The sequence below is a fragment of the Bradyrhizobium sp. NBAIM18 genome (assembly GCF_020193825.1).
In the GTDB taxonomy this organism is placed as follows: domain Bacteria; phylum Pseudomonadota; class Alphaproteobacteria; order Rhizobiales; family Xanthobacteraceae; genus Bradyrhizobium; species Bradyrhizobium yuanmingense.
On sequence record NZ_JADYVO010000002.1, the window covers coordinates 671,566 to 727,825 of the forward strand.

Below are 56,260 nucleotides of genomic sequence, written 5' to 3' on the forward strand. Positions count from 1 at the left end.
GCGCGCCGGCCGCCGCGCGCGCATCGAGAGCGAGCTCGAGATGTCGAACGGACAGGTGCTCCAGACCACCGAGTTCATGCATCCCCGCATGGAGGAAGTGATGGGCATGCTGCCGGCAGGTTTCGGCCGCTGGCTCGGCGCGCGGCCGCGCCTGCTCGGCTGGCTCGATCGCCGCGTCAACCGGGGACGCCGGGTGCGAACCTACTCGCTGCCCTGGTTCCTGGCCCTCTATGTCGTCGGCGGGATGCGCGGCCTGCGCCGCCGCTCGCTGCGTCACGCCGTCGAGACGGCGCACCGGGATTCATGGCTCAAGGCCGCGACCGAGGCGGTCGGGACCAATTACCAGCTCGGTGTCGAGATCCTGCAATGCCGACGCCTCGTCAAAGGCTATTCAGACACCCACAGCCGGGGGCTGTCGAAATTCGACAGGACGCTCGCGGCGATCAAGCTGGTGGAGCGCCGCGAGGATGCCGCCGACTGGGCGCGCCGCCTGCGCGAGGCCGCGCTGAAGGACAGCGCCGGAACGGCGCTCGACGGCGTGATCCAGACCATCAAGACTTTCGCATGATTCCACGGGCGCCGGACGCAGGATTGGATTGCCGTTCGCCCCTCAGGAGGTCAGGATCGGACGGCTTGACTACGATTCTCAGGTTGTTAATCGGAGCGAAAGACCCGCGGTAATTCCCTTCACTCGACGAGACATTCTGTACTCGATGGTCATGCGATGACGGCAGCACTCAAGGAGAACGTTGTTCCCGTCCCTGGGCAGATCGAAACCCGGCTCTGGCTTCAATTGCTGTCGCTGCATGGTGAGCTGTTCGCCTCGCTCAATTCGATGCTCAATTCGGAGTTCGGCCTGTCGCTGGCAAAGTTCGACGTGCTGGCCCAGCTCGATCGTTACCGGGAGGGCCTCGCGCTCGGACAATTGTCGCAAAATCTGAAGGTGACCGGCGGCAATGTCTCGGGGCTGGTGCAACGTCTTCTCGCCGACGACCTCATCAGCAGGGAGATGTCGAGCGAGGACCGGCGGTCCTTCATCGTGCGCCTGACGCCGAAAGGCGAAGCTCTGTTCCGGCAGGCCGCCGAAATCCACAAGAAGCATCTCGCCAGACGGCTCGAGAACGTCCCGGCCCGGGAGCTGGACACCGCGCTGTCCGTGCTGAAATCGCTTTCCTCGAAACTTCATACCGAGAGCAAGAAGCAAAGTCGCAAGAGATAATGGCCAGAGAATCCAAGAGCAGATGGAAGTCGGGTCCGCCGAGGACGAGGGACCAGCTGCAAACCTATATTCCGTATCTGTTCAACCGGCTCGCCAATCGCTGGAACCTGGATCAGAACCGCGATTTGAGCGAGCACGGCATCAACAATGTCGTGTTCCGGACGCTGTCGGTGCTGTTCATCTACAAGAACCTCACCGTCAACGAAGTCGCCGTTCTCGCGGTGACCGAGCAGTCGACGGCGAGCCGCATGGTGGAGTCCATGGTGTCGTCGGGCCTCGTCAAGCGCGAGATCGCCGAGGAGGACCAGCGGCGCCGCGTCGTCGGCCTGACGCCGGAGGGCGAAGCGCTGCTGCGCAAGATCTGGCCCATCATGGCGAACAATTACGACAAGCTGGTCGCGGGCATCGAGCCCGACGACATCGAGGTCTGTGCGCGCGTGCTGGCCAAGATGGTCGAGAATATCCGCCAGAACCAGATCTAGAACTTGATGATTTGGGCTCGATCGGTCTGCCGGCGGGCTCAATACACCTCTCCCGTAGGGAGAGGTGAACCGGCGGCGAAGCTCCGTACCAATCTCGTCGTGCTTGAATGCTAGGGAACTACGGCCCGAGGCCGACGAGGCTGGTACCGCCGCAGACATAGAGCACCTGGCCGGTGACGAAATCGGAGTGCTCGTCGAGGAAGAACGAGATTGCGTGCGCGACGTCCTCGCGCGAGCCGAGCCGCCCGACCGGAACGTTGCGCGCCATCCGCTCCTGCTGCTCGGAGCCCTTCGGGATGATGCCCCAGAAATTATCGGTCAGGATCGGCCCCGGGGCGACGACATTCACGGTGATGCCGCTCGCGGCAAGCTCCAGCGCCCAGGTCCTTGCCATGCCGTGCACGCCGGCCTTGGTGGCCGAATAGGCCGAGCGCGTCACTGCCCCCATCGCGGCGCGCGAAGAGACGAACACGATGCGCCCGAAGCGGCGCGCACGCATCCCTTCCAGCGCCGCCTGGGTCAGGAGCATCGGCGCGCCCAGATGCAACTGCGCCAGCATCAATATGTCTTCCGGCTTGGCGTGGGGCAGCAGGTTCGGCAGGATGATTCCGGCATTGTGGACCAGGCTGTCAACGGCGTGATCCCGGCAGATCTCCTGCGCGATCGCACGCGTCTGTTCGATATTGGTGAGGTCGGCGCGATAGGAAGCGAGCAGATCATGTGTCCAGCCGGGCTTCTCCAGCCCGACCGAGACCACGCGCTGCCCGCGCGCGACGAGCTTCTTCGCTAGGGCCTCGCCGATCCCCGAATTGCCGCCGGTGATGAGGGTGGTGCGGATCTCGCTCATGATCAGACCTTCTTTGATCAGACCTTCTTGATCAGACTTGCCGCTTCTTGAGGTCACGCAGATCGAAGAACGCGCCCTCGCCCATCAGCTTCCCGACGAAATCCTTCAACCCGCCGCGCTGGATCTTCTCGGTCGCGGTCAGCGGCAGGCTGTCGGCGAAGCAGATCCAGCCCGGCGCCTTGTAATAGGCCATCTGCTCGAGGCTCCAGCGCACGATCTCTTCGGCGAGCGCGCGGTCCGCGCCGGCCTTCTCAGTGATGATGACCGCCGCAACCTCGTCGCCGCGCACCTGGTCCGGCGTCGCCGCAACCGCGGCTTGCCGGATCGCGGGATGCCGGTTGAGGACGGATTCGACCTCGACCGCTGCAATGTTCTCGCCGGAGCGACGGATCACGTTTTTCTTGCGATCGACGAAGTGCAGGTCGCCGTCCGCATCGCACGACACGATATCGCCAGTGTGCAGCCAGCCGCCGGCCCACGCCTCGATGGTGGCAGCCTCGTTCTTGAGATACTCGCGGAAGAAGCCGTAGCGCGGATCAGCGCCGGCGCGCCGCACCAGCAGCTCGCCGGGCACATCCACCGGCGCATCATTGCCGCCGTCATCGACGATCCGAACCTCGATCTCGGGGGCCGGGCGGCCAAAACAGCTGGTGCCGACCTTGCGCGGCTCGACATTGGCGGCGATGACGCCGCCGCTGCCGGTCTCGGTCATCGCCCAGGCCTCCAGCAGCGGAAAGCCGAAGCGCTGCTCGAACGTCGCATGCAACAGCTTGTCGACGCCGGCGCCGAAGCCGAAGCGTACGCTGTGCGCGCGGTCCAGCTCCGATGGCGGCGCGCTCATCAGCATCGAGGGCATCACGCCGAGATAATGCAGGCAGGTGGCACGGCTGTCGCGCACCGAGGCCCACCAACTGCGCGGGTGGAAGCGATCGAGCATGGTCAGGCAGCCGCCGACCGACAGCATCGCCATCAGAGACACCGCCATCGCGTTCATGTGAAACAGCGGCAACGGCGTGATCATCCGCTCGCCGTTCGGCTTGAGGTTGATCAGCCCGCCGACGTCGCGATACCAGTTTCCGGAATGCAGGAAATAGGTGTTGGTGAGCACGCAGCCCTTGGGCTGGCCCGTCGTCCCCGACGTATAGAGCAGCGCGCATTCGCTCCCCTCGCTAGCTGAGGTCGAGGACCGCGCACCGCCGAAGGGTGCGGGAACGTCGTCCTGATCGTCCACGACAGGGATTGGCCGGCCGGCCTGACGCGCGGCCAGCTCCACCTCCTCGCGCCGTTCGGTGAGGACGAACGCAGCATTCATCTCGGAATGCCCGATGATGTATTCGAGCTCGCTGAGACGGAGGTCCGGATTGATCGGCACCACCGAGACGCCGAGCGCATTGAGCGCGAACCACAGCTCGATGAAGACAGGCCTGTTCTGGAGCAGCAGCCCGACCCGGTGGCCTTCGCCATAGCCGCGGCTCGCGAACGCCGCGCGACGGCGCTCGACCCGGTCGAGCATCGCGCGGTAGGAAATCTCGCCCGCCGCGATGCCGTAGATGCCTGCGGTCTCCGGCAGCACGTTGAGGAAACCCGCCTCGCCGCGGCGGCGCGCGGTCTCTTGAAAACGGGCATGGACAGTGGTCGCAGCGGTCAAGGCAGTCTCACATGAAAAGCTGGATGTTGCCGAACGGCGCATCGAAATTGACGAGATCGACGCGCTTCAGCTTGATTTTCAGGGCATCGCCGACCTGCACGAGCTCGTGCGAGGCCCATCCCGAATAGCGCTCCAGCGTATCGCCCCGCGTCTCGGTGTAGATGTAGGAAGTCCGTGCCTTGAACATTCCGGCAGCAGGATCGCACGCGACGATCCGCGGTGCCTGGAGCAGATGATGGCAACGGCTCTTCGGCTTCTGGCTGAAGGTGCGCTCGCCGGCGAGCCGCTCGACCCGCACCTTCAGGAGCAGCAGATCCTCGTACATCAGGGACGGCTGCAGCACCGGATCCTGCTGCTGCCATTCCAGCGGCATCCAATAACGCCCTTCGGGGTGAAACAGATCGAGCCAGGCCTGCCACTCCATGGTGTCGAGCAGCTCCGCCTCGCGATAGATGAAGTCCGTGATGGTCTTCTCGCCGATCATTCCGCAGCCTCGATGCGCTTGTCCATGTCCATGGTGATGAATTTCGCCCAGGCGTGAAACTGGTTGCGCATCTGCCGCTCGGACGTGCCGTTGATCACCGCCGTGACGTCCTGCTCTTCATGGCCGTCGTAGAGCCGCCGCAGATTGACCCATTGATTGCCGTTGGACTTCAGTCCTTCCTGCGCCCGCTCATACATTTCGAGGTCGTCGTGGCCGACAATCGAGGTCGGCGCGTTGATGAAGCGGTTGTACATCAATGCGCGCTCGTAGAGCTTGTCGGGCGCGCCGACCAGGCGATAGACCCAGCTCTCGACCAGCGTCTTGTCGACTGCGATCGGGATGAAATTGCGCAGGATCTGGACAGCGCCCTTCACCATGATGTTCGGGAAGTAGACGGTGTTGTGCCTGACCTCGCCAAGGATCTCATGCGCGCGCTGCTCGCCATAGGCTGCGACCATCTGGTCGAGATAGCCCGGGATATCCGAATAGTTCGAATGGATGGAGTTGGCGACGCCGGTGTGGCCGTGGCCGTTCGGCCAGATCCGGATGCCGCTCTGCTCGTAGAACTCGTACGGGCTCATGAAGGGACCGTAGAGCTGCACCGCCATCGGTGTTTCCGTGGAATCGCCCTGCTCGCGCTTCCAGACCTTGACCGCGGTGCCGGCCGAGCTCTCATGCGCCACCATCGGATGGCAGGTGTCGGTCTGGTTCTCGACCAGCATCTTCCAATTGCACGTGTGCATGTAGCGGATCGGCGTCGCCTCGACTGCGAGCTTCCCCTCCGGCGATCGGTCGACCATGTTGTCGATGGTCGAAAGACTTTCGCCAAAATAATCCTCGAAGGAGACGCCTGAAACGCTCAGGCGAGCGAAGATGAAATCACGATAAATGACGACGTTCCTGACCTTCGACAACCCCTCATTCGCTTGGGTGTCGCCGAAGCCGGTGCCCTCGTAGCCCTTCTTCAGCGGGATCGCGAGCAGCGAGCCGTCGGTCTTGAAAGACCATGCGTGATAGGGGCAGCGGAAGAACTTTCCGGTGGTGCCGCAGGGTTCGGACGCGATCTTCACGCCTTTGTGCGGGCAGCGATTGTAGAACACATGGATGGAGCCGTCGGTATGGCGGCTGGCCATGACCGGCTGCCGGCCGATATTGGCCGTGATGAAATCGCCGGGTTTTGCAAGTTGACTGGCATGGCCGACATAGACCCAGCTGTTGGGAAACAGGTGCTCCATCTCGAGCTCGAAGATCTCGGGGTCGACATAGACTTCGCGATGCACCTCGGCCTCGCGCACCAGCGCCGCAATCGCACGGGCATTCCCGCCGTATCTTTTCATGACGTCCCTCGCCTCCCCTAGAGATCCAGCACCAGACGTTCCGACTTCGCGCGTGACACGCAGATCTGCATGACCTTGTTGGACGCCCTCTCCTCGTCGCTGAGGATGACGTCGCGATGATCGGGGACTCCCGCGATCACGCCGCACTGGCAAATGCCGCAATCGCCGCGCCGGCAGTCGTAGAGCACGTCGAAACCGGCCGCCTCCAGCGCCTCGATGATGGTCTGCCCCGCAGCAACGCCGACAACCTGCCCGGTCGACTTGATCTCGACCTCGAACGGCCGGTCAGGCGATGACGGCTGCTCGGACTTGAAGAGCTCGTAATGAACGCGATCGGCTGACACCCCGGCGGCGGCCGCACCGGCCTTCACCGCGTCGATCATGCCCGAAGGGCCACAGACATAGACGTGGGCGTTTGCTGCGGCATCGCCGAGCGCCGCGGCAATGTCGAGGCGGGATTCATCGCTGTCGTAGTGGACGGACAGCCCTCCGGCGCAGATCTCCTGCAATTGCGGCAGAAACGCCAGCAATCCTTGCGTGCGCCCGGCATAGTGCAGGCGATATGAGCTTCCCCGCGCCGCCAGTTCCGCCGCCATCGACAGAACGGGCGTGATGCCGATGCCGCCGGCGAACAGCAGCGCCGGCGCTGCTCCCTCGTGCAGTCGGAAATTGTTGACCGGCGCGCTCGCCTTCACGACGTCGCCGACCTTGAGCGCGTGCATGAATTGCGAGCCGCCGCTCGAGGCCTCTTCGCGCAGGACACCTAGCGCCAGCGCATCTTCAGGAAGTCCCGGCAACGCCATCAGCGAGTACGGCCGGTCTCCGCCATTGGGGAGCGCGACGCGGAGATGCGCGCCTGCCTGCCATTGCGGCACGACGCCGTCCTCCACACCAAACACAAGGCTCCGTATGAACGGCGTCTCCGCGACATACGACCTGACCTTGAGCTTGAGCGGATGCACGTCCATTCAGGCATCTCACGGATTATATGAATTTGCATATTTTTAGACATGTAATAATTCGCTGTCAATCGTCAGCGCGGGAGCGGGTCCGGATGATGCAATCAATGGATCGCCAGCTGGCTTCTCGGGCGATCGCCCGCCGGCAATGTCAGTGGCCAGCCGGGGGGCTCGCTACGGGCTTGCCGCCGGTCGTCAGGCCCGGCGCATCATGCGCTCTCCTGCGCTCGGCATCGAGCAAGGATACAAGGGGCGAAAGCCGGCGGTAATGGCGATCCGGTGATACTTCGAGGCACCTGCCCATCTCGGCACGCAGCTCAGGAAGGCGGCAGGCGGCATACCGGACGCAACGAATGCAAGCTGGCCGACTTCATTCCAGAAATCGGAACTTACAACCTGACAGCGCCGCTCCTCCCCACGTGAGGGCACGTCGCGATCAAGCGGCAGCCGCCTGGTATAGGCACTCGCGAAGCCAGGCGTGGCCTTTGTCCTCCTGATTGCGCGGATGCCACAGCGCGACGATGCGAGCGGGCGGCAGATCGAGCGGCGGGGGCGTGAGATCGAGCTCGTGGGCGAAGCGGATCAGGAAGCGCCGCGGAAGGGTGCAGATGCAGTCGCTGTGCGCAAGGATGACCGGCGCCAGCGCATAGGTCTGGATCGAGACGGCAACGCGCCGAGAGCGGCCGAGCACCGCCAGCGCGTCGTCGACCAGGCCCGAGAAACCGCCGCCATCGGCGGAAATCAACAGATGGTCGAGCGCGCAAAAGCTGTCGAGATCGAGCGGACCGATGCCGCGGGGATGACCCTTGCGCTGTGCGGACAGGAAGCCGTCTTCGAACAGCGGCCGCTGCATCAGCTCGCCATGTGCGCGGTCGGCGCCCGTCACCAGGATGTCGATCTCTCCCCTTTCGAGCTGATCCACGACATCGCGCGCGGGGTGAACAAGGGCGAGCCGCGCCCGCTCGGCCATCGCGGTCAAGCGCGCGACCAGGCCGGGCGCCAGCGTCACGGCCGGATTCTCGTGGATGGCAACCACGAAGGTACGCTGGCTCTTGGCGGGGTCGAACACAGCCGGCCCCTCCACCATGCGACGGAGCTTGCCGAGCACGTCCGCAAGCGCCGTCTGCAGCTCCACCGCCCTCGTCGTCGGCACGACGCCGCGCCCGTTCGCGGCGGGTACGAACAGCGGATCGGCAAAGATCTGCCGCAGCCGGTTCAGCCGCGCCGAGAGCGCAGGCTGCCCGATATTGAGCCGGGAGGCCGCGCGCGTCACGTTCCGCTCGCGCAGGAGAGCCTCCAGAGCCAGCAACAGACCGAGGTCGATCTCGGCGAGATCGTTATCATCGGCCGGCCGACCCCGGCCGTGTTCCGCATCCTGCATCGGTGGCACCTCCGTCTGGGGCATGTCGCGACCGCGACGAGCCGCGATACGAGGGTTAGGGCCAAAACGCCGGCGTGAAAAGCTGAGCCAGCGTCCTTTCCGATATCGACCATGTCGATGGGACCTATCGAGCCCGCGACTCTCCCCAAGGCCTGGCGCGCTTCGTACCTCACCGTCACCGCGGCCCGGGCAACCAGCCCTACGCCGCGGTCCAGTGGAGGACATCTTGATGATTCACGCGGCCAAGACCTATCACGTCGGCGAAGCATCCATCACGCGGATCGACGAGTTGCGGCTTGCCGCATTCAAGTTCGACGCGCTCTATCCGGGAGGCGAGCCGCGGGCGCTGGAGCGCCATCGCGACAGCCTGGAGGCGGGCTCGTTCGATGCTGCGACCGGTACCTTCATCCAAAGCATTCACAGCTGGCTGGTCCGGACGCCGCACCACACGATCCTGATCGACACGGCCACCGGCAACGACAAGAACCGGCCGGAGATTCCGCCGCTTCACCGGCTCAACGAACCGTTCCTGGCGCGGCTGGCCGCAGCGGGCGTCACGCCGGAGCAGGTCGACTACGTGCTGCTCACCCACGTGCACGCCGATCACGTCGGCTGGAACACCCGTCTCGTCGAGGGACGCTGGGTCCCGACCTTCCCGAATGCGACCTACGTCTTCTCCGCGATCGAGCAGGCCTATGGCGAGAGCCTCGCGACGGGCACAGAGCCGACCGGAGCGGCCCGCCCGGCCCCGGCCCTCGGCCCCGCGCTGCGCAAGCCGGCCGACCGTGTCTATGACGACAGCGTCCGGCCGGTGATCGAGGCCGGACTTGCCAGGCTCATCGCTGTGGACGGGAGCGAGGCCATCGAGGGCATCTCGTTCGTCCCGACGCCCGGCCACAGCGTCGATCACGCCTCCATCCGCCTCGTCTCACGCGGCGAGGAGGCGCTGTTCGCCGGAGACGTGATGCACCACCCGCTCCAGGTGTATGAGCCTTCGCTCAATTCCTGCTTCTGCGAATTCCCGGAAGCCGCGTTGCGCTCGCGCGCCTTCGTGCTGGAGGACGCTGCCGAGCGGGGCTCAATCATCTTCACCACCCATTTCGCACAGTCATCGGTCGGCCGCGTCAGCCGCACCGGAGGACGCTTCACCTGGCAATTCGTCTGAACGGAGAACGATCATGAACGAGCACGCCAGCGCGCGCGTCGACAGGCCCAAGATCGTGGTCGAGGATCTCATGATCCCGAGCGACACGGCGGGAATTTCGCTTCACTTGCGCAACAAGCGCCCCGCGGCGCTCGAGACCTTCTCCGCCGAGCGAACCATCCTGATGATGCACGGCGCGACCTATTCATCGGGAAGCCTTTTCGATACGCCGCTCGGTGGCCTCTCGTTCATGGATCATCTCGCCGGCCATGGCTACGACGTCTTCGCGCTCGACGTGCGCGGCTATGGCCAATCGACCCGCCCGTCCGAGATGGACGCGCCGCCGGAGCAGTCCGAACCGCTCGTGCGCACCGAGGCCGGCGTGCGCGACCTCGCCAGCGCCGTCGCGCACATCCTGAAGCAGCGCAGGATCGCTCGCCTCAATCTGGTTGCAATGTCCTGGGGCGGCTCGGTGGCCGGCGCTTACACCGCAGGCAACAACGACAAGGTCGTCAAGCTCGCGCTGGTCGCGCCGCTTTGGGTGCTGCAGGGCCCAGCTCCGATCGATGCTGGCGGGCGCCTCGGCGGCTATCGCAACGTTCCGGTGCTGGACTTCAGGGAGCGCTGGCTTTCGGCTGCGCCGGAAGCGGCACGATCGAGCTTGATCCCGGCGGGCGGCTTCGAGCGCTGGGCCAATATCTCGCTCGCCACCGACCCGCTAGGCAGCGCGCAAGCGCCTGCCATCATGCGTGCAGTCAACGGCCCGATCCTGGACATCCGCGAATACTGGGCCGCGGGCAAGAGGCTCTATGACGCCGCCGACATTCGCGTGCCCGTGCTCCTGGTCCACGCGGAATGGGACCAGGACGTTCCTATCGACTCGGCGCAGAACTTCTTCCTTTCGTTGAAGCATGCGCCCTACCGGCGATGGGTCGAGATTGGCGAAGGCACGCACATGGTTCTGCTGGAGAAGAACCGTCTGCAGGCGTTCGATGCGATCAACCAGTTTCTCGGCGAAGATTACAGCTAGCGCGGCGTCCTGCTGCACCGCGAAAATCACTCGCGCCGCAACATTCAAAAATGAGACTGCTAGTCAAGCCGAACGAGGCCGCGATGGGTGCAGCGCATCCGACTTCGGTTAGCTTTCCTCCAAAGCCGCGGGCTTCGAGAGCCACGGGCATCATACGGTTCGTCGCGGCAACAAGCGATGACACAGGGAGGAGCACATGTCGAAATGCAGCATCGGACTGCTCGCGTTGAGCAGCCTGTTTCTTTCGGGCGCGGCGATCGCCCAGGAAAAGATCAAGGTGGGCGTGACCGCAACGCTCGAGGGCACCTACACGGTGCTCGGCGAGGACGGCATGCGCGGCCACCAGACCGCGCTTAACGTGCTCGGCAAGAAGGTCGGCGACAAGGAACTCGAATTCATCGTCGCTTCGACCGATGCAACGCCGGACTCCGCCGTGCGCGCCGTGCGCAAGCTGATCGAGCAGGACAAGGTGCAGATCCTGCTGTCGCCGCTCTCCGGCGACGAAGGCATCGCGGTCAAGAATTTTGCCAAGAGCCATCCCGGGCTGACGTTCATCAATGCCGCATCCGGTGCGCAGGAAACGACCTATGTCGACCCGGCACCGAACTTCTTCCGCTACAACATGGACGGCGCGCAGTGGCAGATCGGCCTCGGCAAATACGCCTATGAAGAGAAGAAGTATCGCAAGATCGCGACCGTCGGCGAGGACTATTCCTTCATCTATACCCAGGTGTTCGGGCTGGTGCTCGAGTTCTGCGGCATGGGCGGACAGGTCACCAACCGGCAATGGGTGCCGCTGGGAACGAAGGACTTCGCCTCCGTCATCGCTGCCCTGCCCGACGACGTCGATGCCATCTATCTCGGGCTTGGCGGCGCCGACGCCGTCAACTTCCTCAACCAGTATCAGCAGGCCGGCGGCAAGGCGCATCTGATGGGCGGTTCCATCATGATCGACCAGACGATCCTGTCGTCGAAGGGCAACGCCAAGAACGCGCTGATCGGAACCATCGCGGCGAGCGGACAGGCCGACACCTGGGAGGATCCGGGCTGGCAGAAATTCGTGAAGGCCTATCAAGACGCCTTCCCGCCCAACAAGCGCTTCCCGAGCCCGTCGCTGCTCGCCACCAACTACTATAATTCAACCATGGCGCTGATCCTCGCACTGCGTCAGGTCAACGGCGATCTCTCCAACAACCAGGCCAAGTACAAGGAAGCACTGGCGAAGATCGAGCTCGACGCACCGAACGGCAAGATCAAGCTCGACTCCAACCGCCAGGCGATCGGCACCAACTTCGTCACCGAAGTCGTCGACGACGGCAAGGGCGCGCTGTTCAGCAAGGTCGTGAAGGTGATCCCGAACGTGAACCAGACGCTCGGCTACGACCCGGCCGTGTTCTCCAAGATCGGGCTGCCGAGCCGCACCGTGCCGGAATGTAAGAAGTACTGACGCATCACGTCAGGCAGACGCAACCGGGGAGCGACTCGCTGACGCGGTCGCTCTCCGCTCTTGCAATCTCGGCGGTGTTGTTGAAGGCTGGCCGAAAAGACAAGAACATTCGGGAGGGGAAGGCATGAGCCGTGCGCTCGCCGTCTTCCATGGCCGCTTCGGCCGGGCGACGGTTTATCAGTTGAACCGGCCTTTCAATATCCACGCCCATCGCGAAGGTCATCTGATCTTCCATGTCGGCGGCATGTCGGCATGCATTGACGTCTCCGACGGGCATTACGATCTCACCGAGACGTCGGTCGTCGCTGTCAATCCGTGGGAACCGCACAACTTTCTGCCGACCGATCTTGAGGGCGGCGCCATCTTCTTCGTGCTCTACGTCAACGCCGAATGGTTTGCGCCGGATGCCTCCGGCTCCGACCGGTTGCGCTTCGGCCGCACCCAGTTCAAGCGCACGCCAGCACTCGACAAGCACATCAGGCGGACCGCCGCGCTCGTGTGCGGCGCACCATCGCTCTCCAGTCTCGATTCCGAGCTGAGGCGGCTGATCGACATCTGCTACGACGAAAGCTGGCAGCAGGCCGAGATCGCGCGCGATCCGCGCGCAGGCGGCGCCGTCACCGACTTTCGCGTCCGCAAGTGCATCAAGATGATGTCGGAGAGCCCCGGCGCTGAAATCGAGCTCGACACCATCGCGCGCGAATCCGGCCTGTCGCGACCGCATTTCTACCGGCTGTTCCGCGTGCAGACCGGCGTCACGCCGAACCTCTATCTCAACACGCTGATCATGGAACAGGCGCTCGAAGCGCTGGTGGCGAGCGAGACACCGATCGCCGACATCGGCTTCGATCTCGGCTTCTCCTCACAGAGCGGTTTCACGCGCTTTTTTGCCGCCAATGTCGGGATGGCCCCGACCGATTATCGTCGCGCCGCCAAGGTTTTGCGCGCCTGAGCGCAGGCCACGAAAAGATACTCACGATCAAATGTCGCCCTCGCCGCTTGGCTAGGATGCCGGCAACGCGATCCCGGAAAAGAGGATCGCGCGTGACGGGAGGACGTTCGCTCATGGCAGGGCCAGCAGCCGGCAACGGCTTGCATGCCCCCTCGCCCCGCTTGCGGGGAGAGGGTCTGGGTGAGGAGGAGTCTCCGCAAGTGCGGCGGCAGTTTGGCTTGCGGAGAGTCCCCCTCACCCGGCGCTACGCGTCGACCTCTCCCCGCAAGCGGGGCGAGGTGAAGCCATGAGCCGCTTCGTCGAACGCCATCCGGCTTGGGCGCTGATTACGATCATCGTGATCGCGGTCGCGCTCTGGCTGATCTTCGCAGTCTGGCCGCCGGGGCTGGAAGAGGCGATCGGCCGCAAGCGCGTCTTCCTCAACGCGGTGTTCAACGGCATCACGCTCGGGGGCCTCTATTTTCTGGTCGCCAGCGGCTTCACGCTGATCTTCGGCCTGATGCGCAACGTCAACCTCGCGCACGGTTCGCTCTATCTGTTCGGCGGCTATATCGGTTATGCCATCAGCACATCGTCCGGCTCGTGGATCCTCGGCTTCATCGTCGCCTTCGTCCTGACCGCTGTCGTCGGCGTGCTGCTGCAGGTGATCGTGTTCCGCCGGATGGAGGGCCAGGATCTCAGGCAGACCATGGTGACGATTGGGCTGTCGATCGTGTTTGCCGATCTCATGCTATGGGCCTGCGGCGGTGACTTCTACCAAATCCAAACTCCGAACTGGCTGATCGGTCCCATCGAGCTGCCGCTGGTGACTGCGATCAAATCCTCGGGCGATCCGGTCTACCTCAGATATCCACTCGTCAGGCTCGTGATCTTCGTGGCCTCCGTGGTGATCGGCGTCGCGATGTGGCTCGCGCTCAACCGCACCCGGATCGGCATGATCATCCGCGCCGGCGTCGACGACCGCGATATTCTCGCCGCGACGGGCGTGCGCATCCAGCTCGTCTTCGTCGGGGTGTTCGCCTTCGGCGCGGGGCTTGCCGGCATCGCTGGCGTCGTCGGCGGCACCTTCCAGTCATTGTCGCCCGGCGAAGACATCCGTTTCCTGCTGGCGTCCCTCGTCGTCGTGATCGTGGGCGGCATGGGCTCGATCCCGGGCGCTGCGCTCGGCGCGCTGATCATCGGCCTCGCCGAGCAGCTCGGCTCGGTCTACATCCCGACCTACGCCATCGTCGTGACCTTCCTGATCATGGTGCTGGTGCTGGCTATCCGGCCGCAAGGCCTGTTGGCGAGGCGCTGAGATGTCGCTCGCCCACGATGCCCCAGTTGCCGTAGGCCGCGCCACCAAGGCGCAGCCCCCCGCCCGGACATGGCCGGAGATCAACAACCCCGCTGCCTGGGCCGTCGCGGCCATTCTCCTGATCATGCCGCTGATCGCGAGCAGCTTTTTTCTGATCGAGATCTTCGCGACCACGCTGATCCTCGGCACCGTGGCGCTGAGCCTGATGTTTCTTGCCGGCTATGGCGGCATGGTCAGCCTGATGCAGCTCACCATCGCGGGCTTCTCAGCCTACATGGTCGCGGTGTTCGGCGTCAGCGGCAACCCCAATATCAGCCTGGGCTGGCCGTGGTGGCTCGCGGTGCCGATGGCGCTGGCGCTGGCGACCGCCTTCGGCACGCTCGGCGGAGCGCTCGCGGTGCGCACCGAAGGCATCTACACCATCATGATCACGCTCGCGATCGGAGCGGCCTTCTACTATTTCACCAACCAGAACTGGGCGATCTTCAACGGTCATACCGGCATCAACACCGTGGCCACGCCACACTTCTGGGGCGTGAACTGGCGCGCCGACATTCCCTTCTATTACATCGTGCTCGCGGTCGCCGCGCTCTGCTATTTCGCGGTCGAGTATCTCTCGCGCGCCCCGTTCGGCCTTGCGCTCCAGGGCGTGCGCGACAATCCGCGGCGCATGGCGGCGCTCGGCTTCAACGTCAATGCGCATCGTGTCGCGGCCTATGCCTTCGCGTCTTTCGTCGCGGCGCTGGCCGGCGTGCTCCAGGTCTGGAACTATCGCCAGATCTCGCCGGGTTCGGTCAGCGTCGGCGCCTGCATCGACGTCCTGATCATCGCCGTCGTCGGCGGCATCACGCGCCCGATCGGGCCCTTCATCGGCGCGCTGATCTTCGTGCTGCTGCGCACCTTCGCGCTCGACTTCCTGGTCCGACTCGGACTCGACGGCAACCGCTTCCGCCTGCTGATCGGGCTCGGCTTCCTCGCCATCGTGTTCTGGTCCTCGGACGGCGTCATCGGCCTCTGGCAGCGCTGGCGCCAGCATCAACGGCGCGAGGTGAGCCGCACCAGTGGAGGGCGCGGCCATGGATAGCGTCGCCCAACGCCTCTCCGCCGTCGGTGCCGGCGCCGCGCTGGAGCTGCGCGGCGTGACGCGGCTGTTCGGCGCGCTTGCCGCGCTGACCGACGTCACCATCACCGTGCGACCGGGCGAGCGGCGCGCCGTGCTCGGCTCGAACGGTGCCGGCAAGACCACGCTGTTCAACTGCATCACGGGCGACTTCCCGCCCTCCTCCGGCACCATCCGCTTCTTCGGCGAGGACGTGACGCATTTCCCGCCCTATGAGCGCATCCGCCGCGGGCTGCGCCGCACCTACCAGATTTCGGCGCTGTTCCCCGGCCTCACCGTGCAGGACAACGTCTATCTCGCCTGCCGCGGCGTCTCGCGCGGACGCTTCTCGTTTCTGCGTCCGGGACAGAACGATGCATTGATGCATGCGGCCGACAACCTGGTGCAGGCCGTGCACCTGTCCGCCGTGAGGGACCAGCGCGTGGCCGAGCTCGCCCACGGCCAGCAGCGCCAGCTCGAGATCGCGCTGGCGCTCGCGGGCGCGCCGCGCTTCGTGCTGTTCGACGAGCCGGCGGCGGGCCTGTCGCCAACGGAACGGGCCGAGCTGATCGAGATCCTGACCTCCCTGCCGGCCCATATCGGCTACATCATCATCGAACACGACATGGACGTTGCGCTGCGCGTCGTGGAGAGCGTCACGATGATGCACAACGGCCGCGTCTTCAAGGAAGGCCTGCCGGAGGAGATCCAGTCCGACCCCGAGGTGCAGGAGCTCTATCTCGGAGGCGGCCATGAATGAGGTCCGCCGCAGCAATCCGGCGCTCGAGGTTCGGGGCCTCGACGTCTACTACGGCCACTCGCATGCGCTGCAAGGCGTCGATCTCGTGCTTGATAGCGGCGTGTTCTCCGTCGTCGGCCGCAACGGCATGGGCAAGACCACGCTGTGCAAGGCGATCATGGGGCTCGTCGGCGTGAGCGGCGGCTCGATCCGCGTGCGCGGCGAGAATGTCACGCGGCGGCCGCCGGCCCAGATCGCCCGGCTCGGCGTCGGCTACGTGCCGCAAGGACGCCGCCTCTGGCGCTCGCTCAGCGTCGACGAGCATCTGCAGCTCGCCGGCGGCCTGCGTTCGGGCGCCTGGACCGTCGAGCGGATCTACGACACCTTTCCTCGGCTCGCCGAACGTCGGGATCACGGCGGCGGCCAGCTCTCCGGCGGCGAGCAGCAGATGCTGGCGATCTCGCGCGCGCTGCTCACCAATCCGCATTTGCTCATCATGGACGAGCCGACCGAAGGCCTCGCACCCGTCATCGTCGCGCAGGTCGAGGAGATGCTGCTGCGGCTGGGCGACGACGGCGACATGTCCGTGCTCGTGATCGAGCAGAACATCGGCGTCGCCACCGCGATCTCGCGCAACGTCGCGATCATGGTCAACGGCCGCATCAACCGCATCATCGACTCCGCGCGCCTTGCCGCGGACCGCGAGCTACAGCAGCGCCTGCTCGGCGTCGGGCTTCATGCGGAGCTCGAACCGGATATCGAAATCGCCGCATCCGGCGCCGAAACGAAGCCGGCGCCGGCGCCACGGCGCGACGGGCCGGTGCGCATCTACATCTCCAATCCGACGCTGCCGACGCGATGGTCGCAACCGGTGCCGATCGCCCGCATCGAGGCCGCCGCGCGGACGCTCTCGACGCAGGTCGCCCGGCTCGACGAGACGGCGCGGCGCAAGCACGAACCGGTGGCGGCGCAGGCTTCGGGCCCGCCGGTGGTGCTGGTCGTCGGCACGCTCGATACCAAGGGCCAGGAGCTGCGCTACATCCGCGACATCATAGCCGAAAGCGGCCTGCGCACGCGGTTGGTCGACGTCTCGACCAGCGGCAAGCATTCCTCCTGCGATGTCTCCGCGCAGGAGATCGCCCTGAATCACGGCCGCGGCGGCTCCGCCGTGTTCGGCACCGACCGAGGCGTCGCCGTCACCGCAATGGCGGATGCGTTTGCCAACTGGTTGCGGCGCCAGGGCAATGTCGCCGGCGTGATCTCCGCCGGCGGCTCCGGCGCGGCCTCGCTGGTCGCCCCGGGCATGCGCGGCCTGCCGGTCGGTGTGCCCAAGCTGATCATCTCCTCCGTCGCCTCGGGCGATGTGGGCCCCTATGTCGGCCCGGCCGACATCACCATGATGTACTCCGTCACCGACGTGCAGGGGCTGAACTCGATCTCGCGCGCGGTGCTCGCCAACGGGGCCAATGCGCTCGCCGGCATGGTCAAGGCGCGGCTCGACACGCGTGCCGCAACGGCGCGCGAAGCCGGCGGGCCGCCCGCAATCGGCATCACCATGTTCGGCGTTACCACGCCGGCCGTGCAGAAGATCGCGGCCGAGCTGCGCGATGATTTCGAATGCCTGGTCTTTCACGCCACCGGCATCGGCGGCCGGTCCATGGAGAAGCTCGTCGAATCCGGTCAGCTCGCCGGCGTCATCGACCTCACCACGACCGAGATCTGTGACCTCATGATGGGCGGCGTATTTCCCGCCGCCGAGGACCGCTTTGGCGCGATCATCCGCAGCCGCCTGCCCTATGTCGGCTCGGTGGGCGCGCTCGACATGGTCAATTTCGGCGCGCCTGACACCATTCCCGAGCGCTATCGCGGCCGCAAATTCCACGTCCACAATCCACAGGTGACGTTGATGCGGACGACGGCGGAAGAGAACGAGCGCATGGGCCGCTGGATCGGCGAGCGGCTCAACCAGATGGATGGCCCGGTGCGTTTCTTCCTGCCCGAGGGCGGCGTCTCGGCCCTCGACGCGCGAGGTCAGCCGTTCTGGGATCCGGATGCCGACGCCGCGCTGTTCCGCACATTGGAGCGGACCGTGCGGCAGACCGGCAACCGCCAGCTCATTCGCATCCCCAAGAACATCAACGATCCCGATTTCGCCGCCGCCATCGTCAGTGCGTTCCGAAACCTGTTCGGGCGGACCGGTGTGCGGCGGAGACTCGCGAGGTGACCGATGGCCAGGTTTGAACGCGCGGCGCTGCTGAAAAAGTTTCGCGACATGGCAAGGCGCGGCGAGCCGATCGTCGGCGGCGGCGCCGGCACCGGGCTCTCAGCCAAATGCGAGGAAGCCGGCGGCGTCGACCTCATCGTCATCTACAATTCCGGCCGCTACCGCATGGCCGGGCGCGGCTCGCTCGCGGGCCTGATGGCGTATGGCGATGCCAACGCCATCGTGCTGGAAATGGCGAACGAAGTGCTCCCCGTGGTCGGCCAGACCCCGGTGCTGGCGGGCGTCAACGGCACCGATCCCTTCCGCGACATGGACGTCTTTCTCGACCAGCTGAAGGCGCTCGGGTTTGCCGGCGTCCAGAACTTTCCGACCGTCGGCCTGATCGACGGTACCTTCCGCGCCAATCTCGAAGAGACCGGCATGTCCTACGCGCTCGAGATCGACATGATCGCCAAGGCACACGACAAGGACATGCTGACCACGCCCTACGTGTTCAGCGAGAAGGAAGCGGCGGCGATGGCGATCGCTGGCGCTGACATCATCGTCTGCCACATGGGCCTGACGACCGGCGGCACGATCGGTGCGCAAACCGCCTTGAGGCTCAAGGACTGCCCGGCGCGGATCGACACCTGGGCCAGCGCCGCGCTCAGCGTCAATCCGGACATCCTGGTGCTGGCGCATGGCGGCCCGATCGCCGATCCCGCCGACGCCGATTTCATCATGAAGAACACCCGTCATTGCCACGGCTTCTACGGGGCGTCCTCGATGGAGCGGCTGCCGGTGGAGCGGGCGCTGACGGAACAAGTGCGGCAATTCAAGGCGATCGGCGCGCGATAACGCCTGATAGGTTCGAGGGAGGGAAAGATGTCAGGGATGTTGGTCGGTGAATTGATCCTCTGGCTGATCGTCGCGATCATCGTGATCGTGGTTGGCGTCTATATCGTGAACTGGCTCTACCACCGCTCCTCCAAGGAGACATCGTTCGTCCGCACCGGCTTCCTCGGCGAACGCGTGGTGATCAATGGCGGCGCCTTCGTGCTGCCGTTCATCCACGACTACACGCCCGTCAACATGAACGTGCTGCCGATGGGCATCGTGCGTTCGAAGCAGGATGCCGTGATCACCCGCGACCGCATGCGCGTCGACATCGAGGCCGACTTCTACGTCCGCGTGCAGCCGACCCGGGAGGCCGTCTCGATTGCCGCGGCGACACTCGGCCGCCGCACCCTGGAACCCGGGCAGCTCCACGCACTGCTGGCCGGCAAGTTCATCTCCGCGATCCGCTCGGTCGCCTCCGAGATGACCATGGAGGAAATGCACGAGCGTCGCGGCGACTACGTCGCGCGGGTCAAGACCGAAGCGGCGGAAGCTCTCGCCCAAAACGGCCTCGAGCTGGAATCGGTTGCGATCACCGATCTCGACCAGACCGATCTCGAGTTCTTCAACCCTTCGAACCGCTTCGACGCCGAAGGCCTGACGCGGTTGATGGAGGACATCGAGGCCAGGCGGAAGCTGCGCAACGACATCGAGCAGGATTCGATGATCAAGATCCGCTCCCGCAACCTGGAAGCCGAGCGGCAGGCGCTGGAGATCGAGCGCGAGAGCGAGACCGCACGCCTGGAGCAGGAACGCGACATCGAGATGCGCCGCGCGCTTCAGCGCACCGAAGTCGCGCGAGAGCGGGCCCTGCGCGAGACCGAGGCCGAACAAGCACAGATTTCCGCCCGCGAAGCCATCGAGCGCGCCCGCATCGCCAATGAGCAGGCGATCGCCGAGGCCCGCATCGCCTCCGAGCGCGAGACCCGCCAGAAGGAGATCGAACGGACCCGCACGATCGAGGAGAAGGAGCTGCTGGCGCGCGAGGAGATCGAGAAGACAAGGATCGCCAACCAGCGCTCGATCGATACCACACGCATCGCTTCGGAACGCGAAGTCCGCCAGCGCGAGATCGAGCGGATGCGCACAGTCGAGGAAGCCGAGATCGCCGCGCGCGAGGCAATCGAGAAAGCCCGCATCCAGCAGGACCGCGTCGTCACCGACGCCCGCATCGCCAACGAGGAAGAGACGCGGCGCCGCGAGATCGAGCGGACGCGCGCGGTCGACGAGGCCGAGATTGCCGCACGCGAGGCCACCGAAAAGGCGCGCATCGCCCAGACGCTGATCGTCAATGTCGAGCGTATCTCCTCCGACGAGCGCACCCGCGCGCTGGAAATCCAGCAGGTGCGGACCATCCAGGAGGCCGAGATCGAGGCGCAGCGCGCGGTCGAGGCCGCCCGCATTGCCCGGGAGCGGACGCTGGCTGCCGAGCGCATCGCTGCCGAGCAGAACACACGGCAGCTGGAGATCGAGCGCAACCAGGCGCTGGACGTTGCCGGCATCGCCGCGCGCGAGACCACGGAAGCCTCGCGCATCGCGCAGGAGGAGCGCGTGCGCTCCCTGGAGATCGCCCGCAACCGCGCCGTCGAGGAAGCTGACATCGCCTCGCGCGAGGCGATCGAGGCGGCCCGCATCGCCCAGGAAAAGGCGGTTGCGGCCGAGCGCATCCAGGCCGAACGGGAGACGCGCGCGCTCGAAATCGAGCGGACCGGCGTCCTCGAGGCGGCCGAGCTGAAGCGGCGCGACGCCATCGAGCGGCAGCGCATCACGGTCGACCTGGCGCTCGAGGCCGAGCGCATCAATTCCTCCAAGAAGCGCGAGGTGCTCAACATCGAGCAGAAGAAGGCGATCGAGATCGCGGACGAGGACCGCGTCATCGCGCTGTCGACCAAGAAGTCCGAGCGGATCGACGCCGACCGCCAGGTCCGGCAGGCCGAGATCGTCGCGCGCAAGGAGGTCGAGACCACCGACGTCGCGCGCGAGCAGGCGCTGGAAGCTGCCCGGATCGAGCGGCGCCGCGCCATCGAGCAGCTCGAGGTCGCCCGCGTGCAATCCCTGCAGGAAGCGGAGATCGCCTCCCGTGAGGAGGTCGAGCGTGCCCGCATCGCCTCCGACCGCGGCCTCGACGAGGCCCGCATCGGCCGCGAGCGCGAGCTGCGCAAGCTCGAGGTCAATCGTGAGAAGGACGTCGAGACGGTGCTGATGGAGAAGGCGATCGCGATCCATCAGAAGTCGCTGGAGGAGTCGGCCGCGCGCGCCGCCGCCGAGGAGGCACGGATCCGGGCGACCGAGGCCGCCGAGCGCGTCGTCACCGCCCGCGAGAGCGAGATCGCCAAGCGGCGCAAGACTGTCGAGGTCCTGCTGGCGGAGAAACAGGCGGAGGAAACCCGCATCGCCGCCGAGGCCGAGCGCGTGCGCGCCGCGGTCGAAGCCGAAGCGCAACGCATGCTGAACGAGGCCGAGAACGTGCTGACCGACCAGGCACGCTACTCGCTGTTCCGCAGAAAGCTGCTCGACCGCATCGAGGGCATCGTGCGCGAGAGCGTCAAGCCGATGGAGAAGATCGAGGGCATCCGCATCCTTCAGGTCGACGGCCTCAACGGCAACGGCCACGGCAACGGCAATGGCGGCCGCAGCGCCACCGACGAGGTGATCGACTCGGCGCTGCGTTATCGCGTCCAGGCGCCGCTGATCGACTCGATCCTGTCGGACATCGGCGTGGAGGGCGGCAGCCTGGCCAAGATGCCGGGGCTGATCCGCGAGGCCCGCGACATGCAGGGCATCAAGGAGGCCGCGCGCAAGGGTGGCGGCGGAGGTGGTGGCGGCGGCGACAAGCCGGCGGCCGCTCCGCCTGCGACCGAGGGCGGCGAGCCGCCGGCCGAGCGCGGGCCGCGGAAGAAGAGCTGAGGTTTGAGCGATGGCCCGCGTCTACGTCTCCACCGTCGTCAACGCCCGCAACGACCGCGTCTGGGCGCGGGTGCGCGATTTCAACAGCCTGCCGAACTGGCACCCGGCCATCGCCGAAAGCCGGATCGAGGGCGGCGAGCCCGCCGACAAGATCGGCTGTGTCCGGGATTTCCGCCTGCGCAACGGCGACCGCATCCGCGAGAAGCTGCTCGGCCTCTCCGATTACGACATGTTCTGCACCTACTCGATCCTGGAATCGCCGATGGGCGTCGAGAACTACGTCGCCACCCTGCGCCTGACGCCCGTCACCGACGGTGACCAGACATTTATGGAATGGACCGCGGAATTCGACTGCGCGCCGGAACGTGAAACCGAGCTCGTCAACAACATCGGCGGCGGCGTGTTTCAGGGCGGTTTCGACGCCCTGAAACGCGTGTTCGGAGGCTAGCCGTGCCGCATATCGTCAAGAGCACGATCCTGAACGCACCGACCGACGCGGTGTGGGACGTGCTGCGCGATTTCAACGGGCACGACCGCTGGCACCCGGCGGTTGCGACCTCCTCCATCGAACGCGCGCAATCCGCCGACAAGATCGGCTGCGTCAGGCGGTTCAAGCTGAAGGACGGCTCGGAGCTGAGGGAACAATTGCTGGCGCTGTCCGACCTCGAGCAGACCTTCAGCTATTGCCTGCTCGATACGCCGGTCCCGATGTTCAACTACGTCGCCCATGTCCGGCTGCTGCCGGTCACCGACGGCGACCGCACCTTCTGGCACTGGGAGTCGCGGTTCACGACGAAGCCGGAGGACAAGGACCGCGTCAGCCACATGGTGGCCGAAGACATCTATCAGGCCGGATTCGAAGCGATCCGCCGCCATCTGAAGGAGGCCGCTTAAGCCATGGCCGTGACGGTAAAGACCTTTACGAATGCGAGCGAGGCGGCTGGCGCGCTGTCGTCGGACCGGAGCGCGCGCTATCTCGGCGGCGGCACGCTGGTGATGCGCGCGCTGAACGAAGGAGACGTCTCGATCTCGACGATCGTGCGGGCGCAGGACCAGGCGCTGACCCGGATCGACGCCTCAAGTCCACGCATCACGCTGGGCGCCGGCGTCACCTTCGCGCGCGTGCTCGCCGAGCGCGACCTCACCTTCCTGCATGCGCCCGCCCGCTCGATCGGCGGTCCCGCCGTGCGCAACATGGGCACGGTCGGCGGCAATCTGTTCGCGCCGAACCCTTACGGCGATTTCACCGTGGCGCTGCTGGCGCTCGACGCCACCATTGCGGTTCAAGGCGGCTTCGGCTCGCGCGATATTCCGATCGAGGAGTTTCTGCAGGGGCGCGAGCGTCAGGCCGGAACTTTGGTGCTGTCGGTGTCCTGCACGCGGCCGGCAAGCAGCGAGGCGTTCCGATATCGCAAGATCGCGCGCATCAAGCCGAAGGGCGGCTCGGTGATCACGCTTGCCGCGCATCTGCCGGTCAGCGGCGGACGGATTGCGGGTGCGCGGATTGCGCTGGGCTCGATGGCGCCGACCCAGATCCGCGCTCGCGCCGCCGAGCGCGCGCTGGAGGGCCGCTCGCTGGATGCGGCGACCATCGCAGCTGCGGCCTCTGCCGCCACAGAAGGAACATCGCCCTCAGACAACGCGCTCGGCAGCGCCTGGTATCGCCGCGAGATCGTCGGTGTGCATCTGCGCCGCCTGCTGTCGGGACAGGAATAGACGCCATGGCCAAGTTCCCCCTGCAGTTTCGTCACAACGGCCGCGACGTCGCGATTTTCGTTGACGGCGGCACCAACCTGCTCGTCGCGCTGCGCGAGCTGATCGGCGACATGACGCCGAAATTCGGCTGCGGCCAGGGTGGCTGCGGCACATGCAGCGTGCTGATCGATGGCGAGCTTCACCTCTCCTGCCTGACGCTCGCCGAGACCGTCGCGGGCCGCTCGGTCGAGACGCTCGACGGCATGAAGCAAGGCCCGAACCTGCATCCGCTGCAGCGCGCCTTTGCCGACAATTTCGCCGCCCAGTGCGGCTATTGCACGCCGGGCATGCTGATGGCTGCAAAGGCTCTGCTCGACCGCAATCCGACCCCGAGCCGGACTGAGGTGATCGAGGCGATCTCCGGCAACATCTGCCGCTGCACCGGCTACGAGCCCATCATCAATGCCATCCTCGCCGCCGCGGGCGGCCGGGCCAGCGCCTGAGGTCAGACCATGCTGGAACTGCGCAAGGACATCTTCGCCGACGAGCGTGACGATAATTTGAAGGAAATCGGCAAGGGCACGCAGCGGCAGGACATGCTCGGCCACATCACGGGCACGTCCAGCTATTTCAACGACCACAAGCTGCAGGGCATGCTGCACCTGAAGGTCATTCGGTCGACCCAGGCCCATGCAAGGCTGCGCCGCATCGATACCACCGAGGCCGAGCGCTCGGCAGGCGTGCACCGAATCATCCGTGGCGCGGACGTGCCACGCAACCTCAACACGCTGCTCAGCCTGATCAACTTCGGCAAGGACGACGAGCCGTCGCTGGCGGTCGACAAGGTCCGCTACAAGGGCGAACCGATCCTCGCTATCGTCGCCGACAGCGAGCGCGAGGCGTTCGAGGCGATCGCAAAAGTCAGGATCGATTACGAGCCGCTGCCGGCCGTGTTCGACGTCGAGGATGCGCTGAAGCCGGGTGCGCCCGTCGTGAACGAGACCTATCCGAAGAACGCCTTCATCTATCACGACGTCTATGATCACCAGCGCCTGCGCTTTGGCGATGCCGATGCCGCGCTCGCAACCGCCGACCACGTGCTCGAGCAGCGCTACCAGATGTCGCCGATCGAGCACGCGCCGACCGAGACCAACGGCGCGATCGCCGCGCCCGATACCAACGGCCGCTACGTCGTCTATACCTCGACGCAAGCGCTGTTCTTTTCGGTCGACACCTGCGCCAAGATCCTCGACGTGCCCTCCAACACCTTCCACTTCATCGGCGGCACGGTCGGCGGCGGCTTTGGCGGCAAGGTCGACACCTTGACCGAACCGCTCGCGATCCTCGGCGCCATGTTGACGGGGCGCCCCGTCCGCTACGTGTTTGGCCGCGAGGAGGAGATGCAATACGGCCCGCCGCGCGGCGCCGAGCGCATCTACATCAAGGACGGCGTGATGCGCGACGGCCGCATCGTCGCGCGCAAGATCCGCGCCTATTTCGACAGCGGCGCCTATACGCGGCTGTCGAGCTATGCCGCCGTGAAATGCGCCGCGCACCTGCCGGGCCCTTACACCATCCCGAACGTCTATGGCGACGTCTATTGCGTCTTCACGAACCGCACGCCGGCGACCGCCATGCGCGGCTTCGGCGTCACTGCGATGGACTTCGCCATCGAATGTCAGATGGACAAGCTCGCAAACCTCGTCGGCATGGACCCCATGGAGTTCCGGATTCTGAACGCCTATCGCGACGGCGACATGAAGGCGCACCGGCGCGAGGCCAAGAACACCGCGCTGATCGAGTGCGTCCAGGTTGCCGCCGAGAAGGCCAAATGGCCGATCCGCGACGAGTTCAGGCGCGCCTCCTCGCGCAAGGACGGCGGCGGCAGCCGCGCCGTGATCCCGCCAACACCGACGGATTCGCGCAGCCGGCCCGCTGCGCCGGCGCAGCAGCGCACGACCTACGACCGCGCGCCGGTGACGGCGACAAGAGAGCCGCCGCGCGAACCACCTCCGCCGGCGCCGCCACCTCCCCCGCCCCGCCCGGCCGCGCCATCGCACGGCGCGACCCGATTCTCCTCCGTGTTCGGCACCAGGAGACGCTGAGATGACCCGGCATCGTGGACGCGGCATGGCGTCGATCAACTACCCCATCGGCATGAATCTCGGCGGCGATCCGAGCCAGGCGCTGGTGCATTCCAACCCGAGCGGCAAGTTCACCGTGGCGCTGTCGTCGATCGACCTCGGCCAGGGCATGAAATCTGTGACGCGGCAGATCTGCGCGGAGACGCTCGGCGTGCCGGTCGAGGACGTCTATGTCGACACCGCGGATTCCGATACCGGCCCGCACTGCATGGGCTCGTTCGCCTCGCGCGGCACCCATCGCGTCGGCAACGCCGTGATGGCCGCCGCCCGCGAAGCGCGGGGCGTGATGATGGACGCCGCCGCCGAGGAGCTCGAGGTCAACGCCGCCGATCTCGAGACCGACGGGCGCGGCAACATCCACGTCAAGGGCGCCCCGCACCGCTCGATTTCGACAAAGGACGTCGCCATCGCCGCGCAGTTCAAGCAGGGCAAGACCATCTCGGGCCGCGGCATCTTTCTCGTGCCGCTGTCGGATGTCGATCCTGAAACCGGCGAGATGTCGCCGGCGACCTGCTATGCCCATGCATGCCTCGTCGCGGAGGTCGAGGTGGATGATGAGACCGGCGAGGTCGCGATGGTCCGGATGGACTCCGCTTACGAGCTCGGCCGCGCGCTCAACCCGCGCCTGGTCGAGCAGCAGCTGGTCGGCGGCGCCTGGATGGGCATCAGCCACGCGCTCTACGAGACGCCGGAGCCGTACTATCCCGATCCCGTCCACGGCCCCCGCGACTTCGTCGAATATCTGATGCCCGGCCCAGGCGATATCTGCCCGCACGATATCGCGGTGCTTGAACGCCCTGCGCCTGATGGTCCGTTCGGGGGAAAAGGCCCCGGCGAGATGTGCGCCAATCCGGTGCTGCCCGCCGTGGCGAACGCAATCTTCAACGCCGTCGGCGTGCGGATCGACGACCTGCCGATCACGCCGGAAAAGGTGCTGCGGGCGATCAAGGCGCAGGGCGGCGCGCGGCCGCAGGCGCGGCGTTAGAGGATCAGCCGTGGCGGTTCGCAGCAACATCGTCGGCATCGACAGCCCGGAGGCGCTGGAGCGGGCGCTGCGGGCGGCCTATTATCTCGCCGACGAAGGGCTCGCGACCGCCGCCTATCTCGGCCTCGCGCTCGGCAAGCCGCTGCTGCTCGAAGGCGCGCCCGGCGTCGGCAAGACGGAGGCCGCCAAAGCCATCGCCGCCGTGCTCGGCCGCCGCCTGATCCGCCTGCAATGCTACGAGGGCATCGACGCCTCTGCCGCGCTCTATGAGTGGAACTATCCACGCCAGATGCTGGCGATCCGTCAGGCCGGCGACGAGAGCATCGACATCTATGGCGAGACGTTCCTGATCGAGCGGCCGATGCTGGCGGCGCTGCGCGCACCTGATTCCACCGTGCTCCTGATCGATGAAATCGACCGCGCCGACCAGGAGTTCGAGGCCTTCCTGCTCGAATTCCTCTCCGACTTCCAGATCTCAATTCCCGAGCGTGGCACGGTCCGCGCGGCCGAGCGGCCGGTCGTCGTGCTCACCTCGAACCGGACCCGCGATCTACACGAAGCCTTGCGCCGCCGCTGCGTCTATCACTGGATCGATTATCCGACGGCGGAGCGCGAGGCACGCATCATCATGATGCGCGCCTCCAGCGTCGCCGAAACCACGGCCCGCGCCGTCGTCGCGGCCGTCGAGAGATTGCGGCGTGAACCGCTGAGCAAGGCCCCCGGGATCGCCGAAGCCGTCGACTGGGCCGAGGCCGCGACCCTCCTCAACAAGGGCGGCGCGCGCTGGCCTGATGCCTTCAAACGCTCGATCGGCGTGGCGCTGAAGGACGAAGAGGACCTGCACTTCATCGCGCCCCGGCTCGATGCCATGCTCGCGGAGGCGACCGCATGAGCAACGAGCCGCAGCTCCCGCGCGCTGCCCGCACCTTTGTTTCCTTCGTCGCGCTGCTGCGTGCCAACGAATTCGCCGTCGCGCCGGAGCAGACCACTGCGTTCCTCGCCGCGATTGCGCTGCTCGGACCGCGCAAGCTCGACGACATCAGGCAATCTGCGCTCGCCACCCTCGCCCCTCCGCCCGAGCGCCGCGCCACCTTCGATCGGCTGTTCGACCTGCATTTCCGCGGCAGCGAGGCGATCGAGCATGCCGAAGACGGCGAGGACGATGAGACCGTCCGTCTGCAGGAGGAAGGTCGTGGCGACGAGGAGCCCCTGCTCTCCGATGACGCCAACGAGTCCGGCCTGACTGCATCGCGCACCGAGGCGCTGGTCGAGCGCCGCTTCGCGCAGCTCTCCACGACCGATGCCCTCCGACGCCTGGCGCGCGAAGCCCCGCGGCGCCTGCCGCGCCGTCGAGGGCACCGCCGCATGCGGGCGCGCCGCGGCCCCTTTGCCGACCTCCGCCGCACTTTACGCGACTCTGTCCGCAGCGACGGCGAGATCCTGCGGCTCGGCCACATGAAGCGGCGGCAACGGCCGCGCAAGGTGTTGCTGCTGATCGACGTCTCCGGCTCGATGAAGAGCCGTACCGAGGAGAATATGAAGCTTGCGCATGCGCTGGTGCAGGTCGCGCCCAATGTCGAGGTCTTCACCTTCGGCACGCGGCTGACCCGTGTCACGCGTGCACTGCGTCTGAAACGGCGCGAGCAGGCGCTGAGCGCCGCGGCACATCTGGTCAGCGACTGGGACGGCGGCACCCGGATCGGCGACGCGCTGCAGGCGTTTCTGGCGGTCCCGAGGTTCGGCGGCTACGCCCGCGGCGCCGCTGTGATCATCGTCTCCGACGGGCTCGAGCGCGGCGAGCCGGACGCCCTTCGCGACGCCGTCGCGAAACTGTCGCGGCGGGCGTGGCGGCTGAGCTGGCTGACGCCGCTCGCGACAGGCCCCGCGTTCCGTCCGCAGACAGAAGCGCTGGTCGCGATCGAACGCTTCGTCGACGATCTCGTGGACGGCGGGTCGAGCGCCTCGATCGTCGCCCACGTCCTGGCACTGGGAAGGAGAGCTGCGTGAACGGTATTGTCGACGGCCATCATCACATCTGGCGGCAGGCCGACCTGCCCTGGCTGACCGGCCCCATGCAGCCCCGCATCTTCGGACCGTACGAGCCAATCCGGCGCGATTATCCGATCCAGGAATATCTCGACGATCTCAAGGACAGCGGCGTCACCCGTTCCGTCTATGTGCAGACCAATTGGGCGCCCGAGCATTTTGAGGAGGAAGCAGCCTGGGTACAGCGTACCTCCGACGAACATGGCTGGCCGCACGCCATCGTTGCCTACGCCAATTTCGCGGCCGAGGACGTCCGTCCGCAGCTCGACCGCCTCAAGCGTTATCCGCTGCTGCGCGGGGTGCGCATGCAGCTGCATTGGCACGAGAACCCGCTCTATCGCTTCGCGGCGCGTCCGGATCTCTGCGCCGACCCGACGATCCGTCGCAATGTCGCACGTCTTTCCGATTACGGCTGGAGCTTCGATTTGCAGGTGTTCACGCCGCAGATGCCGGATGCTGCGCAGCTGGCCGAATCCTGTCCCGGCGTGACCTTCATCCTCCAACATGCCGGCATGCTCGAGGATCTCTCGCCGGCTGGACGGGCGGCCTGGCGCGCCGGGATGGCCCGGCTCGCGAGTTGTCCGAACGTGGTCTCGAAACTGTCCGGGCTCGGCACCTTCATCCATCGCAACGATCCCGCGCATATCGCCGCCGTGCTCACTGATACCGTCGCGATCTTCGGCGCCGAGCGCTGCCTGTTCGGCTCCAATTTTCCGATCGAGAAATTGTGGACCAGTTATCGCGAGCTCGTCGCAGCCTTTCGCGCCGCCGCCGCCCCGTTCAGTGCGGAGCAGCAGGATGCGATCTTCAGGACGACGGCGACGCGCGTCTATCGGCTTTGACAGACAAGAAACGAGACGGGAGGGAAACGAATGGCGCTGGAGATCAAGATCCTGGACTACGGCGATATCGAGCTGGAATCGAGCTTCCTGGTGCTCGGCCGCGACTGCGGCCGCACCCGCCGCGTCCTCACACTCGGCTTTTTGATCCTCGGCGGCAAATATCCTGTCGTGGTCGACACCGGCTATCGCTCCAACCAGATCATGGAGACGCTGGGCATGCGCGGGCTCCAGTATCATGAGAACATGATCGAGAACCAGCTCGCGCGCCACGGCGTTCGCATGGGCGACGTTCGCTTCGTCTGCCACACCCATTTGCACATCGACCATGCCGGCAAGGATGATCTGTTCCCGATGAACACGACTGTCGTGCTCAACCGCAAGGAACTCGAATATTCCGTCTCCGGGTTGATGCATCCGCAATATCCCGCGCCAGACATCAAGCACCTGATCGACCGCCTGCACACCAAGAGCGCGCTGCGCTTCCTGGACCTCGAGATCACCGGACCAATCGAGCTGATGCCGGGCGTCTATTGCGATGCCGCCAACGCGCACACCGAGGGCTCGATGAACATCATCGTCGAGACTGCCGATGGCATTGCGACCATCTGCGGCGACGTGATCTACGACTTCAACGACCAGATCGTCACGCCTTTCCATGAGATCCACGATTGGGAGCCGCGCACCACCGGCAACCATGGCACCACCAAGCGCGCAGAAAAGGCGGCGATCAAGAAGCTGCTCAGCAATTCGCGCTACCTGCTCCCAGTCCACGACCGGCCCGCCAAGATCGAAGGCGGCAACGTCGTGGGGCGTCTGCACGATCAAGTCCCTGGCCCGATCGTGCAGTCGCTGCCCGAGCGCAACTGGTTCCCGGCTTGATATGTTGAGCATCGACCAATGACGCATGTGACGTTGCGAAGCGAGTTCGAAACCCTGATCGACCCCTATGCGCCGGTCGCACAGATCGGCACTGGCTTCGACTTCACGGAAGGGCCGATCTGGCATCCGGTCGATCATTATCTGCTGTTCTCGGACATGCCGGCCGACGTGCGGCGGCGCTGGGATGCGCGACGCGGCGTCGTCGAGGTCAAACGCCCGTCGAACAAATGCAACGGCATGACCTATGACGCCGAGCTCAATTTGATCGTCTGCGAGCACGCGACCTCGTCGCTGATCCGCGAACGCCCGGACGGACGACGCGAGGTGCTGGCGTCGCATTTCGGCGGTCAGGAGCTCAACAGCCCGAACGACGTCTGTGTGCACTCATCCGGCGCGATCTATTTCTCCGATCCCTGGTATGGCCGCATGCCGGTCTATGGCGTCGAACGGTCGCGCCAGCTCGGCTTCCAGGGCGTCTACCGCGTCGTGCCGGGCGGCGAGCCGAAGCTCGTGGTCGAGCGCAGCCTATTCGACCAGCCGAACGGGCTATGCTTCTCGCCGGACGAGAGGCTGCTCTATGTCAACGACACCGTGCAAGCCCTGATCCGCGTGTTCGACGTCAACAGCGACGGCTCGCTGTCCAATGCGCGTGTGTTTGCGAGCGGCATCAAATCCGAGCTCGAGCCTGGTCTGCCCGACGGCATGAAGTGCGATCAGCACGGCAATGTCTGGGTCACCGCGCCCGGCGGCGTCTGGGTCTACTCACCGCGCGGCGAACTGCTCGGCAAGGTTCGCGTGTCTGAGCTGGTCGCCAACCTCACCTGGGGCGGCCCAGATTTCCGCACGCTCTATCTCACCTCGACGCATTCGGTGTATGCGATCCCGACCAAGGTCGGCCCGCGGCACGAGCCCTATATGAGTGGCAGGCGCGCTGGCGGCGGAGCAAGCCCGGGCTCATCGCCAGCCGCGCCTATTCTGAGCGAGGGCGAGATGCGGCTCGATCCGCAACGCTGCGCCATGATCATCCAGGATCTCCAGAACGACGTCATCATGGACGGCGGCGCCTTCGCCGAGTCCGGCGCGCCCGGTCACGCCAAGCAACAGCATGTCGTGGAGAATGTGCGGCGCCTGGCGGAAGCCGCACGCGCCCGCGGCGTCACCATCATCCATGTCTGGTTCGTCGTCGAGCCCGGCGCACCCGGCGTCACGCTGAACGCTCCACTGTTCGAAGGTCTCGTTGACAGCAAGGCGATGGTGCGCGGGAGCTGGGGCGCGGCCCCGGTTCCCGGCCTCGAGCCCCGGCCCGGCGATTTTGTCGTCGAGAAGATGCGGATGAGCGCCTGGGAAGGCACGCGGCTGGAGACGATCCTCAAAGCGACCGGCCGCGACATGATCATCAATACCGGCGCCTGGACCAACATGTCCATCGAGCACACGGCGCGGACCGGCGCTGACAAGGGCTATTTCATGATCGTGCCCGAGGATTGCTGCTCGACCATGAATGCCGACTGGCACAACGCCTCGATCAACTTCGCGATGCAGAATGTCGCGGTCGTGACCAGGGCTGATGCCGTGATCAGAGCGCTGGGATGAGCTGTGGCAAAGCTCCTGCACTTGTCCTGCTCGCCGCGCGCCGAGGCCGAATCGACAGCCGGCGCGCGGGTCTTTCTCGATGGCTTCCGCCAGGCCCGGCCGGATTGGGACATTGATGTCGTGGACATCTGGCGTGAGCGGATGCCGGAATTCACCGGTCCGATCGTCGAAGCCAAATACGCCCGCATGAAGGCTCAGGCCTTCACCGATGCGCAGCGCGACAGCTTTGCCGAGGCCGAGCGAATGGCGCTACGCTTCTCGCTCGCCGACCGGGTGCTGATCTCGACCCCGATGTGGAACTTCGGCCTTCCCTACAAGCTCAAGCAGTGGTTCGACATCATCGTCCAGCCCGGTCTCACCTTCCGGTTCGATCCGTCGCAGGGATATCTGCCGCTGCTCAAGGACCGGCCGACGCTGGTGATCATCGCCAGCGGCAGCGATTTTGCCACCGGCATGAACCGCGGCCGCATCGACATGGCAACGCCCTACTTACGGGAGATCCTGCGCTTCATCGGGATCAGCAATGTCCGCTTCGTGCTGATCGGTCCAACCACGGGACCGCAAGCGCCGATCGATGCTGCCCGCGAACGGGCCCATCAAAGGCTCGCTGCAATGGCCGCGACGTTCTGAAGCGCTTTAGCGGCGTGTCGAGCCGGATCAGACCAGGCTCGACTTGCCCCGGCTCAGCACCTGGCCTGCGCCTTTGGTGCCGACGATCCGGCCCTGGCTGCAGACCTCCTCTCCCCTCGCGATCGTCGTCACCGGCCATCCCGTGACCTCGAAACCTTCCCAGGGCGTGTAATCGGCGCCGTGATGCAGATCGGCCTGCCGGATCGGCTTCTTCAACTTGGGATCCCAAAGAACGATGTCGGCATCGAAACCGACGCCGATCGAGCCCTTGCGCGGATAGAGACCGTAGATGCGGGCGTGGTTGGTCGCGGTCAGCTCGACGAACTTCTGCAGGGTGATGCGGCCCTTCGAGACGCCTTCGGAGAACAGAATCGGCAGACGCGTCTCGACGCCCGGGATGCCGTTCGGCACCCAGCGGAACGAGGTACGGGCGTTCGGCGTCAGCTTGCCCTTGGGGTCGTCGTAACGGAACGGGCAGTGATCGGACGAGAAGGTCTGGAACACACCCGACGTAATGCCCTCCCAGATCGCCTCCTGGCTCTCGACATCGCGCGGCGGCGGCGAGCAGACATATTTCGCGCCCGTGATGTCCATGTTGAGGCCCTTCATGTCGTCGGCCGTCAGCGTGATGTATTGCGGGCAAGTCTCGGCATGCACGGGCAGGCCACGCTGCTGCGCCCAGCGCACCTGCTCCATCGCCTCGCGTCCGGAGACGTGCACGATCATGATGGGAACGCCGACCACCTCGGCATGGCTGATGGCCCGATGCGTCGCCTCGCGCTCGACCGCCTGCGGCCGCGAGGTGCCGTGATAGTACGGCGCGATATGACCTTCGCGCTCCAGCTTGCTGGTCAGAAAACGGATGGCGTCGTAGCCCTCACAATGGACCATGACCAGCGCCTCCTCGCGGCGCGCGACATCGAACACTTCGAGCAGTTGCTTGTCGCTGAGCACGAGGTCGTCATAGGTCATGAACACCTTGAACGAGGTGTAGCCGTCCTTGACCAGCGCCGGCAGCTCCTGCCCGAGCACCACGGCAGTCGGATCGGAGATGATGAGATGGAAGGCCGTATCGATGTAGCACTCACCTTCGGCGAGCTTGCGATAGTTCTCGACACAGCTGCGCAGCGACGTGCCTTTCTCCTGCAGCGCGAAGGGCAGCACCATGGTGTTGCCGCCGGCCGCCGCCGCGCGCGTCGCCGAGGCAAAATCGTCGGCCATCACCACGTCGGGGCCCGAGGGCTGCGAGATATGGACGTGGCTGTCGATGCCGCCCGGCAGCGCCAATAGGCCCGTCGCATCGATCTCGCGAGCCGCGCCCTCGATGCTATCGGCGATGCTGACGATGCGGCCGTCGCGAATTCCGATATCGGCGCGAAACTCGTCGCTGGCCGTCACGATGGTGCCGCCGCGGATGGCGAGGTCGAGCTGCGTCACTGATGTCTCCGTCACCCGATATTTGGCATTGTCTGGAAGATCCGTCCCCATTGCGCAAGGGCCGTCACATCGCCGCCGGCGAGGCAGAGGGTCCGCCACAGCGTCACCGCGACCGAATCGAGCACGGCGATATCCAGCTCCCGCTCCAGCGTGGCCGCAAGCGCCGCACCATCGAGATTGGTGCAGAGGATGACGATCGCGTCAGCCCCCTCCGCCGCTACGGCGCGGATCATATCCGTGATCGTCGACGGCGCGACTTCGCCAAAGGAAAAGTTGTCGCGCAAGCCGAGATGCCGCTCGGCATGCGGGGCGATCCCCTCCTCGGCCCAGACGTCGGCAATGCGCCGCTGCACGTCGTCGGTATAGGGCGAGACCAGGCCGACGCGCCTGGCGCCGAGCGCGCGGGCGGCATCGATGCAGGCCAGGGTCGATGTCGTTGCCGGCACATTTGTGCGGGCCGTGATCGCCTTGCACAGGCTGCGGTCGCGGCCGACGCCGAGCCAGCTTGCGGACGTTCCGTTCCAGGCGATCGCGTCGACCTTGGCATCCGCCAGCAGATCTGCCGCCGGCAACATCGCCGAGGCATCGAACTGGCTCAGCGCAGCGGCGTCGAGCGCGATCTCGGTGACGCGGAAGCGAGAGAAATGCGCGGTGACGCCGGAGACACCGGCCAGCATGGCGCTGGTGACGGGCTCGAGCACCGAGTTGGAGGACGGCGTGATCATCCCAAGGCGTTTGCGCATGGCGATACCTTACGACGCCTGCGCAAGCCGCGTCGACTCCTCCCGGATCAAAGCCAGGATGTGGCGCTTGGCGTCATTGAACTCGGGGCTGGTGATGTCGCGCGGGCGCGGCAGGTCGAAATTGACTGCTTCGCGGATCCGGCCCGGCCGCCTGGTCATCACCACGATCTTGTTGCCGAGCACCAGCGCCTCGTCGACGCTGTGGGTGACGAACACGATGGTGCAGCGGCGCTGCTGCCAGATCGCCACCAGCTCCTCCTGCATTTCGAGCTTGGTCTGGGCGTCCAGCGCCGCGAACGGCTCGTCCATCAGGATCACGCTGGGGTTCATCAGCAGTGCGCGGGCGATGCCGACGCGCTGGTTCATGCCGCCCGACATTTCGGAGGGATGATGGTGCTCGAAGCCGCGCAGACCGACGAGATCGATGAACTCCATCGCCCTGTCGTAGCGCTCGGCCTTGGCGATGCCCCTGAGCTTGAGGTGGAAGGCGATGTTGTCGATCGCGGTCAGCCACGGCATCAAGGTCGGCTGCTGGAACACCACGCCGCGGTCCGAGCCCGGCCGCTCCACCTGCTTGCCGTCGACCAGCGTGCGGCCGGACGTCGCCTGCTCGAAGCCGGCGATGATGTTGAGCAAGGTCGACTTGCCGCAGCCGGACGGGCCGAGCAGGCAAACGAAGTCGTTGGCCTCGATGTCGAGACTGATGTTGTCCAGCGTCAGGAGGTCGCGGCCGCGCCGCTTGTCGGAGAACACTTTTACGATGTTGCGAAGCTCGATTGCCGCCATCAGCCCGCCCTGCCCTGCACCGTGGTGGTCTGCTGCCAGCGCAGCGTGCGCGCCATGATTGCCTTGAGACCGAGGTCGGAGAGATAGCCGAGCAGCCCGATCGAGATCATCGCAGCCAGCACGATGTCGTAGCGCAGGAAGTAATAGGAATCCCAAAGCACGTAGCCGAGGCCGCTCTTCACCGCGACCATCTCGGCCGTGACCGTCAGCATCCAGGCCGAGCCGACCGCGATGCGAAGCCCTGCGAAGATCGAGGGCAGCGCCGCCGGCAGCACGATGTCGGTCAGCATCTGCCGGCCATTGGCACCCATCATCGCGCCGGCACGCACCAGATTGTGGTCCACGGTCTTCACGCCATGGATGCTGTTCATCAGCACGGGGAAGAAGGCGCCGAGGAAGACGAGGAAGATCGCCGGCTTGTCAGCGATGCCGAACCAGATGATGGCGAGCGGAATCCAGGACACCGGCGGGATCGGACGCAGCATCTGCAACGTCGGCTCCAGCGTCTTCTCGAACAGGCGCGACCAGCCGATCGCGACGCCGGCGAGGATGCCGAGCAGGCTCGCGAGCGCAAAGCCGCCGAACACGCGAAGCGCACTGGCGAGCGCATCGCGCAGCCAGTGCCCGGAATAGGTCTGCGTGGTCTCGTCGAAGCCGAACACCCAGTCGCCGAGCGCATGCAGCACGGCGCTCGGCGCCGGCAGCAGCGCCGGCGGCAGCATGCCGCTGCGGGCAAAGGCCTCCCAGCCGGCGATCAGCAGCGCCGGCACGACCAGGCGCTCGAGTCCTTGGAATGCCCGCGTCAGCCGAAACGCCGGCCTGGCGGGCGAGAGGTCAGTAACCGAGGTCATTCTTGGTTTTTCCGGTGGCCTGCTCCAGGAACGAATAGTCCATGTTCTTCGCCGCCTCGGTGGAGACGTCCTTCGAGATGTATTTGAGGTCGCGCATCATCGCGGCGATCGCCAGCGTCTGCGAGCGATGGATCGCGGGGTCGGGCGAGGCATTCTTCAGCGCCTCGGTCGCCACGTTCTTGTCGAGACCGGTGAGCTTGTTGATGACCTCGATCCACGACGCCTTGTCGGCGATCAGCTTGTTGTCGAGCTCGACCACGGCGCTGACGACGCCCTGGACGCCGGCGCGCTGGCTCGCGATCACGTCGGAACGGGTGACGATCAAATTGGTGAGGTTGCCCGCGGCCTGCTCGTACGGCAGCACGAAATGCTTGCCGGCGCCGGCGAGCCGGATCTGCGAGGCGAACGGCTCGACCGAACAGATCATGTCGACCTCGCCGCGCTGGAGCGCCGCGAGATGGTCGGAGGGATTGGGAATGTTGATGAACTGGATGTCCTTGTTGGGATCGACGCCCTGCTTGAGGAACGCGCCGCGCATGTGGATGTCCTGCGCATTGCCGCGTGAGGCCGCGACCTTGAGCGGCTGACCGTCGCTCTTCGCCTTCGCAACGGTCGCCTTGAACGTGGCCCAATCCTCTGGAGGAAGGTTCAGCTTCGCGGAGGAGAGGCATTCCGAGCCGCCGTTGATCTGGCCCGATACGGCAACGACGTCAAAACCTTTGTCGAGCGCGGTGATGTAGTGGAGATAGGTGACCTGCGCGACGTCGATGCTCTTCGACACCAGTGCGGTAAGCACGTCGTTGCCCGAGTTGAAGCCGGTGGCCTCGACTTCGACGCCCTTCGCCAGGCCAGGGATGAGCGACATCGGCAGGCAGTGCGCGCATTTGGCGTAGCCGAGCTTGATCTTCGCGGCTTGCGCGGAGGCGAGATCGCTTCCGCCAAGCACCAAAGCCATCACCACGAGGCCCAGTCGCAAACTCGTCCGCATCGTTTACTCCGTTTCGAAACCGCGACATCCCGCGCGTCGGAATCGATCATCCGCCCGCCTTCGCCGCAGCGCAATCCGGTTTCTGCATGCTGCATACAATTTGCGCAATATGCCATTGTTTTCAGCGGGCTGCGTCGGTATTTTGGGCAAGCAGACGGGCCGGAAATGGCTAGTATCAACCCGAGAAGTGAGGCACGCGTGCAGGCAAGATCGGAAGCGCCAAAGGGACGAAAGTCGCCCAAACTCAAGCGGATGGGCCTGCATGAGCGCGCCGCCGCGCGGATGCGCACGATGATCATTCGCGGCGAGCTTCCGCCGGGCTCGCAGACCCAGGAGACCAAGCTGTCGAAGGAGCTCGGCGTGTCGCGCACCCCCTTGCGCGAGGCGATGAAGGTGCTCGCGGCGGAAGGATTGATCGAGCTCCGTCCCAACCGCAGCCCGCGCATCGCCGATATCGCGGTCGACGGCATCTCGGAATTGTTCGAGGCGCTCGCCGGGATCGAGCGGCTCGCCGCCGAGCTCGCCGCGGAACGCGCCACTGAGCGCGATCTCGCCCGCCTGCGCACGCTGCAGACCCGGATGGAGGGTCATCACCGCAGCGGCAAGCTCGACGATTATTTCGCCATCAACGGCGAAATCCACAACGCCATCGTCCGTATGGCCCGCAACACGCCGCTCCGCGAGGCGCACGAGACGCTGATCTTCCGGGCCGAGCGCGCGCGCTATCTCGCGCTCGGTGCCGACAGGCGCTGGAGCAATTCGGTCGACGAGCACGCCGACATCCTGGCCGCCCTCGAAGCGCGCGACGGCGAAGCGGCCGGCCGCCTGCTCGGCGCGCACGTTGCGCGCACTGGCACGGCGCTGCTGGAAGTCCTCGCCGTCTCTCAGGCCAAGCGGCCGGCGGCGTGATCATGAAGCTGCTCCTGCTCAACCCAAATACCAGCACCGAGGTCACGCAGCTGATGCTGGGGGTCGGGCAGCGCGCCGCCTCGGCAGGTACCGAGCTGATCCCCTGCACCGCGGCCCGCGGCGTGCCCTATATCGCCACGCGCACCGAAGCGCAGATCGGCGGCGCCATCGCGCTGGAGATGCTTGCCGAGCAGCACAAAAAGGTCGACGCCGCGATCATCGCGGCCTTCGGCGATCCCGGCCTGTTCGCGGCGCGCGAGACCTTCGACATTCCCGTGATCGGCATGGCGGAAGCCGCGATGCTGACCGCGTGCATGGCCGGACGCCGCTTTGCCATCGTCACCTTCGCGCAGGCGCTGGGGCCCTGGTACGAGGAATGCGTCCGCGCCCACGGGCTGTGGGAGCGCTGCGCCGGCATCCGCATGCTGGATACGCCGTTTCAGGCGATCTCCGAGGTCGGCACCGAGAAGGAGGACATGCTGGTCGAGCTCGCCCGGCGCGCCATCGTCGAGGACGAGGCCGATGTGCTGATCTTTGCCGGCGCCCCGCTCTCGGGCCTTGCGGAGCGCGTCGCCGACCGGATCCCTGTCCCCGTGGTCGATCAGGTCATAGCTTCAGTGAAGCAAGCCGAGGCGCTGCATGCGCTGCGTTTGCGCAAGGCGGTTGCGGGCACCTTCCGCCGCCCCGCCGCCAAGCCGACCATCGGCCTTGCCGATGCGCTCGCCGCCCGGCTCGAGCATCGCGACAGCTGATCAGAGAGGCGGCCGGCGATGCGAAAAGCCCAATTCGTTCTCGAGCACGCGGCCGAAGGCAAACAAGCGGGATTCGCATCCCGGCGGTGCGACGATCTGCATGCCGAAGGGCAGCACATTCTCCCCGCGCGGCACCGGCACGGTCAGCACCGGGAAGCCGACCAGCGACACGATGAAGGTCACGGCGAGATAGTCGATCGGCGTCTCCAGCGCGGCCCCATCGATGGCCGTGACGTCGGCGATTTCATTCGGCCAGGGCAAGACCGACGCAGCCGGCGCGACCAGGAAATCGGCGCGAGTGAACAGCTCGCGAAAGCTGCGGTAGATCGCGGTGCGGCGCCGCTCGGCGTCGAGGTAGTTCTGCGCGGACAGTTTTGCGCCGGCTTCGATATTCCAGATCACCGTCGGCGTGAGCTCCGCACGCCGCGTTCTCAGCAACTCGCCGTAAGCGTTGGCGATGTGCGCGGCGCGCAAGGTGCGGAAGGTTTCGATCGCCCCGCCGCAATCCGGCGAGGACGGCACGACATCGGCGACACGCGCGAGCGCCTCGCACGCCGCCGCAAAGCGGGCACGAGCCTCGCGCGCAACCGGCGCCACACCGAAATCGGGCGTGACCGCAATCCGGGCACGGTCGGGGACCGGTCGATCATCATCGGTACTGCCGAGCGAGAGCGGATCATTCGCATCGCCTCCGGCGCAGACCGACAACGCGAGTTCGAGATCATCGACACCGCGGGCGAGAAAGCCATGGGTCGACAGCATGTCCCAGCCGAGCGGCCGGCGCGGCGATGCAATACGGCCGGGTGTCGGCCGGATCGAAGCGACATCACAGAAGCTGGCGGGCGTACGCACCGAGCCGCCGAAATCGGTGCCATGCGCCAGCGGCACCATGCCGGATGCGACCGCGACGGCAGAGCCGCCGGACGATCCGCCGGAGGTCAGCGTCGGATCGAACGGATTGCGTGTCGGCCCGCGCAATCTGTTGGTGCAGACCGCGCCGAAGCCGAACTCCGGCGTGTTGGTTTTGCCCAGAATGATCGCGCCGGCACGCCGCAGCCGCGCCACGACGAGATCATCTTCGGCCGGGACGTGACCGCCGAACAGCAGGGATCCGTAAGTCGTCGCAAGTCCCGCAGTGTCAGTGAGGTCCTTGACCGCAATGGGCACGCCGTGCAGCGGGCCCATCGGCGCAGAGGCGGCATCGCACATCTGCGCTGCACGGCGGGCGCCATCCGCATCCACCGTCACGAATGCCGCCAATCGGCTGTCGAGGCTCGCCATCTGCGCCAGATGCGCCTCGACGGCCTGGCGGGAGGACACTTCGCGCCTTGCAATGGCGCGCGCGAGCTCTGTCGCCGTGAGGTGGCATATCGATCGATCCGATGTCATGGGGTCACCATGCCAAAACGCTCGCCGAAAAGCGACAGGCGCGGGCACGAGACTTGCTTTCTCCTCTGGGGCAACGGGAGGCAACACCATGGTTGATGCGCCAAGCAGCCGATCGCTCGTCGTCGATGCGGTCACCCACCGGTATCCGAGTGGCGCGCTTGCGGTCGAGAACATCAATCTCGACATCAAGGGCGGCGAGATCATCGCGCTGCTGGGTCCGTCCGGCTGCGGCAAGACAACGCTGCTGCGCATCATCGCGGGCTTCATCGCACAGACGCAAGGGAGGATCATCATCGGCGACGACATCGTCGATGCGCTGCCGCCGAACAAACGCGCCGTCGGCATCGTGTTCCAGAACTACGCGTTGTTCCCGCACCTGTCGATCAGCGAGAACGTCGCCTACGGCCTCGCCGCCCGCGGCATCGACAAGGCCTCACGTCAGCGCGAGGCGCAGCGCCTGCTGGAGCTGGTGCAGCTGCCTGCTATGGCCGAGCGGCTGCCGCGGCAGCTCTCCGGGGGCCAGCAGCAGCGCGTTGCGCTCGCCCGCGCGCTCGCGATCAAGCCGTCGATCCTGCTGCTGGACGAGCCCTTCGCCGCGCTCGACAAGAATTTGCGGCTCGACATGCAGATCGAGGTCAAGCGGCTGCAGCGCGTCTCCGGCATCACCACGCTGATCGTGACGCACGACCAGGAAGAAGCGCTGTCGATGGCCGATCGCGTCGCCGTGCTGAGCCATGGCAAGCTCGAGCAGTTCGGCTCGCCATCGGACGTCTATGACCGTCCGCAGACGCTGTTCGTCAACACCTTCGTTGGCTCCACCAATCGCATGCCCGGTGTCGTGGTCTCGGCGGACCGCACGGCGGCGAAAGTGCGCCTCGACGCCGGCGCGGAGATCATCGCGCGTCCCGCAGGCGGTGCGCTCAGCGAGGGCGGCCGCGTCACGGTCTGCATCCGCCCCGAGCACCTGCAATTCGTCGGCGACGAGACCGGCTTTGCCGGCGTCGTCGGCATGTCGCTGCCGCTGGGCGCCACCGTCGTGCACGAGGTCACCACCGCCGACGGCTCCGGCGTCAAAGTTTCTCAGGCGCGCATCGGCGAGACGCGCGCCCTGGAGAACGGCGCTGCGGTGCGCCTCGCGCCGCTCGCCCCATCGCTCGCCAACGCCTTTCCCGCAACGCTTTAGATCCAGTCTTTGTCCAGAGGGGAGTTTGATATGATCATGAATCGCAGAAGCCTGCTGACCACGGCGCTCACGCTCGGGGCCATGAAGGCGTTTCCAGGCCTGAGCTACGCCCAGGCGCGTCCGCTGGTGTTTGCGACCTTCACCGGCAGTTGGGAGGAAGCGCACAAGGCCGTGCTGGTGCCGGCGTTCCGCAAAGCCAATGCGGACGCCGCGATGGTGCTCGATCCCATGCTCTCTGTTGATCAGATCGCCAAGGTCAACGCGGCAAAAGCCAATCCGCCGATCGACGTCATGCTGCACGATCCGGGTCCTGCCCTCGTCGCCGTCGGCCAGGATCTGGTCGAGCCCTATCCGGTCGAGAAGAGCGCCTATTACAAGGACCTGATCGCCGAGGCACAGGAGCCGATGGGCCCCGCCCCGTTCTTCCAGGTCGTCGGCCTCACCTACAATCCGGAAGCGGTCAAGACGCCGCCGACATCGTGGGCCGATCTCTGGAAGCCGGAGTTCAAGGGCCGCGTCGGCATCACCAACCTCAACTCGACACTCGGCACCGGTTGGCTGGTCGAGATCGCCAAGATGCGCGGCGGCTCGGAGGCCAACGTCGACCCGGGCTTCAAGGCGCTGGAGGAGCTCAAGCCCAATCTCGCCGCGGTCGCCGCCAATCCCGGCGCGCTCGCGACCCTGTTCCAGCAGGGCCAGATCGACATCTCGCCCGGCAATTTCAACGCCATCCAGATCCTGAAAGCGCGTGGCGTGCCGGTCGAGTTCGTGGCGCCGAAGGAAGGCGCCATCGCCTTCAAGACCACGATTCACATCGTCAAGAACTCACCGAACCGCGAGTTCGCCTTCAAGCTGATCGAGGCGGCCCTGACGCCGGAGGTGCAGACCACGCTGATGAACCCGCCCTACCTGATCGTGCCGACCAACTCCAAGGTGACGATGGGCGGCGAGATCGCACGTGTGCTGGCCAAGGACACCGCCGAGCTGAAGAAGAAGTTCGTGTTCCAGGACTGGAAGAAGATCAACGAGCAGCGCTCGGCCTGGATCGAACGCTTCAACCGCGAGATCAAGATCTAAAACCTCGAGGTTCAAGCCATGGGCGCAGCGCCGGCAGCACGGGACGTGACGTCCTACGGAATGGGATTGGCAGCGCCGCTGGCGCTGTTCTTCCTGGTCTTCTTCGTCGCGCCGCTGCTGCAATTGCTCTGGCTCTCGCTGCACAACGACACGGCCGGGCTCCATTGGGGGCTCGGCCAGTACCTGCACTTCCTCACCGATCCCTTCAGCCTTGGCGTGCTCGGCTCGACGCTGCTGCTGGGGGCCGAGGTGACCGCCGTCTGCCTCGTGCTCGGCTTTCCCATCGCCTGGCTTTATCAGCGGGTCGGGCCAAAGCTTCAGACCGTCATCATCCTGATCGTGCTGCTGCCGCTTCTGACCAGCGTCGTGGTGCGCACCTTCGCCTGGATCGTCATCCTCGGGCGCCAGGGCATCATCAACGCGACACTGCAATCGCTCGGCCTGATCGATACCCCGCTCAAGCTGCTCTACACCCAGTTCGGCGTGGTGATCGCGCTGGCACAGGTGCAGATGCCCTTGATGACGCTGCCGCTGATCACCGCGCTCGGCCGCATCGATCCCAATCTCGACGACGCCTCCTGCTCGCTCGGTGCCGGAAGCTGGCGCACCTTCTTCCGGATCGTACTGCCGCTGTCGCTGCCCGGCGTCGTCGCCGGCTGCACGCTGACCTATGCCGCCGCGATCACCGCTTTCATCACCCAGTCGCTGATCGGCGGCGGGCAGATGCTGTTCATGCCGATGTATCTCTACCAGCAGGCCTCGACGCTGCAGAACTGGCCGTTCGCGGCCGCGATCTCGATCATCTTCCTGCTCGCCGTGCTCGCGGTTGTCTCGGTCTTCACCACGCTCGGCCGCATGTCGCGCGGCTATGGAGGCGCATGATGAGCGGCCGCAAGCGCACGCTCGAGGCGATCAGCTTCGAGCTCGTCATGACCGCGATCGCGGTGATCGCGCTTCTCATCATCATCGCGCCATCGCTCGTGGTGCTGATCGTCTCCTTCACCAGCGGCTTCTCGCTGCGCTTCCCGCCGCCGGGCTATTCGCTGCGCTGGTACGTCGAGCTGTGGAATGCCTGGCAGCTGCATTTCGCCGCCAAGAACAGCCTGATCGTGGCGCTGTGGGCGACCGGCCTGTCCGTCGTGTTCGGCGTCGCCGCGGCGCTGGCGATCTCCAGGTCGCGGACGCTGTCGGCGCGGCTGCTCGATTCGCTGTTCATGTCGCCGCTGGTGCTGCCCGCGCTCGCCTTCGGCCTCGCCGCCCTGATGCTGTTCTCGCTGGTCGGCCTGCCGGTGTCGCCGCTGACGCTGGTGATCGGCCACACCGTGGTCTGCGTGCCCTATGTCGTGCGCAATACTGTCGCAGCGCTGGCCCAGCTCGAGCCGACCCTGCTCGAAAGCTCGGCCGTGCTCGGCGCCAGCCGCCTCTACACGTTCCGCAGGATCGTGCTGCCGCTGATCCGGCCTGGCATCATCGCCGGCGCCTTCATCGCCTTCATGTCGTCCTTCGACAACGTGCCGGTCTCGCTGTTCCTGCGCGATGCCGCCACCGACATGCTGCCGATCCGGATGTGGCAGGATCTCGAAGGCAAGCTGGATGTCACCATCGCAGCCCTCTCGGGCGTACTGATCATCGCCACCGTCGCGCTGGTCGCGGTGATGGAGCGCGTCACCGGCCTGTCGCGGCGGCTGACCAACTGATCAGGCGCCGCGGAACAGCGAATAGCCCCAGCGCGTGAATTTCAGCGGCAGATGAAAATGCTCGTCAACGTTCTTGATGCGAAAGCGGAACGGCGTCACGGTGAGGAAACCGTCGCGCTCGCCAAAGAACTCGCCGAGATGAAACAGCACCTCGTACGCGCCTTCCGTCACACCGGCACCTTGCGCGACGGCATGATCGAGCACGCCGTTGGCGCCGAGCCGCCCGTCGGCGATGCGCTGGGAATCCGGATCGATCCGCCAGATCTCCACGCGCAGCCCCTGCGCCGGGCGCCCGCTCGCCACATCGACCGCGTGAATGGAAATACCGCCTGCCACAATGTTCCTCCCATGAGCACGCCGCCATGGTAGACGGAAATACGGCCGCTCGGCCAGCGCCCGCGCTGCTGCCGGCCCTGTTGCCTGCTTTGGGGGCGATGACCGCGCTGCAGGCCCTGGTCGCGCTGGCCTTGTTCGCGCCCGGCGTGGTCGCCCCGCGAGCCCATATCGAGGTCTGGCAGCTCTCGATGTTCTCCGCCGCCGTGTTCGCGGTCGGCATCCCCGCCTCGTTCTGGGGCGGCGGCTTCATCGCGCGCCTTGGCTCGCTGCGGATCGCGAGCCTGTGCGCGGCGGCCATCGTCGTCGGCATGGCCCTGGCTTCGCTCGGAACGAGCGCCGCCCTGCTGGCCGCGGGCCTCTGCATCGGCCTCGCCATGGGGCCGGAGACGCCGGCGAGCGCGGCGCTGCTGGCGCGCCTCGTCACCGCCGAACGGCGCGCCTTCGTGTTCTCGGTGCGCCAGACCGGCAACCAGATCGGCGCCGTCTGCGGCTCGCTGGCGCTGCCCGCGATCGCCATCGCGTTCGGCCCGGTGTGGTGCTATGCGGCCGTTGCTGCCTTGGCGCTACTGGCGATCGCGCTGTTCGAACGATTGCGGCCGGCTTATGCCGGCAAGGTCGCCCCGCCGCCAAAGCTCGATCTCCGCGCGCGGGTGGCGCTGGTGATCGCGGACCGGCGGATCGCGATGCTGGCGCTGGCCTCGATGCCGTTCAGCGCGATGCAGGTGTCGCTCAACACGGTCTTCGTCACGCTCGGCACACGCGAGCTCGGCCTCAGCCATATCGAATCCGGCATGGCGCTCGCCTGCGCGCAAGCCGGCGGCCTAATCGGCCGCCTCGGCTGGGGCTATGTCGCCATGCGGCTCGATGCCTCGCGCGCGGTGCTCGTCGTCATCGGCCTCGGTATGGCCTTCTGCGCCGCGCTGCTCGGCCTGAATGGCGCTTCGCTCGGCCGCAGCGGACAATTCATCATCGCCGCATTATTTGGCCTGACGGCGTCGGGCTGGAACGGCGTCTTTGTCGCCGAGATCGCCCGCCTCGCCCCGCAGGACCGGATCGGCGAGACCACCGGCGCGGTGCTGACCGCGTCCTATGCCGGTCTCCTTGCCGCGCCCGCGCTGGTGTCGATCCTGGATGGCGTGGCCAGTCTCGGCATGGCCTTCTTCGCCCTGGCGTGCCTTGCCCTTGGCGGTACATTGGCGTTGATCTGGGGAGGCCATGACAACGCGGACAAATAACGCGCGCGAGATCGCTGCCGCCGTCAGCGCCGGGCGGACCAATGCCGTCGAGACCGCGAAAGCCGCGCTCGGCCGCATCGAGGCCGCCAAGCCCTTGAACGCGGTCGTCACAATCGATCCCGCACGCACGCTGGCGGATGCTGCGGCGGTCGATGATTGCCTGCGTATGGGCGAGATCATGCCGCTCGCCGGTGTTCCCGTGATCGTCAAGGACAACGTCTGGGTCGGCGGCTGGCGCGTGACGCAGGGCTCGCGCTTGTTCCACCATTTCATCGCGCCGCGCGATGCCATCGCGGTCGAGCGGCTGCGCAAGGCCGGTGCCGTCGTCGTCGGCATCGGCGCGACGTCCGAGTTCGCCTGCAAGGGCGTGACGACCTCGCAACTCTACGGGCCGACGCGACATCCGCTCGATCCCGCGCTGACGCCCGGCGGCTCATCGGGTGGCCCGGCCGCAGCTGTTGCAGCCGGCTTGGTGCCGCTGGCGATCGGTACCGATGCGGGCGGCTCGAGCCGCAGACCGCCGGCGCATGTCGGGGTCGCCGGCTTCAAGCCGTCCTACGGCGCGATCCCCTATGGGCCAGGTTTCGCCGAGCCCTTCTTCGGCCTCTCCGTCATCGCGCCGATCGCATCGGACGCGGCCGATATCGTGCTGGCGTTTGAAGCCATGGCCGGCACCGACCCGCGCGATCCGGAGTCTGCCGTCGTGGTGCAGCAGGCCAAAGACATCGGCAGTCAGCGCATCGCGTTCTCGCCGCGCCTTGGTCTCGACGTCGCGATTGACGACGTCGTCGCGAATGGCCTCGCCGCCGCCGTCGAACGGCTTTCCACAGCGGGTTTGCACATTACACGACGCGATCCCGTCTGGCCGTCAGGCGCCACGGAGGATGCGATCATGCCGCTTCAGCATGCGGGTCTTGCGGCACTCCACGGTGATCGCTTTCGTAAGGATCCGACCGTCTTCGATCCCGACATCGCCAAGCAGATCGAGCGAGGGCTCTCCTGGTCCGGTGTAGACGTTGCGGCAGCGCTGCTTGCGAGCACCGCGATCGCCAATGCCTTCGCAGCGTTCTTCACCGAAGTCGATCTGCTGCTGGCACCGACCGTCCCCTGCGTCGCCTGGCCGCTGACGCAGCTCGGCCCTGATATGATCGGCGGAAAGCCGGCAAGCCCGCGGGCCCACGCGGTGTTCACGCCCTTCGTCAATCATGCCCGCCTGCCGGCGATCTCGATTCCGTGCGGAACGGATCGGCGCGGGCTTCCCTTTGGCCTTCAGATCATCGCGGCGCGCGGACAAGACCGCTCGCTCCTCGCAGCAGCGCAAGAGATCGAAGCGATCTTACGTAGTGCCTGACGAAACCGGAGACTCCCATGGTTGAGAACGTTCATTCGACAATTCGGCCGCTCGACCCCCGCGACCGCTGGTCCGAGTTGTCCCGGGCGGAGCGCAGCGCGGCCTATGACAACAACGCGGCGGTCAAGAACAGCCCGGCCCTGATCGCCGAGCGCAACGAAGCCTCAAGCCGGCTGCGGGGCACGCTCAGGTCCCATCTCGACCTGCCCTATGGCGAGCGGGCCAACAACAAGATCGACCTCTACCCGGCCGCAAAGCCTGATGCGCCCTGCCTGGTGTTCCTGCATGGCGGCTACTGGCAGCGCAATTCGCGCGAGCTGTTCGCCATGCTTGTCGAAGGCGTCGCCGCGCATGGCTGGTCGGTTGCGATCCCCGGCTATTCGCTAGCGCCCGAGGTGTCCCTCAGCGACATCGTCGCCGAGGTCCCGCGCGCGCTCGACTGGCTCGCGGCGCACGGCGCGTCCTACGGCGTTGCCGGGCCAGTCGTGCTGTCAGGCTGGTCCGCCGGCGCCCATCTTGTCGCAATGGCGCTGGATCATCCGCGTGTCCATGCGGGGCTCGCGCTCTCGGGCGTCTACGACCTCACGCCGATCCGCGATACGGGGTTGAACGACGCGCTGAAGTTGACGGACGAGGAGATCGCCACGCTGTCGCCGCTGCGCCTGCCTGTGACGCCGAAGCGGCTCGACATCGCCTATGGCAGCGACGAGCTGCCGGCCCTCGTGTGCGATTCCATCAACTTCCATCACAAGCGCGCGGCGGCGGGAGCGCCCGGCAAGCTCATTCCGGTCGAAGGTGCCGACCATTTCACCATTCTCGAGGCTCTGCGCCGGCCGGACGGAGTCCTGGTGGAGGCTGCGCGGCGGCTGCTGGACTAAACCTCGAAAACAACCCCATGCACAGTAGCGACGCCGTTGTTTTCAAAGGCACATTTTTCGAAGGCCAATCGACTCCGTCGCGACCGCTTTGACTCGTCGGGCAAAACAGGGGCATGATGTCATCATCGCCCCGGCTGCCGCTCCTGCAGCTCTATCCAGATTCGCTCGTCCATGATCCGCACCGGATAAAGCCGCAGCGGCCGGCTCGGCCATCCCGCGGTGATTGCACCATCGCGCAAATCGAACGACGCCGCATGGCGGGGACAATGGAGGCGCCCGGCCGTCACCTGCCCCAAGGCCAGATCCGCCTGTTCATGCGGGCACGCCCGTTCGCAGGCGACGACGTTGCCCTCGTTCCAGATCACGAGCAGGTCGCGCCCGGCGACGCGAACGATGGTCTCCGCCTTCAGCCGGTCGAGATCGCAGACGTCAATCCATCCGGCCTCGTCACCCACCGAGATAGGCCTTGCGCACATGCTCGTTCGCGATCAGCTCGCTGCCGGCGCCCGATAGCACGATGCGGCCGTTCTCGAGCAGATAGGCGTGGTCGCACATCTCGAGCGCAGCGAAGGCGTTCTGCTCGACCAGCAGCACCGTGGTGCCGGCATCGCGAATGCCGCGGATGATCGCAAAGGTGCGCTCGACGATATTGGGGGCGAGCCCGAGCGACGGCTCGTCGAACATGATCAGGCGCGGCCGCGACATCAGCGCGCGGCCGATCGCAAGCATCTGCTGCTCGCCGCCCGACAATGTGCCAGCTGCCTGCCGGCGCCGCTCGGCGAGCCGCGGAAACTCCGTGTAGATGCGGTCACGGTCGGCAGCGATCTCGCCCGAACCGCGACGGAGGTAAGCGCCCATGTCGAGATTTTCCTCGACGCTCATATGCGGAAACACGCGCCGCCCTTCCGGGCAATGCGCGATGCCGCTCGCCAGCACGCGCGGCGGCTTCGCGCCGGTGATGTCGATGCCCTCGAACTTCATCTGGCCCGAGCGCGGCGGCACCAGGCCGGAAATCGCGCGCAGCGTCGTGCTCTTGCCGGCGCCGTTGGCTCCGATCAGGGCGACCAGCTGGCCGGCCTTCACGTCGAGCGAGATGCCGCGCAGCGCGGTGACGCCACCGTAGCCGCAGACCATGTCGCGGATCTCAAGCACGTCCTGCTCCATGTCCAAGATAGGCTTCGATGACAGCAGGATCGTTGCGAATCACATCGGGCGTCCCTTCGGCGATGATGCGGCCATAGTTGAGCACGACGATGCGATCCGAGACCGTCATCACCATCGGCATGTCGTGCTCGACCAGCAAAATCGTGATGCCGCGGTCGCGGATGCCACGGATCAGCTCGACGAAACGGTGCGTCTCCGAGGCGTTCATGCCGGAGACGGGCTCGTCGAGCAGCAGCATCGACGGCTCGGCCGCCAGCGCCAGCGCGACACCGACCAGGCGCTGCTCGCCGTAGGAGAGCGAGCCCGCCGCGTCGTGGGCGCGGCGCTCAAGCCCGACCCATTCGAGCAGCTCGCCTGCCCGCTGCCGTAAGCGGCGCTCCGAGGCGCGGGCGCCTGGCAGGCCGAGGATGGCGTCGAGCAGCCGGACCCGGCCCTGCCGGTGCAGGCCGATCATGAGGTTGTCGTAGACAGTATCGTTGGGGAATACGCTGGTGCGCTGGAAGGTACGGATCAGGCCGAGATCGGCGATCTCGTGCGGCTTCAGACCGGCGAGCGCAGTGTTGCGATAGGTCACCCGGCCTGCGCTCGGCGTCAGGAAGCCGGTCATGACATTGAAGGCGGTGGTCTTGCCGGCGCCGTTCGGCCCAATCAGGCTAACGATCTCGCCCTCGCCGACCTCAAAGCTCATGTCGGAGATCGCGACGAGCCCGCCGAAGCGGACCGCGACCTGATCGATGGTCATGGCGATGCTGCGCGCGGTCATCACGCCGGCTCCTTGGCAGCGGTCTCCGTGAGGGACACGGGCGCGGGCCCGGCAGGCTGCCGTCGCTTCGCCAAGCGCAATGCGAGCGAGGGCACGATGCCGCGCGGCAGCACGAACAGGATGGCGATCAGCACGGCGCCATAGGCGATCCATTGCGCTTCCGGCGCCATCACAGGCCGCAGCGCAACCGGCAAAAGACCGAAGATCAGGCCGCCGACGACGGGACCCGCCAGCGAGCCCTTGCCGCCGGTGATGACCATGATCACCATGGTGACGGTGTTGATGAAGGCGAAGACTTCGGGATCGATGATCCGGATGTAGTGCGCATAGAGGCTTCCGGCTGCGCCGGCGATCGCGGCGGAGATCACCGCGGCAATCGTCAGCGTCCTGGTCACGTCAATGCCGACGGAGACGGCGAGCGTTTCGTTCTCCATCAGGCCGCGCATGGAGCGGCCGAAATGGGAATGAACGAGGCGCGCGATCAGGAGATAGGCGATGAGCGCAACGACCAGAACGAGATAATAGTTGTGGAATTTCGTGCGCAGCGTCAGCTCGCCAAAGCCGGGCAAGGGCAACGCGACGGACGGGATATTGGTCAGCGCCAATGGACCCTGCGTCAGCTCGACCCAGTTCAGCGCGACCAGCCGGACCACCTCGGCAAAGGAGATCGTCACAATGACGAAATAGGCGCCGCGGACGCGGAAAGACAACAGACCGACGAAATAGCCGCACAATCCTGCAATCAGGATCGCCAGCACGAAGCCTACTATCGACGGCCATGGTGTGTGGACAAGACGAAAACCTCCGGGCAGGCCGATGTCGAAGCCGAGCGATGTCAGTGCGCTGACATAGGCGCCGATGCCGAAGAAGGCGATATGGCCGAGGCTGAGCTGGCCGGTGAAGCCGAGCAGCAGATTGAGACTCATCGCGCCGATGACGAAGATGCCGGTCGTGATCAGCGCGTTGAGCAGATAGGGATCGCGCAGCCAGAGCGGCACCGAGGCCAGCGCCGCGACGGCGAGAATGGTGACGATGGTCTTCATCCGACGCGCTCCGCGCGCGCGAACAGGCCGGTCGGCCGGAAGATCAGCACGGCGATGATGATGAGAAAGCCCATGGCATCGCGGTAGCCTGACGAGACGTAGCCGGCGCCGAGCTCCTCGGCCAGCGCCAGGATGAAGCCGCCGATCACCGCGCCCGTGATGTTGCCGAGCCCGCCGAGGATGACGATGGCGAAAGCCTTGACCGCGGCGAGATCGCCCATCTGCGGGAAGATCACGTAGACCGGCCCGAGCAGCGCGCCCGCGGCGGCGGCGAGGCTAGAGCCGATCGCAAAGGTCGAGGTGTAGATCATGTCGACGTTGACGCCCATCAGGGACGCCGTGTCGTGATCCTGGAACGTCGCCCGCATCGCGCGGCCGAGACTGGTCTTGTTGATGAGCAGATACGTCACAAGGATCAACATGGCCGCAGCGGCGAGCACGAACAGGCGCAGCCAGGAGACGGAGACCGGGCCGAGCACCAGCGGCGCCTCCGGAAATGGCGTCGCCACCGATTTCGCGACGCCGCCCCAGATCCACAGCGTGCCCGACTGCATCGCGATCCATGCGCCGATCATCACCAGCATGGTGGTGTCGATGTCGGAGCCGCGCAGGGGACGCAGCAAGGTCAATTCGATGGCCGCACCCAGCAGCCATCCGGCCAGCACGGCCACGGGCAGCGCGAGAAAGAAATTCAGCCCGAACTGCTGCACCACGATGAACATGATGTAGGCGCCGAACGTGTAGAGCACGCCATGCGTGAAGTTCACGACGTTCATGATGCCGAAGATCAAGGTCAGCCCGATACCCAGCAGCGCATAGGTGCCGCCGAGCACGAGCATGTTGATCAGATGCTGAAGGAATTCGCTCAAGATTGTTCCCGATTAGTCCGTATTCGGCGAGAGCGGTGACGTACCGCCCTCGCCTGCGAACAAGCGCGTCAGAGCGTCTTCATCTCGATCTTGCCGTCGGCGATCTCGATGAGATAGACATTCGGCTGGCTCTGACCGCTTTCCTTGCCCTCGGGGCCCGACTTGCGGAACACGATGTCGCCGTTCAGCCCCTTGATGTTGATGTTCCAGAGCGCCGCCTTGATCGCGGCAGGCTCGGCCTTGCCGGCCTTCTCGATCGCGGCGGCGACGGTGCGGATGCCGTCATAGCCGCGAAAACTCTCGGTGCAGCCGGCGAAGTCGAAGCCGCGCTTCTTCCATTCCGCGATGAAATAGTTGGTGGCTTCCGGGTTCGGCGTCTTGTCCGGGAACCAGGGCAGGAAGGTGGTCAGATGCATGGTGCCGTTGGCGGCCGCTCCCGCCTGAGCGATGATCTGGTCCGGGTTCTGCGAGCCGCCGGTGGTGATGATGCGCTTCTTCAGGCCGAGCGCGGCGGCCTGCTTGAAGATCAGCGTGAGCTGGTCGACGGCGGTGGTGACGATGACGGTCTCGGAGTCCGAGCTCTTGATCTTGGAGAGCTGCGCGCTCATGTCCTGCGCGCCCTGGTCCATGGTCTCGACGAGGCCGATGCCGATGCCCTTGTCCTTCATCATCTTGCTGAAATCCTCGGCGGTGCCGCGGCCCCAGTCATTGTTGATGACGAGGAAGTCGACCTTCTTGAGCGCGAGCTTGTCGACGATGTTCTTGAACGCGGCCGCCTCGATCGCGGAGGGCGGCGAGATGCGGAAGATGAAGGGATTGCCCGTCGTCGTGATCTTGCCGGAGGACGAGGTCTCCACCACCATCGGCGTCTCGTACTCCATCAGCTTCGGCATCACCGCGAGCGTCAGGCTCGAGCCCCAGGCGCCCATCAGGACCGGCACCTTGTCGCTGGTGATGAGCTTCTCGGCGACGGCGGCGGCCTCCGTCGGGTTGCTCTTGTTGTCCTCGATGACGAGCTCGATCTTCTTGCCGAGGATGCCGCCCTTGGCGTTGATCTCGTCGGCGGCGATCTTGGCACCGTTGACGACGTAAGTGCCTGAGGCCGCGAACGCGCCGGTGAGCGGCTCGTTGACGCCGATCTTGATGGTCTGCGCCCCTGCGGCGCCGCCGAACAAGGCCGTCGCCAGCGCGATTGTCCGAGCTAGTCCGAGTGTTCGTGTCATGTTTGTCTCTCCAAATCCCACGCTGTTGATGTCAGGGCAGTCCAGGCTTCGTCACTCCGCGGCGCCGGCGCGCCGATCATTCCGCGCCACCTCTTCCGAAGGCGCGGCGAAATATTTGCGCGAGCCGGGCTCGCAAGATGTCCGATGCAATCGACCAGAAGCTGAGCTCCGCCGGAGCCCCCTGCCCCGACGAGGCGCCGGACATGTGGCGGTCGAGATTGGCGGCGAACTCCGCAACGAGACGTTTTGCAAGGTCTCGCACCATGCCGGGACGACCGACCTGAGCCAGCATTCCCGTGAGCGTGTAGCCGATCGACAGTTCGACCGCGGTCGCCGCGCCGCCTTCCAGTGGCAGCAGGCGGTAACGGATCTCGCCCTGCGTCGCGGAATGGCTGCGCTGGTCGGTGCCGATGCCGACGATGCGCCCCGAGAGTGTCGCGGGATCCCGCTCGACGCGTGCGGCACCCTCGAAGCTTGCTCCGATCGGTCCGAGCCTGACGCGGATCGATCCTTCGACGCGCTCCGGCTTTGGCGTCGACGACAGCGATACGCCAGGGAGGCAGGCGGCGACGCCTGCGATGTCCTCGAACATCGAGAACACCTTTGCCGGCGGATACGGCAACGTGAAGCGCTGATCGAGCACGGTTGCCGGCGTGAAGTCGGGGATGCTGCCTGAGGTGGCACTTTCCGGTGCCGGAGCTGGCGCGTGCCGCGCAGGCCGCAGCTCGTTCCGGGCGGTTGCCGCTCGCCCCGAGCCGGCAGGACCAAGGACGGTCCGGCCCCCATCCGCCACCGGCGCGACGTTGCGCGCGCGCCTTGCCTCGATCACGGACTGCACCGCGCGCACGATGCCGACATAGCCAGTGCAGCGGCAAAGATTGCCGCTGAGGCCAATACGAATCTGGCGCTCGTCGGCGTCGGGCAGACGCAGCACCAGGTCGCGCGCCGAGACCAGCATGCCGGGCGTGCAATAGCCGCATTGCAGGGCATGCTCGCGGGTGAAGGCAGCGCGCAGCTCGGTCGTGATCTCGTCCTCATCGAGGCCTTCGATCGTGGTGACATCGGCGCCCTCGCAGGCTGCCGCATAGGTAATGCAGGAGCGCGCCGGCACGCCGTCGAGCAGCACAGTGCAGGCGCCGCAGACCCCGTGCTCGCAGCCGAGATGCGTGCCGGTGAGATCGAGCTTGTCGCGGACGAAATCGGCAAGGCTGGTGCGCGGCTCGGCGGGCAGCTCCACCGCGCGGCGATTGACCTGAAGCGCGATCGTGGTCATGCCGCGGCCTCCAGGACGGCGCGCTTCAGCACGCTGACATGGATGTGGCGCTGCGCGGCGTCGTCGATGCCGGCGCTTGCGAGCAGGGCATCGGCGGCACGGACGTCGAAGCGCTGCTTGTAGTCGGCGGCGATCCGGCCGCCGAACAACTCCGCGGCATCAGTGATGACGATCGGCGTCGTATCGATGGCACCGATCACGATACGCGCCGAGGCGGCAGCGGGATCGATCAGCACCGCGCCGATGGCATGGGCGAACTCGCCGGTCTTGCGGCAGCTCTTGGCATAACCCCAATGCGCCGCCGTCGACCGCGCCGGCACGTGGACCGCCTCGACGATCTCGCCGGCATGCAGCGCAGATTCCAGCGCACCGACCACAAACGCTTCGACCGCCATCGATCGCGCACCGGCAAGGCTGCGCAATGTCACGCGCGCGCGAAGAGCCGCCAGCGCCGAGATCCAGTCCGCGGCGGGATCGGCATGGCTGAGCGAACCGCCGATGGTGCCGCGGTTGCGCACCGCGCGGTACGCAATATTGGCGGCAACGGCCCTCATCGCCCCGCGGGTCACGTCGGCCGTGCGGCCGTCCTCGATATCGGCATGGGTGACGAGGGCGCCCAGCACGAGCTCGTCGCCGGAGACCTCTGCGCGCTTGAGCTCGGCAAGGCCGGAGATGTCGACGATCAGCTCCGGCTGCACCAGCCGGAGATTGAGCATGGGACCGAGCGACTGTCCGCCGGCGATGATCTTTGCCGATCCGCCGCTTGCGGCCAGCATCGAGAGAGCCGCATCGAGGTCGCGCGGGCGCTCGTAAGCGAAGGGCGCCGGTTTCATGCCGCGCTCCTCTCAGCCGCGCGCGCGGCCAGCACCGCCGCGACGATCCGATGCGGCGTGATCGGCGACTGCATCAGCTCGACGCCGAGCGGGCGCAGCGCGTCGTTGACGGCATTGACGATCGCGGCGGGCGGTGCGATCGCCCCGCCCTCGCCGATGCCTTTCACCCCGAATTGCGTATAGGGCGACGGCGTCTCCATGTGATCGAGGCGCGCGGCCGGGACCTCGGTCGGGCCGGGCAGCAGGTAATCCGCGAGCGTCGTCGCCAGCGGCTGACCGGAGGCGTCGAACGGCATTTCCTCGTAGAGCGCAGTGCCGATGCCTTGCGCGAGGCCGCCATAGATCTGGCCGTCGACGACGAGCGGGTTGACCAGCACGCCGCCGTCCTCGACGATCACATAGTCGAGGATCTCGACCTCGCCGATATCAGGATCGACCGCGATCACGGCTGCATGCGCGGCATAGCTGAAGGTGCCGCTGTCGCGCACGGGCTTGTAGCCTTGGGTGACCTCGAGCCCGCCGGGATCGACGTCTGGCGGCAAATCCTGCGGGCGGCGGTACCAGGTGTGGGCGATCGCCTTCAGGCTGACGCTG

Annotated in this window: 56 protein-coding genes (2 of these 56 running past the window's edge); 34 read left to right on the forward strand and 22 right to left on the reverse strand. The window is 66.1% G+C overall.

Translation table 11 applies throughout. The features are described 5' to 3' along the window. The 3 genes from I6F17_RS07150 to I6F17_RS07160 form a co-directional block, all read left to right on the forward strand. On the forward strand, nt 1-568 hold the final stretch of the coding sequence (locus I6F17_RS07150) for an indolepyruvate oxidoreductase subunit beta family protein (RefSeq protein WP_225131388.1). It extends 998 nt beyond the left edge of the window; only the last 568 of its 1,566 coding nucleotides appear in the window; its start codon lies beyond the left edge, outside the window; the stop codon is at nt 566-568. A gap of 156 nt (nt 569-724) precedes the next feature. Beyond that, nucleotides 725-1,219: a MarR family transcriptional regulator gene (locus I6F17_RS07155; protein WP_225131389.1), complete on the forward strand. Its 495-nt coding sequence runs from the start codon at nt 725-727 to the stop codon at nt 1,217-1,219. Then, nucleotides 1,219-1,701, forward strand: coding sequence for a MarR family winged helix-turn-helix transcriptional regulator (locus tag I6F17_RS07160; RefSeq protein WP_225131390.1), 483 nt, complete (start codon nt 1,219-1,221; stop codon nt 1,699-1,701). Before I6F17_RS07155 ends, I6F17_RS07160 begins: the two co-directional genes overlap by 1 nt. A 118-nt stretch (nt 1,702-1,819) precedes the next feature. Here the strand turns inward: I6F17_RS07160 and I6F17_RS07165 are convergent, their stop codons facing one another. The 6 genes from I6F17_RS07165 to I6F17_RS07190 all read right to left on the reverse strand — a co-directional run bounded on the left by I6F17_RS07165 (nt 1,820) and on the right by I6F17_RS07190 (nt 8,357). Then, nucleotides 1,820-2,548, reverse strand: coding sequence for an SDR family oxidoreductase (locus I6F17_RS07165; RefSeq protein WP_225131391.1), 729 nt, complete (start codon nt 2,546-2,548; stop codon nt 1,820-1,822). Between the two features lie 31 nt (nt 2,549-2,579). After that, nucleotides 2,580-4,196: an ATP-dependent acyl-CoA ligase gene (locus tag I6F17_RS07170; RefSeq protein ID WP_225131392.1), complete on the reverse strand. Its 1,617-nt coding sequence runs from the start codon at nt 4,194-4,196 to the stop codon at nt 2,580-2,582. A gap of 7 nt (nt 4,197-4,203) precedes the next feature. Beyond that, nucleotides 4,204-4,680, reverse strand: coding sequence for an aromatic-ring-hydroxylating dioxygenase subunit beta (locus tag I6F17_RS07175; RefSeq protein WP_225131393.1), 477 nt, complete (start codon nt 4,678-4,680; stop codon nt 4,204-4,206). After that, on the reverse strand, nt 4,677-6,017 hold the full coding sequence (locus I6F17_RS07180) for an aromatic ring-hydroxylating dioxygenase subunit alpha (protein WP_225131394.1): 1,341 nt from the start codon (nt 6,015-6,017) through the stop codon (nt 4,677-4,679). The genes I6F17_RS07175 and I6F17_RS07180 overlap by 4 nt, the downstream gene beginning before the upstream one ends. 17 nt (nt 6,018-6,034) lie before the next feature. Beyond that, a complete protein-coding gene (locus I6F17_RS07185) occupies nt 6,035-6,985 on the reverse strand; it encodes a PDR/VanB family oxidoreductase (protein WP_036034592.1) in 951 nt (316 codons plus the stop codon). 427 nt (nt 6,986-7,412) lie between these two features. Next, nucleotides 7,413-8,357, reverse strand: a complete 945-nt coding sequence (locus tag I6F17_RS07190; protein WP_225131395.1) for a LysR family transcriptional regulator — start codon at nt 8,355-8,357, stop codon at nt 7,413-7,415. Between the two features lie 229 nt (nt 8,358-8,586). Here I6F17_RS07190 and I6F17_RS07195 point away from each other — a divergent pair, with 229 nt between their 5' ends. From I6F17_RS07195 to I6F17_RS07300, 22 genes are all read left to right on the forward strand, one after another. Next, a complete protein-coding gene (locus I6F17_RS07195; protein ID WP_225131406.1) occupies nt 8,587-9,522 on the forward strand; it encodes an MBL fold metallo-hydrolase in 936 nt (311 codons plus the stop codon). 13 nt (nt 9,523-9,535) lie between these two features. Next, a complete protein-coding gene (locus I6F17_RS07200) occupies nt 9,536-10,531 on the forward strand; it encodes an alpha/beta hydrolase (RefSeq protein ID WP_225131396.1) in 996 nt (331 codons plus the stop codon). A gap of 196 nt (nt 10,532-10,727) precedes the next feature. Continuing rightward, nucleotides 10,728-11,978: an ABC transporter substrate-binding protein gene (locus I6F17_RS07205; protein ID WP_036013367.1), complete on the forward strand. Its 1,251-nt coding sequence runs from the start codon at nt 10,728-10,730 to the stop codon at nt 11,976-11,978. Nucleotides 11,979-12,102: 124 nt separating this feature from the next. Then, entirely contained in the window at nt 12,103-12,930 is an 828-nt protein-coding gene (locus I6F17_RS07210) for an AraC family transcriptional regulator (RefSeq protein ID WP_036013364.1), read from the forward strand. Nucleotides 12,931-13,216: 286 nt separating this feature from the next. Next, nucleotides 13,217-14,227 (forward strand): branched-chain amino acid ABC transporter permease, encoded by a 1,011-nt coding sequence (locus tag I6F17_RS07215; protein ID WP_225131397.1) that lies wholly within the window; start codon nt 13,217-13,219, stop codon nt 14,225-14,227. A 1-nt stretch (nt 14,228) separates the two neighbouring features. Then, nucleotides 14,229-15,311 carry a branched-chain amino acid ABC transporter permease gene (locus tag I6F17_RS07220; RefSeq protein WP_109144200.1) on the forward strand — a complete coding sequence of 361 codons (1,083 nt, stop codon included), beginning with the start codon at nt 14,229-14,231 and terminating at the stop codon, nt 15,309-15,311. Then, nucleotides 15,304-16,086 (forward strand): ABC transporter ATP-binding protein, encoded by a 783-nt coding sequence (locus I6F17_RS07225; RefSeq protein WP_225131399.1) that lies wholly within the window; start codon nt 15,304-15,306, stop codon nt 16,084-16,086. Before I6F17_RS07220 ends, I6F17_RS07225 begins: the two co-directional genes overlap by 8 nt. Continuing rightward, nucleotides 16,079-18,289, forward strand: coding sequence for an ABC transporter permease (locus I6F17_RS07230; RefSeq protein ID WP_225131400.1), 2,211 nt, complete (start codon nt 16,079-16,081; stop codon nt 18,287-18,289). Before I6F17_RS07225 ends, I6F17_RS07230 begins: the two co-directional genes overlap by 8 nt. A 3-nt stretch (nt 18,290-18,292) precedes the next feature. After that, the gene (locus I6F17_RS07235) at nt 18,293-19,126 is read left to right on the forward strand and encodes a phosphoenolpyruvate hydrolase family protein (RefSeq protein WP_225131401.1); all 834 of its coding nucleotides are present in this window, start codon (nt 18,293-18,295) and stop codon (nt 19,124-19,126) included. A gap of 27 nt (nt 19,127-19,153) precedes the next feature. After that, nucleotides 19,154-22,072: a flotillin family protein gene (locus I6F17_RS07240; RefSeq protein WP_225131402.1), complete on the forward strand. Its 2,919-nt coding sequence runs from the start codon at nt 19,154-19,156 to the stop codon at nt 22,070-22,072. Nucleotides 22,073-22,082: 10 nt separating this feature from the next. After that, nucleotides 22,083-22,520 carry an SRPBCC family protein gene (locus I6F17_RS07245; protein ID WP_225131403.1) on the forward strand — a complete coding sequence of 146 codons (438 nt, stop codon included), beginning with the start codon at nt 22,083-22,085 and terminating at the stop codon, nt 22,518-22,520. A gap of 2 nt (nt 22,521-22,522) precedes the next feature. After that, entirely contained in the window at nt 22,523-22,966 is a 444-nt protein-coding gene (locus I6F17_RS07250; RefSeq protein ID WP_036013342.1) for an SRPBCC family protein, read from the forward strand. Between the two features lie 3 nt (nt 22,967-22,969). Continuing rightward, entirely contained in the window at nt 22,970-23,788 is an 819-nt protein-coding gene (locus I6F17_RS07255; protein ID WP_036013341.1) for an FAD binding domain-containing protein, read from the forward strand. Nucleotides 23,789-23,793: 5 nt separating this feature from the next. Then, entirely contained in the window at nt 23,794-24,270 is a 477-nt protein-coding gene (locus I6F17_RS07260) for a (2Fe-2S)-binding protein (RefSeq protein ID WP_036013339.1), read from the forward strand. A gap of 9 nt (nt 24,271-24,279) precedes the next feature. After that, nucleotides 24,280-25,872 (forward strand): molybdopterin cofactor-binding domain-containing protein, encoded by a 1,593-nt coding sequence (locus tag I6F17_RS07265; protein WP_225190414.1) that lies wholly within the window; start codon nt 24,280-24,282, stop codon nt 25,870-25,872. 1 nt (nt 25,873) lies between these two features. After that, a complete protein-coding gene (locus I6F17_RS07270) occupies nt 25,874-26,896 on the forward strand; it encodes a molybdopterin cofactor-binding domain-containing protein (RefSeq protein WP_225131357.1) in 1,023 nt (340 codons plus the stop codon). 10 nt (nt 26,897-26,906) lie between these two features. Beyond that, nucleotides 26,907-27,788, forward strand: coding sequence for a MoxR family ATPase (locus I6F17_RS07275; protein WP_109144209.1), 882 nt, complete (start codon nt 26,907-26,909; stop codon nt 27,786-27,788). Continuing rightward, nucleotides 27,785-28,903 (forward strand): VWA domain-containing protein, encoded by a 1,119-nt coding sequence (locus I6F17_RS07280; RefSeq protein ID WP_225131355.1) that lies wholly within the window; start codon nt 27,785-27,787, stop codon nt 28,901-28,903. The genes I6F17_RS07275 and I6F17_RS07280 overlap by 4 nt, the downstream gene beginning before the upstream one ends. After that, complete coding sequence (locus I6F17_RS07285) at nt 28,900-29,784, forward strand: amidohydrolase family protein (RefSeq protein ID WP_225131353.1); 885 nt, start codon at nt 28,900-28,902, stop codon at nt 29,782-29,784. Before I6F17_RS07280 ends, I6F17_RS07285 begins: the two co-directional genes overlap by 4 nt. A gap of 30 nt (nt 29,785-29,814) precedes the next feature. Continuing rightward, entirely contained in the window at nt 29,815-30,663 is an 849-nt protein-coding gene (locus tag I6F17_RS07290; RefSeq protein WP_225131352.1) for an MBL fold metallo-hydrolase, read from the forward strand. A gap of 18 nt (nt 30,664-30,681) precedes the next feature. Continuing rightward, nucleotides 30,682-32,256, forward strand: coding sequence for an isochorismatase family protein (locus tag I6F17_RS07295; RefSeq protein WP_225131351.1), 1,575 nt, complete (start codon nt 30,682-30,684; stop codon nt 32,254-32,256). 3 nt (nt 32,257-32,259) lie between these two features. Further along, nucleotides 32,260-32,886, forward strand: a complete 627-nt coding sequence (locus I6F17_RS07300; RefSeq protein WP_036013316.1) for an NAD(P)H-dependent oxidoreductase — start codon at nt 32,260-32,262, stop codon at nt 32,884-32,886. Nucleotides 32,887-32,913: 27 nt separating this feature from the next. On the opposite strand, the gene hydA is transcribed toward I6F17_RS07300, so the two are convergent. From hydA to I6F17_RS07325, 5 genes are read right to left on the reverse strand one after another with little or no spacing between them, the layout of a single operon-like run. Beyond that, entirely contained in the window at nt 32,914-34,374 is a 1,461-nt protein-coding gene (gene hydA, locus I6F17_RS07305) for a dihydropyrimidinase (RefSeq protein WP_225131350.1), read from the reverse strand. Further along, entirely contained in the window at nt 34,335-35,066 is a 732-nt protein-coding gene (locus tag I6F17_RS07310; protein ID WP_225131349.1) for an aspartate/glutamate racemase family protein, read from the reverse strand. The genes hydA and I6F17_RS07310 overlap by 40 nt, the downstream gene beginning before the upstream one ends. Before the next feature lie 9 nt (nt 35,067-35,075). After that, nucleotides 35,076-35,852: an ABC transporter ATP-binding protein gene (locus I6F17_RS07315; protein WP_225131348.1), complete on the reverse strand. Its 777-nt coding sequence runs from the start codon at nt 35,850-35,852 to the stop codon at nt 35,076-35,078. Then, nucleotides 35,852-36,703, reverse strand: coding sequence for an ABC transporter permease (locus I6F17_RS07320; RefSeq protein ID WP_225131347.1), 852 nt, complete (start codon nt 36,701-36,703; stop codon nt 35,852-35,854). Before I6F17_RS07320 ends, I6F17_RS07315 begins: the two co-directional genes overlap by 1 nt. Continuing rightward, nucleotides 36,687-37,691: an ABC transporter substrate-binding protein gene (locus I6F17_RS07325; RefSeq protein ID WP_225131346.1), complete on the reverse strand. Its 1,005-nt coding sequence runs from the start codon at nt 37,689-37,691 to the stop codon at nt 36,687-36,689. The genes I6F17_RS07320 and I6F17_RS07325 overlap by 17 nt, the downstream gene beginning before the upstream one ends. A gap of 198 nt (nt 37,692-37,889) precedes the next feature. Here I6F17_RS07325 and I6F17_RS07330 point away from each other — a divergent pair, with 198 nt between their 5' ends. Both I6F17_RS07330 and I6F17_RS07335 read left to right on the forward strand, forming a co-directional pair. Next, nucleotides 37,890-38,600 carry a GntR family transcriptional regulator gene (locus I6F17_RS07330; RefSeq protein WP_225131345.1) on the forward strand — a complete coding sequence of 237 codons (711 nt, stop codon included), beginning with the start codon at nt 37,890-37,892 and terminating at the stop codon, nt 38,598-38,600. Between the two features lie 2 nt (nt 38,601-38,602). After that, nucleotides 38,603-39,352: an aspartate/glutamate racemase family protein gene (locus I6F17_RS07335; protein ID WP_192893247.1), complete on the forward strand. Its 750-nt coding sequence runs from the start codon at nt 38,603-38,605 to the stop codon at nt 39,350-39,352. Here I6F17_RS07335 and I6F17_RS07340 read toward each other — a convergent pair whose 3' ends face one another. Beyond that, nucleotides 39,353-40,741, reverse strand: coding sequence for an amidase family protein (locus tag I6F17_RS07340; RefSeq protein ID WP_225131342.1), 1,389 nt, complete (start codon nt 40,739-40,741; stop codon nt 39,353-39,355). A gap of 88 nt (nt 40,742-40,829) precedes the next feature. Here I6F17_RS07340 and I6F17_RS07345 point away from each other — a divergent pair, with 88 nt between their 5' ends. Genes I6F17_RS07345 through I6F17_RS07360 form a run of 4 tightly spaced genes read left to right on the forward strand, consistent with a single transcriptional unit; the run spans nt 40,830 to nt 44,698 of the window. Then, entirely contained in the window at nt 40,830-41,924 is a 1,095-nt protein-coding gene (locus I6F17_RS07345; protein WP_225131340.1) for an ABC transporter ATP-binding protein, read from the forward strand. 30 nt (nt 41,925-41,954) lie between these two features. Next, nucleotides 41,955-43,001 (forward strand): ABC transporter substrate-binding protein, encoded by a 1,047-nt coding sequence (locus I6F17_RS07350; RefSeq protein ID WP_225131339.1) that lies wholly within the window; start codon nt 41,955-41,957, stop codon nt 42,999-43,001. 18 nt (nt 43,002-43,019) lie between these two features. Next, nucleotides 43,020-43,883 (forward strand): ABC transporter permease, encoded by an 864-nt coding sequence (locus I6F17_RS07355; RefSeq protein ID WP_225131337.1) that lies wholly within the window; start codon nt 43,020-43,022, stop codon nt 43,881-43,883. Beyond that, a complete protein-coding gene (locus I6F17_RS07360) occupies nt 43,883-44,698 on the forward strand; it encodes an ABC transporter permease (RefSeq protein ID WP_225131359.1) in 816 nt (271 codons plus the stop codon). Before I6F17_RS07355 ends, I6F17_RS07360 begins: the two co-directional genes overlap by 1 nt. Here the strand turns inward: I6F17_RS07360 and I6F17_RS07365 are convergent, their stop codons facing one another. Next, complete coding sequence (locus I6F17_RS07365; RefSeq protein WP_225131335.1) at nt 44,699-45,034, reverse strand: hydroxyisourate hydrolase; 336 nt, start codon at nt 45,032-45,034, stop codon at nt 44,699-44,701. A gap of 26 nt (nt 45,035-45,060) precedes the next feature. Here I6F17_RS07365 and I6F17_RS07370 point away from each other — a divergent pair, with 26 nt between their 5' ends. Genes I6F17_RS07370 through I6F17_RS07380 form a run of 3 tightly spaced genes read left to right on the forward strand, consistent with a single transcriptional unit; the run spans nt 45,061 to nt 48,498 of the window. Then, the gene (locus I6F17_RS07370; RefSeq protein WP_225131333.1) at nt 45,061-46,269 is read left to right on the forward strand and encodes an MFS transporter; all 1,209 of its coding nucleotides are present in this window, start codon (nt 45,061-45,063) and stop codon (nt 46,267-46,269) included. Beyond that, complete coding sequence (locus I6F17_RS07375; protein WP_225131331.1) at nt 46,250-47,620, forward strand: amidase; 1,371 nt, start codon at nt 46,250-46,252, stop codon at nt 47,618-47,620. The genes I6F17_RS07370 and I6F17_RS07375 overlap by 20 nt, the downstream gene beginning before the upstream one ends. A 17-nt stretch (nt 47,621-47,637) precedes the next feature. Continuing rightward, complete coding sequence (locus tag I6F17_RS07380) at nt 47,638-48,498, forward strand: alpha/beta hydrolase (RefSeq protein WP_225131329.1); 861 nt, start codon at nt 47,638-47,640, stop codon at nt 48,496-48,498. 122 nt (nt 48,499-48,620) lie between these two features. Here the strand turns inward: I6F17_RS07380 and I6F17_RS07385 are convergent, their stop codons facing one another. The 9 genes from I6F17_RS07385 to I6F17_RS07425 all read right to left on the reverse strand — a co-directional run. Continuing rightward, the gene (locus I6F17_RS07385) at nt 48,621-48,974 is read right to left on the reverse strand and encodes a Rieske (2Fe-2S) protein (protein WP_225131328.1); all 354 of its coding nucleotides are present in this window, start codon (nt 48,972-48,974) and stop codon (nt 48,621-48,623) included. Then, nucleotides 48,946-49,650 carry an ABC transporter ATP-binding protein gene (locus I6F17_RS07390; protein WP_036034716.1) on the reverse strand — a complete coding sequence of 235 codons (705 nt, stop codon included), beginning with the start codon at nt 49,648-49,650 and terminating at the stop codon, nt 48,946-48,948. The genes I6F17_RS07385 and I6F17_RS07390 overlap by 29 nt, the downstream gene beginning before the upstream one ends. Next, a complete protein-coding gene (locus tag I6F17_RS07395) occupies nt 49,643-50,425 on the reverse strand; it encodes an ABC transporter ATP-binding protein (protein ID WP_225131327.1) in 783 nt (260 codons plus the stop codon). The genes I6F17_RS07390 and I6F17_RS07395 overlap by 8 nt, the downstream gene beginning before the upstream one ends. Then, nucleotides 50,425-51,468: a branched-chain amino acid ABC transporter permease gene (locus I6F17_RS07400; RefSeq protein ID WP_225131326.1), complete on the reverse strand. Its 1,044-nt coding sequence runs from the start codon at nt 51,466-51,468 to the stop codon at nt 50,425-50,427. The genes I6F17_RS07395 and I6F17_RS07400 overlap by 1 nt, the downstream gene beginning before the upstream one ends. Further along, on the reverse strand, nt 51,465-52,337 hold the full coding sequence (locus I6F17_RS07405; protein ID WP_036023707.1) for a branched-chain amino acid ABC transporter permease: 873 nt from the start codon (nt 52,335-52,337) through the stop codon (nt 51,465-51,467). The genes I6F17_RS07400 and I6F17_RS07405 overlap by 4 nt, the downstream gene beginning before the upstream one ends. 68 nt (nt 52,338-52,405) lie before the next feature. After that, nucleotides 52,406-53,560 (reverse strand): ABC transporter substrate-binding protein, encoded by a 1,155-nt coding sequence (locus tag I6F17_RS07410; RefSeq protein WP_225131325.1) that lies wholly within the window; start codon nt 53,558-53,560, stop codon nt 52,406-52,408. Between the two features lie 76 nt (nt 53,561-53,636). Continuing rightward, nucleotides 53,637-54,833, reverse strand: a complete 1,197-nt coding sequence (locus tag I6F17_RS07415; protein WP_225131324.1) for a 2Fe-2S iron-sulfur cluster-binding protein — start codon at nt 54,831-54,833, stop codon at nt 53,637-53,639. Then, entirely contained in the window at nt 54,830-55,666 is an 837-nt protein-coding gene (locus I6F17_RS07420) for an FAD binding domain-containing protein (RefSeq protein WP_225131323.1), read from the reverse strand. Before I6F17_RS07420 ends, I6F17_RS07415 begins: the two co-directional genes overlap by 4 nt. Continuing rightward, nucleotides 55,663-56,260: the final stretch of a xanthine dehydrogenase family protein molybdopterin-binding subunit gene (locus I6F17_RS07425; protein WP_225131322.1), read on the reverse strand. It continues 1,796 nt past the right edge of the window; only the last 598 of its 2,394 coding nucleotides appear in the window; its start codon lies off the right edge, out of view; the stop codon is at nt 55,663-55,665. The genes I6F17_RS07420 and I6F17_RS07425 overlap by 4 nt, the downstream gene beginning before the upstream one ends.

Bases quoted from the DNA above. Each gene is read 5' to 3' on its own strand.
- I6F17_RS07155 (WP_225131389.1), top strand. From the start codon at position 725: ATGACGGCAGCACTCAAGGAGAACGTTGTTCCCGTCCCTGGGCAGATC.
- I6F17_RS07160 (WP_225131390.1), top strand. From the start codon at position 1,219: ATGGCCAGAGAATCCAAGAGCAGATGGAAGTCGGGTCCGCCGAGGACG.
- I6F17_RS07165 (WP_225131391.1), bottom strand. From the start codon at position 2,548: ATGAGCGAGATCCGCACCACCCTCATCACCGGCGGCAATTCGGGGATC.
- I6F17_RS07175 (WP_225131393.1), bottom strand. From the start codon at position 4,680: ATGATCGGCGAGAAGACCATCACGGACTTCATCTATCGCGAGGCGGAG.
- I6F17_RS07180 (WP_225131394.1), bottom strand. From the start codon at position 6,017: ATGAAAAGATACGGCGGGAATGCCCGTGCGATTGCGGCGCTGGTGCGC.
- I6F17_RS07185 (WP_036034592.1), bottom strand. From the start codon at position 6,985: ATGGACGTGCATCCGCTCAAGCTCAAGGTCAGGTCGTATGTCGCGGAG.
- I6F17_RS07190 (WP_225131395.1), bottom strand. From the start codon at position 8,357: ATGCAGGATGCGGAACACGGCCGGGGTCGGCCGGCCGATGATAACGAT.
- I6F17_RS07195 (WP_225131406.1), top strand. From the start codon at position 8,587: ATGATTCACGCGGCCAAGACCTATCACGTCGGCGAAGCATCCATCACG.
- I6F17_RS07200 (WP_225131396.1), top strand. From the start codon at position 9,536: ATGAACGAGCACGCCAGCGCGCGCGTCGACAGGCCCAAGATCGTGGTC.
- I6F17_RS07205 (WP_036013367.1), top strand. From the start codon at position 10,728: ATGTCGAAATGCAGCATCGGACTGCTCGCGTTGAGCAGCCTGTTTCTT.
- I6F17_RS07210 (WP_036013364.1), top strand. From the start codon at position 12,103: ATGAGCCGTGCGCTCGCCGTCTTCCATGGCCGCTTCGGCCGGGCGACG.
- I6F17_RS07215 (WP_225131397.1), top strand. From the start codon at position 13,217: ATGAGCCGCTTCGTCGAACGCCATCCGGCTTGGGCGCTGATTACGATC.
- I6F17_RS07220 (WP_109144200.1), top strand. From the start codon at position 14,229: ATGTCGCTCGCCCACGATGCCCCAGTTGCCGTAGGCCGCGCCACCAAG.
- I6F17_RS07225 (WP_225131399.1), top strand. From the start codon at position 15,304: ATGGATAGCGTCGCCCAACGCCTCTCCGCCGTCGGTGCCGGCGCCGCG.
- I6F17_RS07230 (WP_225131400.1), top strand. From the start codon at position 16,079: ATGAATGAGGTCCGCCGCAGCAATCCGGCGCTCGAGGTTCGGGGCCTC.
- I6F17_RS07235 (WP_225131401.1), top strand. From the start codon at position 18,293: ATGGCCAGGTTTGAACGCGCGGCGCTGCTGAAAAAGTTTCGCGACATG.
- I6F17_RS07240 (WP_225131402.1), top strand. From the start codon at position 19,154: ATGTCAGGGATGTTGGTCGGTGAATTGATCCTCTGGCTGATCGTCGCG.
- I6F17_RS07245 (WP_225131403.1), top strand. From the start codon at position 22,083: ATGGCCCGCGTCTACGTCTCCACCGTCGTCAACGCCCGCAACGACCGC.
- I6F17_RS07255 (WP_036013341.1), top strand. From the start codon at position 22,970: ATGGCCGTGACGGTAAAGACCTTTACGAATGCGAGCGAGGCGGCTGGC.
- I6F17_RS07260 (WP_036013339.1), top strand. From the start codon at position 23,794: ATGGCCAAGTTCCCCCTGCAGTTTCGTCACAACGGCCGCGACGTCGCG.
- I6F17_RS07265 (WP_225190414.1), top strand. From the start codon at position 24,280: ATGCTGGAACTGCGCAAGGACATCTTCGCCGACGAGCGTGACGATAAT.
- I6F17_RS07270 (WP_225131357.1), top strand. From the start codon at position 25,874: ATGACCCGGCATCGTGGACGCGGCATGGCGTCGATCAACTACCCCATC.
- I6F17_RS07280 (WP_225131355.1), top strand. From the start codon at position 27,785: ATGAGCAACGAGCCGCAGCTCCCGCGCGCTGCCCGCACCTTTGTTTCC.
- I6F17_RS07290 (WP_225131352.1), top strand. From the start codon at position 29,815: ATGGCGCTGGAGATCAAGATCCTGGACTACGGCGATATCGAGCTGGAA.
- I6F17_RS07295 (WP_225131351.1), top strand. From the start codon at position 30,682: ATGACGCATGTGACGTTGCGAAGCGAGTTCGAAACCCTGATCGACCCC.
- hydA (WP_225131350.1), bottom strand. From the start codon at position 34,374: ATGGGGACGGATCTTCCAGACAATGCCAAATATCGGGTGACGGAGACA.
- I6F17_RS07310 (WP_225131349.1), bottom strand. From the start codon at position 35,066: ATGCGCAAACGCCTTGGGATGATCACGCCGTCCTCCAACTCGGTGCTC.
- I6F17_RS07315 (WP_225131348.1), bottom strand. From the start codon at position 35,852: ATGGCGGCAATCGAGCTTCGCAACATCGTAAAAGTGTTCTCCGACAAG.
- I6F17_RS07320 (WP_225131347.1), bottom strand. From the start codon at position 36,703: ATGACCTCGGTTACTGACCTCTCGCCCGCCAGGCCGGCGTTTCGGCTG.
- I6F17_RS07325 (WP_225131346.1), bottom strand. From the start codon at position 37,691: ATGCGGACGAGTTTGCGACTGGGCCTCGTGGTGATGGCTTTGGTGCTT.
- I6F17_RS07335 (WP_192893247.1), top strand. From the start codon at position 38,603: ATGAAGCTGCTCCTGCTCAACCCAAATACCAGCACCGAGGTCACGCAG.
- I6F17_RS07340 (WP_225131342.1), bottom strand. From the start codon at position 40,741: ATGACATCGGATCGATCGATATGCCACCTCACGGCGACAGAGCTCGCG.
- I6F17_RS07345 (WP_225131340.1), top strand. From the start codon at position 40,830: ATGGTTGATGCGCCAAGCAGCCGATCGCTCGTCGTCGATGCGGTCACC.
- I6F17_RS07350 (WP_225131339.1), top strand. From the start codon at position 41,955: ATGATCATGAATCGCAGAAGCCTGCTGACCACGGCGCTCACGCTCGGG.
- I6F17_RS07355 (WP_225131337.1), top strand. From the start codon at position 43,020: ATGGGCGCAGCGCCGGCAGCACGGGACGTGACGTCCTACGGAATGGGA.
- I6F17_RS07360 (WP_225131359.1), top strand. From the start codon at position 43,883: ATGAGCGGCCGCAAGCGCACGCTCGAGGCGATCAGCTTCGAGCTCGTC.
- I6F17_RS07370 (WP_225131333.1), top strand. From the start codon at position 45,061: ATGGTAGACGGAAATACGGCCGCTCGGCCAGCGCCCGCGCTGCTGCCG.
- I6F17_RS07375 (WP_225131331.1), top strand. From the start codon at position 46,250: ATGACAACGCGGACAAATAACGCGCGCGAGATCGCTGCCGCCGTCAGC.
- I6F17_RS07380 (WP_225131329.1), top strand. From the start codon at position 47,638: ATGGTTGAGAACGTTCATTCGACAATTCGGCCGCTCGACCCCCGCGAC.
- I6F17_RS07385 (WP_225131328.1), bottom strand. From the start codon at position 48,974: ATGTGCGCAAGGCCTATCTCGGTGGGTGACGAGGCCGGATGGATTGAC.
- I6F17_RS07395 (WP_225131327.1), bottom strand. From the start codon at position 50,425: ATGACCGCGCGCAGCATCGCCATGACCATCGATCAGGTCGCGGTCCGC.
- I6F17_RS07400 (WP_225131326.1), bottom strand. From the start codon at position 51,468: ATGAAGACCATCGTCACCATTCTCGCCGTCGCGGCGCTGGCCTCGGTG.
- I6F17_RS07410 (WP_225131325.1), bottom strand. From the start codon at position 53,560: ATGACACGAACACTCGGACTAGCTCGGACAATCGCGCTGGCGACGGCC.
- I6F17_RS07415 (WP_225131324.1), bottom strand. From the start codon at position 54,833: ATGACCACGATCGCGCTTCAGGTCAATCGCCGCGCGGTGGAGCTGCCC.
- I6F17_RS07420 (WP_225131323.1), bottom strand. From the start codon at position 55,666: ATGAAACCGGCGCCCTTCGCTTACGAGCGCCCGCGCGACCTCGATGCG.